This window comes from Paenibacillus sp. NPDC057934 (assembly GCF_042887565.1).
Taxonomy (GTDB): domain Bacteria; phylum Bacillota; class Bacilli; order Paenibacillales; family Paenibacillaceae; genus Paenibacillus_AQ.
Genome location: NZ_JBHVPB010000008.1, coordinates 275,685 through 333,355, shown reverse-complemented (window position 1 = coordinate 333,355; position 57,671 = coordinate 275,685). Strand labels below are relative to the sequence as shown.

The window sequence follows — 57,671 nt, the reverse complement described above, 5'->3', positions numbered from 1 at the left end:
AAATATTGGCTGTACGGATCATCCAGCGTGTTGACCATGCCATCGATGGCGCCGCGGATCAAAGTATCCTTATCTACACCTGAAAGATTATAGTTCTCCAAATATTGCATAACTTCGTTGATGAGGTCCTCATTCGAGGCCGCCTTGGCAGATTCGGCTGCTGAAGCAACCGGTGCCAGCACAAGCGTCAAGGCCAGGCAGCCGCTAAGAAGAGCGGTCATAACTTTTCCGGATTTCATAAAATGCACACGCCCTTTTTATAGATAATTTTAAAGTTGCTTGTTGGAAACCACATAGCTGGTGTCGATGGTCCATGCTCCATTGGCCGATTTGGATAGAACGTAGATCGACCCCGTCTGGAAGCTTACCTTCTCGCTTGCTTCTTTTACCTTGCTCTCGACATAGACTGCGGCTTCTCCGGCATTATAGTAGAAGATATTGGAGACAACCGGAGTATAAGTAATATCATAGGAATCGAAGAACTCTTCGAAATCACCTATAAGGGAATCGTCATTTTCTGCTCCGTTTGACGTCATTGTTGAAACAACCTTCTTGGCATCTTTCTCATTCATGAATTGGAAATATTGCGTAAGGTTGTTCAGAATGGCTACGGAATCGTCTTGAGGCACATTCGCGGGCTTCAGGCCTTGCTCACGAGTCAGGAGAACAACGTTGTTCTGACTTTCTACCTCGGAGATTTTCCATTTTCCACCTAGTCGAACAAGGGTGTACAAATATTCGTATTGCTGATCAGGGAAGTAAGTTCCTCCTGTCCGGCGGTTTGTTTCCGTTGTATAGACCGTTGCTTCATTGGTTTTTAAATCGATGATTTCAACATTATCAATAGTAGTGCTTTGATCGTATCTCTTAAATTGTTCCTTGAGGTCTGCGATGGAATCATCGCTAATGGAGTCCGGATCAATCAGGGAGTAGTATTTCTCGGCATTTTTTTCGTTGTGGTACTTATTGGCCAGTTTGATCACATCTGTAATCGCTATGGCTTCGGCAGCGGGGTCAGAAGTTGAGGCCTTAATGTTGACCGTACGAGAGGATGGATTCCATACGGCAGTGCCGCCTGTTGCTTCAGCTATGAAACGCAAGGGTATGTAAGTGGTTCCTGCCTTGGCTACAGGTGCAAGGGGGAGCTTGGTAGCTGTTCCGTTAACCATGGCTACCTTGCTGCCAATTTTGAGACTGACGGACAGGCTCTTTCCTGTACCTGTGACGGTCCCGGTCTTGGCATCCCACAGTACCTTAAGCCCCAGTTTTTCGAAAACAACCCGGAAAGGAACCAATATGGTGTTATTCTGCAGATAAGGAGCCCCTGAGGCAAAAGGGACTTTGCTGCCATTAATGTAGACTTCAATCGGTTTCTCGGCCGCGAAAGCGGGAATGGCCATAACGAGGGCAAGCAGACCCGCGGCCATAATGGATAATAATTTTTTCAACAGATTCTCTCCTTTGATATGGAACACTTTGTAAAATAGGCTCATTATACCATTTGAATTCTCTCTAGTCTATCGAATCATGTTAGCTGTAATCCATAGTTTTGTCAGCATGAAAAAGCCGGAGATAAAGTCATCCCCGGCCCTTGTGTTTAGTAGAATTATGCGGGTCAAAACTGGGCCGTCCCGGTGTTTGACCTAGACGAGAAAAGCTTCGCGAACACGGTTCCAGAATGGGAACGGGCGGTAGCGGGCAAAGCTGATTTTTTTGGCGGATACCTGACAGCGCACTGAAATCAGATCATCGATCGGTATATTGACATGGTCTACTGTTAACAGCAGACGCTGCTCTTTGCGTGAAAAGATATCGGTGTGATGATGCTTCGGCAGCAGTAGTGGTGAACCCATCGTGCGGAACACACGATTGTTGATAGAAGCAATTTCTGAAATCTGCAGGGCCTCAATGGTAGGGTGAACCATAGCACCGCCAAGGCTTTTATTATATGCGGTACTGCCGGAAGGGGTGGAGATACAAATTCCGTCCCCCCGAAACATCTCAAACGACACGTCATTAATGTCAATCTGGATGACTACGGTACCATCCACCCCTTTAAGGGTAAATTCATTCAACGCAATGTGGGAGGTGGACCCGGATTTTTTGTGAATTTCCAGTTCTAACAGAGGGTACTGCACAATTCTCGGCTTAGTCGGATTTCCTTCTCCTGCCCCACACATATAGTCGATCAGGGTAGGCAACTCCTGCGCCTTCCAGTCCGCATAGAAGCCGAGGTGGCCTGTATGCACGCCTACAAACGCCAGATTCGGAATGCGGTCGATAAAGGTGTGGAAAGCATGGAGCATCGTGCCGTCGCCGCCAATCGAGATGACAATCTCCGGGGACTCGGCATCCAGCTCCAGGTTTCGCTCCGCCGCCAGCTTGTGAAATTGCTCCGCAAGATTGATGGACAGTTCATCACCGCGGTCCAGAACATAATATCTCAAGATGTACAGGCTCCTTTGTTTAATTCAGTCATACACCGATCATAATCAATCTTGATGCGGAACACAATATTTGAGGGTGTAAAAGACTAAAGCTGACCGCAGAGCTTCAGCGGTCAGCCCTTGCGGTGCAGTCGCGCCAGGGACACCACCAGCGCCAGCAAGAGGGCAACGGCCAGGAGTAGGCCGAGCAATACAAGGCTCGCGCCGAGGGCAGAGCCTGCTGTTGAGAGTGAGGCTGCGGGCGGCCAGTGGCTCCAGGCCGCCGCCAGCCGGCCGCCAGTGGCGGGCTGCCACAGCAGCAGGGCGAGACTGGCGGCAAGCACGCCATGTACCAGGCGTGCGATCATGAACGGCAGGTAGCGCAGCCCCGTGCCGTTCAGAATGCTTGCAACCTGGGCGTGGACAGATAGGCCACCCCAGGAAAGGATGAAGGCGGCGGCTGCAATTTTGAAATGAAGCGGCACGGCAGATACTGTTTCCCCGGCAGAACGGACGCCGAGGGTGACCTCGAAGAATCCGCCGACCAAAGCTTGCGCCAGCTCTGGCGGAAATCCGATCAGGGACAGCAAGGCTCCAACAAGAGTGAAGAGAGAAGACATGATACCGGCGCGCGATAGTAACTCCATTAGCACGCTGAAGAATACAACTAGGCCTCCGACGACAATAATAAGTTTTAAAGAGGACTGAATAGCATCCTTCATGATCTCACCTAGACTTCGGCCATCCCTGCGCCGGGCATCTGCCATGGCAGACAGTGCAGAACGGAGCCTGCCAATACCTTGTCCCGTGTGGGGCTGCTCAGGTGCAGTGATGGAGAGTTCCGGGGGGGACTCGGCCCTCCGGCCGTGAAGAGACATCAACAATCCGACAAGCAGCCCGCCGCCATAATGAGAAATGGCCAGAATTAGGCCCAAAGACGCGTCGTGAAAAAATCCGACAGAAACCGCGCCAAGCAGAAAAATAGGATCGGAAGAGGTGGTGAAGGCCACTAGCCGTTCTCCTTCTACCCGAGTAATCAAGTTCTGCTCACGGAGCTTGGCGGTTAATTTGGCGCCAACGGGGTATCCTGAGACGTATCCCATAGCTGCTACGAAACCTCCGCTTCCCGGTATACGAAACAGCGGGCGCATCAACGGATCAAGCAGAGTACCAAAGAGATGGACCACACCAAAGCCCAGCATCATCTCGGAGATGACGAAGAAAGGGAACAGCGACGGAAACAGAACATCCCACCAGATGGAGAGTCCGCGCAGTGCAGCGGTAAGGGATGATCCGGGGTGCACTAGCATCAGTAGCATGCAGCCCGCCAGCCCGAAAGCAAGCAAAGGGCCACCTATTCTTTTCATGATCATGATCTACGCCTCCAGGTCTATTGCTAAGAAGGTATGCAAAAACAGGGACAAACAGCACAAAAAAGAAGGACAAAAGACACAAAAAAACAAGGAAAGCGGTTACAAATAGCTGTGCTTTTCGGTTGAATTTGTGATATTATAAAATTAATCAATACAACACCGCTGTACATCGGATAATTAGGGATGGAGTGATGGTGATGAGCATAGTTGCCGGAGTGCTGGTTTGTGCTTTTGTATATGTAATCCGTGCTTCCCTCGTCCCTCCTGGTGATGAGGACTTTCGGACCTATTGAATATGTAATGATGGCGCTAAACAATCGTTTAGCGTCTTTTTTGTCTATGCACAGTGTGCAAGATTTGAAGTCCTCCGGACAGATATCATTGTGGGCTCTTTTTTTGGTATAATGAAAAGGTCGTTACATTATTATGGAAGAAAGCTGGTACCCTTCAATGAATCCAAATGACAGTATATATGTTAGCCTGGGGGGCGCTGAAGGTCTTCACCGCCTGGTGGAGGTCTTCTACAGCAAAGTACAGGCCCACCCACAGCTTGGCCCATTGTTCCCCGAGGACATTACGCCTGTCCTGGAGAAGCAGTATCAATTCCTGAGCCAATTCTTTGGCGGCCCTGCGCTCTTCTCTGAGCTTCACGGGCATCCCATGATGAGAGCACGGCATATGCATATTCCGATTACCCCGGAGCGTGCAGAGGAATGGCTGCAGTGTATGAAAGAAGCGCTAGAGGAGAGAGAAGTGGAGGAGTCGCTGCGTGCTTTTGTATTAAATCGCCTGGCTGGCCCTGCGCATCACTTTGTGAACATGCCCCAAGAATAAGATAAGGTTTTATGGCGAAAGGAATGAGGGCATTTGTTGGAATTAATACCTTTGTATTCCATTAAAGTTCAGTGCTGTAACTGTGATCATGAGTTTTCAACCTCTCGGGTACGGCCCAGCCTCAAAAAAGCAGTACGTCGTGATGCGGATTTTTGTTCTTATTACAAGAATGAGAATCCTGATTATTATGTTGTGAGAGTCTGCCCGCAATGCGGATTTGCCTCCACGGAGAATTCTGCGGACAAACTCGCCGATTGGCAGCGCAAGGCCTTCAATGATCAGCTCGGAAAACGCTGGAAAACACGTGATTTCGGTGATAAGCGAAGCTGGGAGGAAGCGCTGGAGACATACAAGCTGGCGCTGTTGTGTGCTCAGAGCATCAATGACAAGGACCGCATCATAGCGAGTCTGCTGCATCACATCGCCTGGTTGTACCGCTATCAGGGGGATACGGCACAGGAGAAGCGCTTTCTACAGTACTCTCTAGACGCTTATATCAAGGTATATGAGGGCGATGGTAGCGGCGGGAATGATGCCCGTCTGATGTTCCTCATTGGGGAGCTTAACCGGCGCACGGGTAATTTCTCTGATGCGGTCAAATGGTTCTCCCGTCTGGTGAATGATCAGCGGATTATGGATGCGGCGATGATCCGGGCCGCACGTGAACAATGGACGATTCTGCGTGAGCAGATGCGCGGTGAAGAGATCGACGAGGACGGCCTTCCTTCCGACACGGTAGGAAGCTGACAGAACGAGAGCTATGTTCCCCCCTCTGGGGCTGGAGACATAGAGAAAGCGCAGAGAAGAGTTCTTCTCTGCGCTTTGCCGTCGGCTGGGACGTCTTAAACGGCTGCAGCCTGTCCTCTTTTCACGCAAAAGTCATCTTACGGCGCGGTCGAACAACAGATAATCGGCATCGTTGTCGATGACCGTGAGGCTGGTGCTGCAGCAGGGAAAAACCAGAAGTCGCTTCTTGCCATCACGGATAAGAGGCAGCTCTTTCGGTTTCAGGGGCAGCAGCACATTCTCATGGGTACAGAACGGGCAGTATTGCACGTACATATCGCCCAGTATAATGTCATAAGGCCAGGTGTGGCTGAAAGGGATCATTGCTCATCCTTCCTTGAGGAAGGCGATTCCGGCCCGTCTTCGGCCTGCGGTGTATTCTTCTTGGATAGCTCAGCTATCTTTTGCAGCAAAATATGTTGGGGCATATGCATCAAGTGTTCCAAGGGAACACCAAGCTGTTTGGACAGGGCAATGGCCGTTTCCGGCGAAATTTGCAGCGGCTTCATTATGAATCCTCCTTAAGTGGTTGCCATGCAGCGCAGGCTTATGGATAGTTCCGATATTGTAATCCACTTTACCACGGCTCTTGGCCAATTACAAAGAAAAGCAAATGTGAGAAAAGGAATGGTGAGTACACATGAAACAACCGTTATCGTTAACCTGGGAACTGGATTCCATCTTTAACGGAGGCTCGGCTTCTCCCGAGTTCGAAAGATTCCTCCATAAACTGGAGGGAGATATTGAGACTTTGCAACAGCAGGTGAAGGCTTCCGCCTCCCCGGCTGATGTTAAAGGAACAGAGGCTTTGGACAGTGTGATTGAGCTGTTGCAGAGTTGTACTGGTCGTCTGGTGCAGGCTGCTGAGTTTACTGGCTGCCTTGGTGCTCAGAATCAGCAGGATAAGGGCGCGGTGCGTCTGTCCTCCAAAGTATCAGGGCTGCGTGCTCGCTTCGAAGGCATCAGCTCGCAATTTGACAATGTGCTGCGCCAGACCTCTGATGAAGTATGGGCAGAGTGGATAGCCCGGCCAGAAATTGCTCCACTATCATTCGTGCTTAGTGAGAGACGCGACCTGGCACGCGAGAAAATGAGCCCTGAGCTGGAAAGCTTGGCTCTGGAACTGGCTGTAGATGGTTATCATGGCTGGAGCGAGCATTATGAGACAATCGTAAGCTCCATTAAGATTCCATTTGAAGATGAAGAAGGCAGCCGCTTGCTCTCGGCAGGACAGGCTTTCAACAAACTGGATGATCCAGACCCGAAAGTACGCGAAGCCATGTTCTCCAAATGGGAAAAAGCTTGGAGCGAAGCCGAAGAATACTGCGCAGATACACTGAACCATCTTGCCGGATTCCGTCTGAACCTCTATAAAGGCCGTGGCTGGAAGGATATCCTTAAGGAGCCACTGAGCATCAACCGTATGTCCCGGCAAACGCTGGATGTGATGTGGGATGTTATTAACCGTAACAAACCTGCAGTGGTATCATATTTGCAGCGTAAAGCCAAGTTGCTTGGTCTTGAGTCTCTGTCCTGGGTTGATGTCGATGCACCTGTTGGCAAGTCCACCGGCAAAATCCCTTATGATCAGGCAGCACATGACATCGTTGCGCAATTCCGGAAATTCAGTCCGAAGATGGCGGATTTTGCAGAACGTGCTTTCGACAACAACTGGATTGAAGTCGAAGACCGTGCAGGCAAACGTCCGGGCGGGTTCTGTGTCTCTTTCCCGGAGAGCCAGGAATCACGGATTTTCATGACTTACAGCGGCACACCGTCGAATGTGTCCACGCTGGCGCATGAGCTTGGACATGCTTATCACTCTTATTTGCTGGACGACCAGCCGGTGTTCAATCAAAACTATGCGATGAATGTGGCCGAGACCGCTTCAACCTTTGCCGAAGTTATCGTATCGGATGCACAGGTTAAAGGGGCAACCGATCCTGATGAAAAGCTGGCGTTGCTGGAAACGAAAATTCAAAACAGTGTGGCCTTCTTCATGAACATTCATTCCCGCTTCTTGTTTGAGACCCGTTTTTATGAAAAACGGAAACAGGGCTTGGTGAATGCTGAAGAACTCTCAGCTCTAATGGAAGAAGCGCAGAAGGAAGCCTATAACGGGGTTCTCTCCAGCTACCATCCTCATTTCTGGGCGTCTAAGCTGCATTTCTATATCACAGATGTACCTTTCTATAATTTCCCTTACACTGTGGGTTATATGTTCAGTACGGGACTATACCGTCTCGCTTTGCAAGAAGGAGCTTCCTTTGCGGACAAATATGACGATTTGCTGCGAGATACGGGGATAATGACTTTGGAGGACTTGGTGTCGAAACATCTGGGTGTCGATTTGACTCAGCCTGATTTCTGGCAGGGAGCAAGTGATCTCATTATCGCCGATATCGAAGAGTTCCTGCAGATGACAGAGCATCTAGCCTAAGATTTATGGCAATATAAGGACAACTGTGCTCATGAGATACTAAGTTAGTCGAATATAATAAGGTATTAATGCGAAAAGACCCTCGAATGAGGGTCTTTTTTTACATGTATATTGTCGAAAATGATCAGTTTTATAGGAACAATAATAATTATGGATATGAAAAATACGCATTTATAGTAAATATTGACCAATTATGTTGAAAAATGTTGTATGAATTGCTGTAATTAACCTATAATTGAGTCCTAAGCCTTATATAAGGCGTGCTAGGAAGATAACTGAGGAGGAAATTTATGATGAAGACGGAGCAACTATCGCTGGCGCGACAGATCGATCTGGTGTTCAAGGAATTGCAAGAAGAACTATCAGGTTTGTCTTCCGGCACGGTATTTGTGCAAATACGAAATAATGTCATTGGAAAGTTTGGTATTCGCCATCTTCCTTTATCCGGAAGAAAAGGTACCTTTGCTGCTGAAGCAGAAGGATTGACGTCCGATCAGCAGGCTTCTTTCCGGTTGATGGCGCTGGAAAGCCTTAAATATAAACGGCGGTGGACCCACGGTGAGATCAGCTATGAATTTGCTGTTCGGCAGGGGATGGTTATCGTGGATGCTACACTGGAGTCTAATTACAATATGGCGAATCTGATGATCCGTTATCCCCGCAATTCGCAATCCGAAGCACAGGATCAATTCCTGGGTTGATGGACAATAGGGAATGTATTATCGAAATACTAAAAAGCCCCCTCACGCTTCTGTTTAGAGAAGCGCAAGAGGGCTGGGAAGCTTTGTAGGATAGGCTGTTAGCCTAACCAAGTAAGGCGTTTAAGATAAGGGTGCGACTAGTTCGAACGACCGGACAATTGTTGCTCTGCCAGTTGTACGAGACGTTTGGTGATGTATCCTCCCAAAGAACCGGTTTCGCGGGAAGTGTAGTTTCCGTAATAACCGTCTTGAGGGATGGTTACACCAAGCTCTTGAGCTGCTTCATATTTCAGTTGTTGCAAAGCAGCGTTTGCTTGAGGAACGACCAGGTTATTGGAACGACTACCACGACCTTGGCTTTGACCTGCTTGACCCATGTTTGTCACCTCCTTCGCCCGTTGTGAAGATAGTATGAGCGCTAGGAGATGAATTCATGCACCTTTTCGAAAGGTTTTAAGGCTGGTAATTTTTAGTTAGTTCGGATTGGTTTTAAAAGAGATGTTATTTCTAATCCGCCGTAGAAAGTCAAAAAAGCGATCCTCTCCTGCAGTATGCAGGGGAAGATCGCTTGGGCGGATAATGGTTATTAATGATTAGGATGGATCATTTCGAGTGTGGTTGACAGCTCAATGCTGTGCCCCGGTTCCAGTGTCAACAGACCGGTGAACTCAGGATCTGGCGATACATTCGGCGCATCAGGTAACCATGTATAGGGTTCGATGCAGAGGAATTGATCAGCCGGTCCTTTTGTATAAAGCACCCAGTGACGGAAGAGGTTCTCGTCAGCTGTATAACGTAGTCCGTAGCCATCATCGCGTAGTAATAGTGCCTCTACAGGCTGATTTTTACCGATTCGCAGAGCTGTGTCAAAGTTGGTTCCCTGAATGTTCTTTCCCTCGTTGAGGTCCTTAAGATCTCCGAGAGGAAGCAGATTGCCGCTTGGCAGCAATTCCTCATTCAGCTCATAGATGCCTTCTACAGGCAGTTTGAGATTCCAGCGTTCAGGTTCTCCATCAATCATAAACCAAGTGTGATAGCCGAGCCCGAACGGGATGCGCTGTTCACCGAGGTTAGTTACTTTAAGAATCTGTTTCAGCTTGGCATCCTGCAGTCGAAATGTCATTTCGAATTTGAGTGGCACAGGCAACTGCTCCATCCAGTGTGGATCGTCCACAGTGTTGAACTCCGTCGTTACGGCGCAGCCATCCTCGTCTTCTTCAATGTCACTAACACACCATGCCTGTGTTCTGTGCAGGCCGTGAATATGATTGTCACCCGCGGTATTCTGGTCGAATTGGTAACTTGCCCCGTCAAATTGAAATTGTCCTTTGCGAATGCGTCCTGGTGGGATCAAGAGCGGAATGCCAAAATGATATGGCTTTTGCATAAAAAAATCTAGGTCGCTTTCTTCAGGCCGTCGCAGAATTTGCCGTTCTTCCTTGAGGTCCTTCAAGGCTATCACGTTATTTCCAAGTCGCGGCAAAAGCGTGACTTCCAGTTCGCGGCTGTGCAAAATGTAAGTATCATAACCGCCCCACTGCCCTTTGGTCACCTGTTTCATGAGATATGCTCCTTTATTGTAGCTGTAATCGGAATAGAACGCGGATAACCTTATCATAACAGATTTATGCGGCCCTGGGTTAAGGGAATTGACAAACCTCTCCGCATCGTTCATGATGAACTCATTCAATAATAAAGGCAATGTGATGACGGGGACAAGTAGTCAGATGATGAACCTTCAGAAAGCCGGTGGATGATGCGAACCGGTGGAATTCTTCTGGTGAATGGACCTCCGAGCGCCGAGTTTGAACAGGAGCATACGTCTCCCAAGTAGTCCGGCCGGTTCTTCCCCGTTAACGGAAGCTTAAGGCTGCTGTTGTCCCTTGATAAAGGACAGATGCGGCGAATAAGGGTGGCACCACGGTCTCACGTCCCTTGCGGGGTGGGGCCTTTTTTGCGTTCATAACACATTGCATGTCATTCGGAAATACATTACATGGAGGGATTAGCATGGCTAAAAAAGTATTATCGGGCATTCAGCCTAGCGGTACATTGACACTCGGGAACTATATTGGAGCGATGAAGAATTTCGTGAAGCTGCAGGAAGAACATGAATGTTATTTCATGGTGGTGGATTTGCACGCCATTACAGTAGCTCAAGAGCCTGCAGCACTGCGCGAGCAATCGGAGTCGGTAGCAGCGCTGTTTATTGCAGCAGGAATTGATCCGGCACGTTCCAATGTGTATCTCCAGTCTCATGTTCCTCAGCATGCTGAGCTTGGTTGGATCATGACAACCCTGACCGCAATGGGCGAGTTGGAGCGGATGACTCAGTTCAAGGATAAATCCTCCGGCAAGGATTCTGTAGGAGCAGGCTTGTTCGTTTATCCGTCGCTGATGGCAGCCGATATTCTGGTCTACAATGCAGACCTAGTACCGGTGGGAGAAGACCAGAAACAGCATTTGGAACTGACCCGCGATTTGGCAGGGCGCTTCAACAGCCGTTTTGGGGAGTACTTCACGATTCCCGAACCGTATATCCCGCAAGTGGGCGCACGGATTATGTCTCTTGACGATGGGACCAAAAAAATGAGTAAGAGCAATCCTAATGCTGGCAGCTTTATCTCGCTTTTGGACCCGCCGGATGTTATCCGCAAGAAGATTAGCCGGGCAACTACAGACTCTGGGCGTGAAGTGGTCTTTGATCCACAGAACAAGCCAGAAGTTAGTAATCTGATGAGCATCTATGCGGAATGTTCCGGGATGTCGCTGGGGCAGATTGCCGACCGGTTCGAAGGCCAAATGTACGGCGGTTTCAAGAAAGAGCTCGCTGAGGTGGTCGTGGCGACCCTTGAGCCACTACAGCAGCGCTACCACGAAATCAGAAATTCAGGTGCCTTGAGCGATATTCTGGCAGAAAGTGCTGAGCGCGCCCGTGTGGTGGCTGCACAGACGCTGGCTGGTGTGAAGGAACGTATGGGTTTCCTGCCGGTCCGATAAGGACAGAGAATCCCTGCAGGAAGGCATAGACAAACGTTAAGCTTGTGTGGTGCCTTCCTGCCGCCGTCTACGCCGGGCTTTAACGATAAAGCCCCAGCCAATGTTTAGAATGCAGACCAAGCCAAGAGCTAGTGCCAGCCAGATGCTGTAGCTGATCGCGATGGAGGCGGCGGTCAGGAGCAGAATGGACGAGCATGCGAACCACAGGGAGAGTCCTTTTCCCATAATTTACAGCCTCCTTTTAGGCAATAGATAAAGTCATCCCGGATCATCAATATGGTTCCGGGATTTTTTGTGTTAATACGATTTTGACACCAACGTAGGAGCAAAATTAATGGAATGAATAGTGAAGGGCGTTATCTTGTAAACGCTTTATGGTGATTGTGCCTTATTCGTGGTAAGGGAGTCAAGGGGAAAAGCATGGCTTCTAGGGAATCTACACGTTCATGGAGTCGGGGTCATTGGCAAAACGTTCGTTGAGTTTCTCGCTGCTCAGCCAGCCTACGTACGTATTCAACGGATGATAGTCGTTATCCATAACGAGAACTGCCACGAAAGGGAATTGCTTGCGGTGTAAATAACGTACATCCCCCCAGCGTACAATATAACCGGAGGGCAATTCTTCTACCTCTGCGACGGCATAGGAGGTGAAGTACAGGAAGGACTGAATATCCGGATGGGACTTCGAATGCGCTACGGCAGGGTGATTGGAGCTTACTGCATGTTTGAACCAGTGAAGTTGTCCACCTAGCAACTGGCCAATATCATAGCTGCCGTCAGACTTGGCTTTAACGATGTTCCAGCGTTTGGGCGAGATTGTGGGGATTATGTAATAGTGGTCTCCGGGTTCATGTGTGATATCCTTGGTCTTGATCCTGCGTGAAAGCCGGAAATGGACGAGGGTCCGCCAAAGGTAATATATTACAATACAAATATAGAGCGTAATGAACAAAGGGGCAGGCGGGACAAGGCCGCTTACCCAGAGCACGAGAGCTGCCGTGTGACTGCCGAAGATAAAGGGATCAAAGATGTGAATGATGTTCCATGCAATCCATTTCTCGGAGAACGGCCTGGCGGCTTGGGTACCATAAGTATTGAATAGATCAGAAAAAACATGTACGGATACACCGATAAAACTCCAAAGCGCAATGTGGCCCAGTCCATCAAAATCACTAAATCCGAACAAGGGTCCGATTACTATTGTGATTAGCGCAGGCCACAGCAAGAGGAAAGGCAGAGAATGGGTAATGCCTCGGTGATTGCGTATATACACCGCAGTGCTCTTCAATCGCAACACAGTATCGGCATCGGGGGCCTGTGACGCAATAACGACTGATACCATAACAGCTCCGGCAAGTACAGAGTCAGAAGCAACGGCTGGATCAACGAAGGATAGCCCCGCTAGCCCCAAACCCATGACAACATGTGTAGCAGTATCCATAATTCAGTTCTCCTTTGCTCGGAAGTTTCTATTCATTACTACCCAAAATCATGTCTAGTTATTAAATTGTAATAAAATAATTATCGTCACGTAATTGTCGAATTCATGAACATCAGGCCAAATGATTGTCAATTTCTTCAGGGGTTTGTTATGATAAAGTTAACAGCGGAGAGTATATTTCTCTGTCGGGAACGTTAGTAGTTTGTTTTAAAGGAGGATCAATACGCGTGGATAATCAATGGAGATATCAGGCTTCTTCGGATTCCGCAGCAGTGTCTGCCAAGCTTCCGCCAAAAGGTGCGAGCTGGCGTGATTTCATTACTGTGACGAAGCCAGGTATTATCAGATCGAACCTGATTGCAGCCTTTGCTGGTTTTTGGTTGGCTTCTGGATGGCATGTGCAATACGGAAGCTTGATTTTAACTTTGCTAGGTACAATGCTTGTAATGGCCTCGGCCTGTGTATTTAATAACTATTTTGACCGGGACCTGGATATGAAAATGGAACGGACTCGTGACCGCGGATTGCCTACAGGCAGACTGAAGCCGCGCACCGTTCTGGTGTACGGGATTGTTCTAGGTATTGCCGGTCTTGCTGTACTGTTTGCGTTCTGCGGGATGCTTGCCGGCCTGTTCGGAATACTCGGGGTATTCGTCTATGTTGTCGTATATACCCTATGGCTCAAGCGAACATCCACTTGGAGTACTTCTGTTGGCGCGATTTCGGGAGCTACGCCACCGGTGATCGGCTACGTAGCGGTTACAGGCCAAGTAGACCTTGCTGCTGTGCTGCTATTCGCGATGCTGTTCCTGTGGCAACCCCCCCATTTTTGGGCGCTGGGCATCCGCCGCAAGGAAGAGTACCGTGCTGCGGGCTTCCCATTGCTACCTGTGGTAAAAGGCGTTCGGCGCACTAAGTTCCAGATGATTCCTTACGTAGCTCTGCTGCTGCCGATTCCGGTTCTGATGTATGTTTACGGATATGCAGGTATTTTCTACCTGATTATATCGAGTCTCTTGTCCCTGATGTGGCTGTATTTGACACTGAAGGGCTTCAAGGCTAAAGATGATGAAGTCTGGGCCAAACAGAATTTCCTCTTTTCCATCAATTATTTGACAGTCAGCTTGATCGTGCTGGTGCTGAATACAACTCACTTGTAATGGAAGGGAGAATGTCCTTGCAAACCTTGAAACGTTATAAATGGACCTGGCTACTTCTTCTGCTTGCGTTAATCATGGCTGCTTATCTGGCCTTCAATTCCCTGGCGCTAGGGAGCAAAGAATTGCCGGTCATCGGGGAAGTGCAGGACTTCTCCCTCGAGAATGTGAATGGAGATACTGTGACGCTTGCAGATACACAAGGGAAGGCCCGGCTGGTATACTTCTTTTTCACGGATTGTCCCGATGTATGCCCTATAACGACATTTATGCTCTCCCAGACTCAGAATTTACTGGTCAAGGATGGTAGCTTTGGCAAGGATGTGTCGTTCTTGTCGATTTCTTTCGATCCGAAGAGAGATACGCGGGAAGCCATTAAGGATTTTGCCGACCGGTTCCATGCTAATTATGACGGCTGGTATTTCCTGCGAGGTGATCAGGAGAAGATCCGCAAGATTGCTGCTGATTCCTTTAAGGTGCTGATTGCGGGAGATAACAGGGATAACTTTGCCCATGCCAATCTGATCGGGCTAGTGGACCGGGAGAACCGCCTTAGAGCGTTATACGATGCTGGGGATAGTGATAACGTTACCCCTGAATTCTTGGCCGCTGCCGTGAAAGATTTGGCCCGCGAGTAACAGAATAATCACAGATTACCTAAAAACGCCTTTTTTGCTGCTCGCCTTCTCATGAGAAGGGAGAACAAAGAAGGCGTTTTTGGTTTGATTTCTATTCTTAGTATGGCAGGGGTTCTGGATAGATGATAAATTCCTCCAGGCCTGCTTTTTCGAGCTGAGTGATGTTATACTCGTCCGGCGTACCTTCTACCCCTGCATATCCCCGTCGGGTATAGATATGACCAGCATCGGGAAAAGCATCGCGAAGCACACCACGGATCTTTTTACCGGAACTGTCGTTGTCCATGTACAGATAGACTTCACTATCCCCGACCTGTTGGCGCAGATTCTCCAGCTTGAGGGTGTTCAGGGTGCCAAAGGTACAGAGAATATCAACTTCAGGTATTAAGATCCGCCGTAACCTGCTGCGGTCATTTTTGCCCTCGACAATGATTGTGATGGACATATTCAGTTCGTCACCTCCGAAGCGATAATCCTGTCGCATACGCATATATTTTACCTAAGCTTTGCTATTTTTAACAGGATCAAACGCTGGTATGTAATCATTCCCCGGGAAATGTCGCAAAAGCAAACAATCACCCAGGTGATATGCCTGGATGATTGAGAATACGACAAAAGCGCTTTCTGTGGCAGATTTTAGAATACTCCAGCGTGGAGGATGATTACCAAAAGAATGTACAACACCAGAATAATGCCCGTGGATGTCCAGAAAACCAGAGATACCTAGCCTGGACCAGCGCTAATGACAATGCTCACGCACCTTTGACCTAATCACGCTTTCTGGTCTTTGATCGGTAAATACATTTTATTGTATGTGAAAAGTCCCCCGGCGACTGTGAAGATCCCCAAATAAAACGTATTGAGAGCCAGTTAGTTAGGCTTTAGGCCGCACGTCCGTTCAGGCCCGCCTTGTAGGCAGGGTTGAGCTTTGTACTCTTTGGCGGAAGCAGGAGAAGTGCGGTCATCAGTAGCAAGAAGGCAATAAAGTAAGGGGAGACAATACCCCGCAGTTGACCGGCAGCGACAGGACCTGCGAATGCACCGAGGGACATGGCGATAGATTGCATGGAGAACGTTCTGCCGAGCCGTCCTGGACCACCAAGGCTAATGAACAGCGAGGCCATCGCGGGAAATAGCACACCCTTGGCAGCGCCCATCAGGAATAAGAAGAGGCCGGGTGGAATATTGCCGAAAGCAGCAAGCCCGAAGAAGCAGATTGCCATGCCGAGCAGTGATGTGGCTATTCTGCCAGAGGGTGTCAGCCGATGTAGGAAAAACATGCTGAGTGTCACGAGAGCCCCCAAACTCAGAAGTGAGAGCAGCAGGCCTGTGGAGAGAATGTCCCGACCCCCATTTTGTGAGAGCGGAAGCTCAAAGAACAGTACTCCCTGGGAACAGGAGACGAAAAACGGCAGCAGATAATAGCGTTTGGAGGGCTTGACGAAATTGGCGTTGTCCGAAGGAGGACTCGTTTTTGTTATTTGGGAGGCTTCCAGATCTGCTTCTGTAGAAACCAAAGGATTAGCTGCCCGGGTCTGTACATGCTTGGGGACACTGAAGAAGGCCATGAAGCCTGTCAGAATCAACAGCCATCCCAGACTGCTGAATGTACCCGAGAATCCGGCTTTGGCGACGATAAACGCACCGGCGGCGGGAGAGATGACGGAGGCGAGCGTATGCACGATGCCATGACCGGACATGTACTTGCCTTGAGTGGCCGAATCCGAAGAGAGCGAGGCCAGCAGTGTCATACAGGCCGGGGACAGGAAAGCCAGCGCGAATCCGCTTGCTGCGCGCAGCAGCAGCAGATGCCAAGGGAGCTGCGCATGCGCCTGCAGTAGCAGGAGCACACCGGCAGTTACCAGGCTGAAGACGATATACCTGCGGCTTCCGTTACGATCCACAAGCACTCCGGCCAGCAGATTGCCGGGAAGGTGGGTCAGTGAATACATGCCCATCATCCAGCCGATAAAGGCGGGGCCGGCGCCAAGTGATATGGCAAACGGCGTCAGCACGGGATATTGGGCGTGTAAGTCGAAGAAGGCTAAAAAAAGGAACAAGTAGAGCCACAGCGCAGTTTTCACATGCAACACCTCCGGGCCTGTCGCAACATAGGGATTGCAGGGCAGGCGTATTCGAATAGTTCATCTGCAAAACAAAATAGCAGCTACTTGTACTTTACGTGGGCCAGGCAGGGCTTATACCGCTTTTTTATAATATCAACCATCGATGTGACAACTGCGCCGCCGCCGTGCTGTGGTACAGCCGGGGAACCATGAATTCTGAGATTACATCATGTATAATAATCAATATTAAAGTAGATTGGGGTGTTGTGAAGTTGATGAATACAGAGGTGTGGTCACAGTTTATTAGAGAGAATTGGCTAGTCATCGTTATTGCGCTTGTGCTGCTATTCGCTGTGGTCAATCTGGTCAAGACGGTTCTGAAATGGGCGATAGTCATTGTTATCATCGCCGGGTTGTTTATCTACAGCGGGGTTACAATGGATCAGATCGGGAACGCTGTGAACAAAGTGGCCGATAGCACACTGAGCACCTTAAAAAGCGAAGCGCAGGACGTTATGCTTAAGGAGGCTAAGGACGCCAAGTATACCTCCGGCGGGGATGGCACATTTACAATCACTACTCCGAATCTTGAAGTCAAAGGGAAGGCCGGGGAGGACAAGGTGGAAGTTACCTTCCGCGGTGTTGGGCTGGGGAAATGGAGTATTAATGATACAACAAAAACTTTTATTGATGCTGCACGTAAACAAAATACAGCTGGGAAGTAAAGAGAGACAGATATTTATCAAGAGACGCTATGGCTAACGAAAGGGGGAGAGGACATGCTCAATGGATGGATAAAAAGCGTAGCTGATGCCAACGTAATCTCCATCATCCTACTGCTTATTGTTGCCTTCTCCCTCTTGCAGGGCTGGGGTAGAGGATTTTCACGTTCGACAAGCAGGCTGTTTGGCCTTTTGGGTGCGGGGATATCAACACTTGTCGCGCTTCTTCTGGCCGTTCCGGCAGCGGCTTATTTCTCACCGCTTGTCGAAGCGTGGGCTTCGGGCGTGAAATACACGGACAACGAGCTGACAAGATGGCAGCAGCTTTATTATACGGCCATTTCCGTTCTGTCGGGTTCTCCGGTTGTGAGATTTCTACTGGTGCTTCTGCTCTGTTACAGCTTGATCCGTCTGTTGCTAGGGGTTGTTGTTGTTTTGCTTCCGTTTCAGCGCAGTGGTCATCGTAGAGGGGAGAAGAAGGTTACTGCACTAAGCCGTTTGGGCGGAGCAGGCGTTGGACTACTGATCGGGATGGCACGGGGACTCATATTGGTAGCCGTACTGTTCATCGGCGTTGCACTGAGCCCAGATAGCAGCTTCAGTCGTTATGTGGAATCTTCTCCAGTCTATAGTCAAAGTGCCGCCGCTGTTATTGAGCCTTTTGCCGGCGATACGGTCCATAGTAAGCTGCCGATTCTAACTCAGGCAGTCGCGGCAGAGATGAATGATATTCTCCGTCGTAAATACGAGATTATCGATCATGATATTTCCGGTGATATCACTGGGGCTGCTGCTGATATTGTCGGAAAGACAACAGGGGAAGAGGAGAAGGCCCGGTTGTTATATGACTGGGTAGGTTCGCGGGTTGCCTATGATTATGCCAAGGCCGAGAATTACGAGAAGAATCGGGTCTGGCATGAGCAGAGCCCGCAAGATACGTTCAATACACGACTTGGTGTATGTATTGACTATGCGCGCCTTTATGCCGTAATGGCCCGTTCGCAGGGCCTTCAGGTGCGAGTCGTGACTGGCCAGGGGTATGATGGGCGGGGGGGCTACGGTCCACACGCCTGGAATGAGGTCTACGTGAGTGACAAGCAGGCCTGGATCCCCCTCGATCCCACTTGGGCTAGCAGCGGGAACTGGTTCAACACTAAGGATTTCTACGACACGCATATCAGAGGGAGTGTTCTGTGACGTAAAGGCGTAGCCTAAACAGATGTGGTACAATAAACTGGACTAACTAGACTACTCATCATAAGAATTAATAGGATTGGCCTACATTTCTGTGCCATATTTTATCTATTGTTAGGAGAGAGGGCTGTGAGTCAGTTTCGTAGACAGAGACCCGGTTCGGATGATACGCCGAACAGAGGATTCACGGGTCTGCGGATCAACCTGTTCTTTTTTGGCACGTTTATTATTTTCTGCGTGATCATCGTTAGACTTGCGATTGTGCAATTTGTTGAAGGTCCGACATTGACTGAAGTAGAGTCTGATCGCAACACGAAGAATGTACCGCTTGCTGCTTTGCGTGGGAACATCTATGCAGCAGGGGGCGAGAGTCTCGCTTACTCCACTTCGGTGTATTCCATGTATATTACATTAACCAAGGAGTATACGGCCAAGATCCTTGATAAAGTCTCGGGCAAATCGGTTTTGACGCCGGAGGCCCAGGCGAAGTCGAATGATCTCGTTGCTCGCCTCGTGGCCGATTTCAAGAAATATGGTGATCCTGCCGTCAAGGAGCAGACAGACGAGGATGTTCTTAAAGCGCTCGATTTGAATTTTCGTAAGTCACTCGGTTATGTTCCCCGCCGGGTGAAGACCGGGCTGACGAATAAGGAAGTCGCCTATTTTTTGGAGCACAAGGATGACTACCCGGGACTTGAGGTTGTTGAAGAAACCACGCGTCACTACGACAAGGATACAGTAGCCGTGCAGACGGTTGGTTATATCAAACCTTTTAGTTATTCGCATGATCGGGCCTTTTATCAAGATATTGCTCAGGCCATGAAGAAGGACACAGACCCGGGGCTGATCTACAAAGATGATGAAATCGTTGGCTTCGACGGTCTGGAGCTGCAATATCAGAAAGAGCTGCGCGGGAAGAACGGTTATCAGGAGATATCGGTCAATCCGCAGAATATGGCGGAAAAGGTGGAAAAGGTTGTTCCCCCGGTTAAGGGCAACAATGTCTGGACAACGATTAACAAAAACATTCAGCTTAAAACAGAGCAGGCTATCATGGAGCAGATCAGTTGGCTGCATACCAATCCGGTACAAGGACAGGTCCATCCCGCCGCAGTGACCGGCTATGCTGTAGCTATGGAGGTAGACACTGGCAATATCGTTGCCATGGCGAGTATGCCTGACTATGATACAAATGTGTGGACAACAGGTACGCTGTCTACAGCTGCCTGGGAGAAGATGATGTACAATTACCAGAATGGCACCATTGTGCCGATTGCATCGGGGCTATCCGGGCATGGACTTCAGTCGGTGCTACTAATGGGCTCGACAGTCAAACCGCTGACGGTGCTTATTGGTCTTAAAGAAGGCTTCATCTCCTCTTCGACCAGGTACACGGACACAGGCAGCACTTCATTCGGGAAAGCAGGTCATGAGACCACAGTGAGGAATGCCTCAGGCCACGTGTATGGGAAAATGGGACCCGCAACCGCGATTGAGAAATCGTCCAATGTGTTCATGATCGATATGGTCGGCAAGAAGCTGTATGAGAAATATAAAAATAAGGGCATTGATGTATGGGATAAATATATGAAAGAGTTTGGACTTGGTGTATTAACAGAAAGTGGTCTGCCTGGTGAATATCGTGGACAGATCAACTACACCAACATCGAAGCTGCGGGTAGTGTGCAAGCGGCACTGGTGTACGCCTCCTTCGGCCAGCAGGGGAGTTATACGACGCTGCAATTGGCGCAATACGCCGCTACATTAGCCAATGAAGGACAGCGGATCAAACCGCAGTTAGTAAGCAAAATAACTGATGCTGAGGGCAAGACGGTTACCAAATTCAATCGTGAAGTTCTGAATAAGGTAACGAACTTTGACAAATCGTTCTGGCAGGAGATTAAGAAGGGGATGAACAGTAAAGTCAGCGCCTTCGAGGGTTTCCCCTATGATTTTGCCCGGAAGACAGGAACCTCCCAGCAGGAAGCCAAAAAGGAGCTGCGCGATAATGGTGTCTTTATCGCCTTTGCACCGCGTGACAAGCCCAAGCTTGCCGTAGCGGTGGTGATTCCTGAAGGAGGATTCGGCTCGAATAGTGCTGCGCCGGTGGCCCGCAAAATATTTGACGCCTATGATTGGGAATACGGGTTAAACGGGATACCGAAGAAGAATCTTCAACCGATTGTCACCACGACTCCTGAGGGCGGCGCGGCAGAATAATCAACTTAGAGAAAAAGGAGAGGAAAAACTGTGAGCTTTTTCCGTAAGCAGGCCTCGTCACAGGACGAGACCACTAGCAAAAGTTCCCTTGGCCTACGGATCAACGTGTTTTTCTTCAGCACGTTTATTATTTTTTGTGTCATTATTATTCGTCTTGCGGTTCTGCAGTTTGTAGAAGGCCCAACCTTGACCGAGGTGGAGACTAACCGGGCAACGAAAAGTGTGCCGCTTGCAGCCATGCGAGGTGTGATCTATGCAGCAGGGGGCGAGAAGCTTGCCTTTTCCACACCGGTTCAATCGCTATACATTACACTGACCAAGGAATATACAGCCAAGGTAACCGACAAGGAGACTGGGAAGACGACACTTTCACCTGCTGCTCAGGCCAAGTCGGATGATCTGGCTAACCGTCTTGTCGCGGACTTTGCAAAGTTCGGTGCCAAAGATGTCAAAGCCATGACGAAGGAAGAGGTGCTGGATTCACTGGACCTGTACTTCAAGAAGTATTCCGGGTACATGGCCCGGCGGATCAAGTCAGGTCTCACAGAAGAAGAAGTAGCTTACTTCATGGAACACAAGGATGAGTACCCTGGACTTACCGTGGTGGAGGAGAGCAACCGTCATTATGATAAAGACACTGTTGCCGTGCAGACCGTTGGCTATATCAAGCCTTTCAGATCCTCCAACAGTTTGCCGATTTACCAGAATATTTTGAATGAGATGAAGAACAACCCCACTGCCGGCCTGACCTACAAGGATGATGAAATTGTTGGTTATGACGGGCTGGAGCTTCAATACCAGCGGGAGCTTCGCGGCCAGAATGGTTATCAGGAGATCTCTGTCAACCCGCAGAACATGGCCGAGAGAATTGAGCAGGTAGTTCCGCCAGTGAAGGGAAATGACATTTGGACGACGATTAACAAGAATATCCAGATGAAAACCGAACAGGCCATTACCGAACAGCTCAGCTGGCTGCACAAGAATACAGTTCAAGGAAAACTGCATCCGTCTGCGGTTACCGGCTACGCAGTGGCGATGGAAGTGGATACCGGGAATGTCGTAGCCATGGCAAGCATGCCAGATTACGATACTAATGTGTGGACACAAGACAAAATGGACCCTGATGTATGGAAAAAGATTATGGGCAACTATCAGAACGGAACGATTACCCCGTTTTCCTCAGGGAGCTCCGGTCATAATTTTAGTTCTACCGTTTTCTTAGGGTCCACGATTAAGCCACTTACTGTGCTTATTGGTCTCAAGGAAGGTTTCATCACTACACATACCACTTATTCAGATTCAGGAAGTACTAAGTTTGGTAAAGCCGGTCATGAAACCACGGTTAGGAATGCTGGGAGTCATGCCTATGGATTCTTTAGATCACCGGCTGATGCCATTGCGAACTCCTCTAACGTCTTTATGATCGATAAGGTTGGTAAGAAGCTTTATGAGCAGTACGGAGCTAAGGGTGTTGAAGTCTGGGATCAATATATGAAGGAATTTGGGCTTGGGGTGTCAACCGGTAGCGGTTTGCCGAAAGAGTACAAAGGAATGCTGAACTATTTTAAAGAGGCTGAAGCAGGAAGTGCTCAATCTGCATTAGTCTACGCTTCATTTGGTCAGCAAGGTAGCTATACTACGCTGCAATTGGCACAGTATGCTTCGACGCTTGCGAATCAAGGTGTGCGGATTAAACCTCAATTGGTCAGCAAAATTACCGATTCCTCCGGCAAGGTAGTGAAGACTTTCGGCCGTGAAGAACTGGATAAAGTGGATTTCGATCCTTCGTATTGGAAAGAAGTTATCAAGGGAATGAGCAGTAAAGTCAGCAGCTTTGATAAATTCCCGTATGATTTTGCCCGGAAGACAGGGACTTCGCAGCAGGATGCCTATAGTAAAGGTGTTAAAAATACAATCGACAACGGCGTGTTTATTGCCTTTGCTCCGCGTGAACATCCAAAGCTGGCTGTTGCTGTAATTATTCCAGAGGGCGGATTGGGTGGTAGTAGTGCCGCACCGGTAGCTCGGAAAATCTTTGATGCCTACGATTGGGAATATGGACTGAACGGTGTGCCTAAGAAAAGTTTGCAATCCTCAGCAAATGGACAAGACAATGCCGGGTCTACAGATACAACAACGAATACACAGCAACCATAAAATCGCCCTCTTGAATGGGCACAACAAAGAATGGAGGGGTGGCAATGACTGCCAAATACCGCCTGCTTGCCTTGGATATGGATGGAACCCTGCTGAATGATGAACAGATCATTACCCCAAAGACAGTGGAATGGATTCAAAAAGCGGTGGAGGCGGGCGTTCATGTCTGCCTATCCACAGGTCGTTCTTTTAACGGTGCTTGGCCTTATGCCAAGCAGCTTGGTCTTAAGACACCGATGGTAACGGTGAACGGCAGCGAAGTGTGGCGTGCGCCGCATGAGCTGTATCGCCGTTCCTTAATGGATCCTAAACTTGTGAGTCAGTTGTATGACATGGCAGAGCGTTATGGGATCTGGTTCTGGGCTTACTCTCTGGAGCAAGTACACAACCGGGAGAACTGGGATGGAAATACAGAGGGCCGGGAATGGTTGAAGTTCGGGTACAGCACTGAGGATGATGACATTCGGCACAAGCTGCTGCTGGAGCTGCAAGACTTGGGCGGGCTGGAAATCACGAATTCCTCACCGCATAACCTGGAGATAAACCCGCTGGGCATTAACAAAGCGACAGGAATTAAGGAAGTCTGCCAGTTGCTCGGCATCGACATGTCCCAAGTCATCGCCGTCGGAGACAGTCTCAACGATCTTGCAGTAATTCAGCAGGTTGGTCTTGGTGTCGCGATGGGCAATGCCCAGGAGACGGTTCTTCAGGAAGCGGACGCTATTGTAGCTAACAATAACGAAGATGGCATTGCTGAGGTCATTCAACGATTTATATTGTAAAGTGAACGACATTGGAGGAGAAGGAATTGACGATCTTGGGTTGGATTCTAATTATCGCTTTATTTGCTGTCGGGTTGGCCGGTGCTGTGGTTCCGATTCTTCCGGGTGCGCTTGCGATTTATCTTGCCTTTTTCGTATACGGATGGTTCTTTTCCTTCCATTCCTTTGGCGCCTGGTTCTGGATTACCCAGACACTGATCGTGGTGGTGCTTTTTATCGCTGATTATGTAGTTGGAGCTTGGGGTGTCAAAAAATTCGGCGGCTCGCGTGCTTCGGTCATCGGCAGCACCATCGGTTTGATATTCGGGCCGTTTGTCATTCCGGCGTTTGGTTTGATTATTGGCCCGTTTGTGGGAGCGTTTATTGGCGAACTGATCGTCGGCTCCTCAGCGGGGAAAGCCACCAAAGTTAGTGTGGGAGCATTAATTGGTTTGTTCAGCAGTACGGTAGTCAAGATTGTGCTGCAATTAGCAATGGTCATCCTCTTTTTCATCTGGATCGGCCTGCATTAATTTTACAGTGAAGAAGGCGAAGCAGTTTGTCCAAGAAAGAGTCTTTTGTCAAAGGCACGCTAATATTGGCTGCAGCGGCACTCGTGGCACGCGTGCTTGGTATTTTTCAGCGGGTTCCGCTGGAGCATCTGTTTGACGATATCGGGAATGCCGCATTTGTACAAGCCAACAATGTGTATTTAATGCTGCTGACGCTGGCTACTGCCGGCATTCCCAGTACACTTAGCAAAATGGTGTCGGAACGGTACGCACTGAACCGACCGGATGAAGCGCGGCAGGTCTATCGGGCGGCGCTTATTTTTGCTGCGGTGATGGGGGTCATTATGAGCGTGGCGCTGTACTTTGCCGCGCCGTGGTTCGCGAATCATGCCAAGGTACCACAGAGTACTAGGGCTATTCAGGCCATTGCGCCTGCGCTCCTCTTGTTCCCGGCCATCGCGATGATGCGTGGTTATCTGCAGGGACGCAATAATATGATGGCTGGCGGTATTTCACAGATTGTGGAGCAGATTGCCAGAGTATTCACAGCAATTTTGCTGGCTTATATTTTGCTCAAGCAAGGCTACGGAAATCCGATCATGGCAGCGGGTGCTTCCTTCGGGAGCGTGCTGGGAAGTATAGCTGCTTTTGGTGTCATGCTCTACTTCATCATGAAGACTCGGAAGAAGGATCGTCTGGAGAATTTAGACACAGCGCCTAGTGCCAAGCTTCCGATGTTTGGGATATATAAGGATATTTTTAGCCTGTCCATTCCAATCGTGCTATCATCCATGACGATCCAAGCAGTGTATTTCATTGATTCTACCCTGATTGTTCCACTTCTTAGTGGGCAGATCGGTGAGGCCAGCGCTACGCAGATGCTAGGAATTCTGGGGCAAAAAGCGCAGAGTATCGCGGGAATTCCACCTGTGCTTGCCATTGCGCTCAGTACTTCGCTGATCCCAGTCATCTCGGCGGCTTACGCGCGGCGGGACGATGTTCACCTGAAACGGCAGATCACACTGGCGCTGCGGATTTCTATTTTAACTGGAACACCGATAGTCATGTCATTGGTTGCTGCCGCTTATTCCATTAACGGGCTGCTATTCTCAGAGATTACGGGTACAGGAATTATTGCCCTCCTTACACTTGGTACCATTTTTCAAATTACGATGACAACTTCGAACTCGATATTGCTGGGGATGGGCAAATCCCGAATCTCCATGTTTTATGTACTCGGAGGAATCGCCACGAAGCTTATCTTCAGTTTGGTGCTCAGCCGGTTCATGGGGATCTACGGAATTGTTATTGCAACGGCACTCTGTTTTATCGTGATTACATACTTGAACCTGCGTCTGCTACGTAAGATCGTACCTTTCGAGATTATGGGTAAGCGTTGGGGAGGTTTTGTGCTTGCGGTGCTGGTCTCCGTGGGCATCGGCTATGGCTTGAATGAAGCTGGTATTCTGCTGACGCATGTTATGCCTGTACGTCTGGCTTTCTTGCTAACTTGTCTTGTGGTAGGTGTAGCAGTTGTGGTTATTTATCTTGTACTGCTTATCGTGTTAGGTGTGATCAGCAAGCAGGAAATTGCCGGATACCCACGTGCTCTGCAGAAGCTGCTGAACGCACTGATGAAATTACAGCCTTCTCGTGTGCGGGCAAGAGAATAAATGAGTGTACGATGATTTGACTTCCGCGTCACATTTTGCTTCACTTAAAAGGTACAGGCAACATATCTTTTATTGGAAGGGACTGACCCCTAGATGGATAAGATTAGTTCTCCCGCTGAGTTTCAGGTAGCGATTCAATCGCCCCGGCTGACAATAGCCGTATTCAAAGCCGACTGGTGTGTCGACTGCAAGTTCATTGATCCCTTTATGCCTGAGGTGGAGCAGAATTATCAAGGCCGCCTGACGCTCGTGGAAGTGGATGTCGACGCTGTTGGCGATGTAAGCCAGGAGCAGAACATTCTCGGCATTCCGAGTTTTGTGGCCTATACCGACGGACGCGAGCTGGTTCGCTTTGTGAGCAAGCTGCGCAAATCCCGTGAGGAAATCGAGAATTTCCTCAATACAGCTCTTGAGGTTTATCAAAGCATTCACAAGTAATGAATGGATATTGGAGACACCGCTTTCGCCCGTTTTATGAGCAAAGCGGTGTTTTTTTAGATATCGGATAACGCTGAGGTCATTTCTTCTCTAAAAAGTAGAATCAATTGCCGCAAACACCAATTTTTCGGTTATAATGGAAACGCATTACTTCATACTTTTCCAGCAAAAGTAATTCATTTACTTATTTATTTCATAATGCGGGTGATCACATTTGACGACAAATCAGTTGAAGTGGCTTAGTTACATAACCTGTCTGGTAATGTTCCTGGCACTGCTGGGCGGGGCGGTAGTAACCAAAACGGGTTCGGGCCTGGAGTGCGGAAATGAATGGCCATTGTGTCATGGGAAGCTGATTCCTGCATATACTGTAGGCTCCTTGATCGAATATACCCACCGCTTATTCAGCGGACTGGCGGGTATGCTCTCGCTTGCCTCCATGTTTGCCTTCTGGCGTTATGCGCGTCAGCGGCGCGATCTGTTAGTGTATGCCTGGATGACGCTGCTCTTTGTAATTGTACAAGGCGGAATGGGAGCGCTTGCAGTACTTAGATCCCAGTCTGCAGCCGTAATGGCGCTGCATATGGGATTCTCACTAATTGCGTTTGCCAGTTCCCTGATGTTGGCGCTAGGGTCCAAAAGAAGACATGAAGAAGGCGACGCTCTTCCTTTGCCCGGCAAGCCGGTAAGTATTTCTTTTCGCAATTTGACTTGGTTCACGACAATTTATTCTTACATCGTTGTCTACATAGGGGCGTTTGTTAGCCATACCGACTCCCAAGGGGGCTGCTCTGGCTGGCCACTTTGTAATGGGGAGTGGATTCCCGAGCTATCGGGGGGCGTTGGGGTAGTGTTCACACACCGGATAGCGGCTTTGCTGCTGTTTATGTTAACGGCATTGCTGGGACATTTGGCTTTCTGGAAGCAGAAGGACCACAGAGAGCTGAGAATGCTGGGGGTTGCAGCGGTTCTGCTATGCCTGATGCAGGTGTTTAGCGGGGCGGCGGTTGTGTATACGCTTGGGAATGATAAGCTCTACATCTTTGCCGCTCTTGCTCACATTTTGCTAATTGCCGGACTATTCGGTGTACTGTGTTATATGAGCGTACGGGTATGGCAGCTTAGCAAGGGAAACAGGGATGGATAGAGTGGCTTGCAGGGTGGGACAATAACCTAGAGACACAGTACTTTGCGTCGATGGTTGAAGTAACTGCGGAAAGATCAGGATCTTAGCTTAACATTCATATTTGAATCACTGCATTCGAAGTAGGCTAAGGAGGAGAACATATGCTGCGGATATTGCTGGGGGAATCACCCCGTGTGAACAGCGGTGTGCTCGCTGAGGCGATGGAACATATGGCGGAATTCACATCGCAGCTGCGCAAGGAAATAAACAAGTATGAGGACCGTGATCATGAGTACCGGAAGCTTGAGATCTGGACTCGCGGCCTGATCGTCTCATTAGATGAATTGGAGCAGAGTTGGTTTGCCGCTACCTTTTATCGAAAATCCGTAAAGGCTGGGTATATGGATGATATGTCGGTGGCCGAGCAGGGCGAATATGCGCGATATGTGTATTTTTATAAAAACGGATTTATTCGTGTCTTCTCTTTGCTGGACAAGCTTGGAACGGTATTGAACAGTATTTATGATCTTAATACATCCAGGGTTAAAACCCACTTCTCCTATTTCACGGTACTCCGGGAATTTCTTACTCACAGGGAACATGCTGCGCTAGCCGATCAACTGGAGAACATTAAGAACTCTTACCGGGAGCCACTGCAGAACCTGCGCAAGCGCCGCAATGCCGAAATCCATTATATGAATGCTGAAATGCAAGATGATTTGTGGCAGCGACATCAGGGGCTCCATGACAAAATACAGCTGGAGGATCTTGATAGTCATCTGGAGGATTTGAAGCAGGGGCTGGAAATGGTCTGCAAATCATTAGAGGCTGTATATAAATACAGCCTGGAACAATGGTCTAAGAATACTGGGAAATCCTGATCATGTAAAAATGGAATTCTGCGGAAAATTTTCCTTTGACAAAGAATGCAGAACTAAACTATACTAAATCATGCCTTCTTAGGCTGGATATTTTATGACAACCTACAACACTATATCACATATCTTATCGAGAGCGGCGGAGGGATAGGCCCGATGAAGCCCGGCAACCGATTTATGTTTATGCGTGAACCACGTGTACATAAGTGCCATGGTGCTAATTCCTACAATGCCGTGTGAGTGCGGACGTTGGCAGATGAGACGGCATTGTCTATAAGCGCACAGGGCCTCTTGCGATCTGCAAACGATCGTCGGGGGCTTTTTTTGTATAATTCACTGATATTATCGTTAAAGGAGGACGGCAGCTTGATAGAGCTAAAGAGTCTAACTAAGGTATATGGAAAAGGGAGCAAGACCGCCACCGCACTCTCGGGTCTAAACCTGTCGATCAAAAAAGGGGAAATCTTCGGAGTCATCGGCCATTCCGGGGCAGGGAAAAGCACGCTGATCCGCTGCATTAATCTGCTGGAGCGTCCGACCGAAGGCGAGGTCTGGGTAGATGGCGTCGAGCTGACACAATTACTGGAAGGTCAGCTTCAGGAGAAGCGCCGCAAGATCGGAATGATTTTTCAGCACTTCAATCTGCTGTCCTCCGCTACCGTATATGAGAACATCGCCTTTCCGCTGCGGCTGACACGCGCTTCAAAGAATTTCATTGATAATAAGGTCAAGGAATTGTTGGCTCTGGTAGGGCTGGAGGAACATCGGGACAAGTACCCGGCTCAGTTATCAGGCGGTCAAAAACAGCGTGTCGGCATCGCCCGTGCGTTGGCCAGCGACCCGGATGTGCTTCTTTGTGACGAGGCGACTTCGGCACTTGACCCGCAGACGACGGATTCGATTCTCCGGCTGCTGCTGGATATCAATAAACGATTCCATCTGACCATTGTGCTCATTACGCACGAAATGCATGTGATCCAGAGCATCTGTGACCGGGTAGCTGTCATCCATGGCGGCGGCATTGTGGAGCAGGGAGAAGTGACGGAGGTCTTCCTGAAGCCCAAGCATGAGATTACCCGCGAATTTATCCGTAGTGAGGCACAGCATGATGGGCCGCTCAGAGCAGCTATTGACGCCTCCCATGATGGCTCAGCCCAAGCGGTTAAGATTACCTTCCTCGGGCCCAAAACGTACGGCTCTGCCTTGTCCCAGATTGCACGAGAGACAGGCGTTGATTTTGCTATTCTTTCGGGCACCATCTCTACGATCAAGGATGTGCCCTACGGGCAACTGATCGTTCGCTTTGAAGGAGAGGCCGAGAAGATTGCACAGACCATCGCAGAACTGACGGCTCAAGGTCTTGATGTGGAGGTGATTGCGTAATGGGCGGCTTGAATTTTAGCGAAACGAACTGGCCGGAAATGATGGAGGCCACAATATCCACCCTGAAAATGTTAGGAATTTCCGGAATATTCACAATTATTCTTGGTTTACCACTCGGAATTATGCTATATTTATGGGGGAGATCGGATCAGACCTTTTTAAAAGCTATTTATTCCGTCATTTCTCTCGTAGTGAATATCCTGCGTTCCATCCCGTTCATTATCTTAATTGTAGTCCTAATGCCTGTCAGTAAAGCGGTTGTTGGGACAACCATTGGCGTGTTGGGAACAATACCGGCTTTCGTTATTGCGGCAACACCATTCTTCGCTCGACTTGTAGAGACGGCACTGCGGGAAGTGGATCGTGGGGTTATCGAAGCGGCACAAGGAATGGGAGCATCCACAGGACAGATCGTTATGCGGGTACTTCTGCCGGAGGCAAGACCGGGTCTGCTGGCCGGTATTACCATTACCATCGTTACCATCGTTTCTTATACGGCGATGGCAGGAACAGTCGGCGGAGGAGGACTCGGCGATCTGGCCATCCGATATGGGTATCTACGCTATCAGAAGGAAGTCATGATTATCTCTGTAGTAATAATGGTCATTCTGGTGCAGCTGCTGCAAATGGCCGGTGACCGGCTGGTAAAGTATTTTACAAGGAAATAAGGGGAATTTATTATAGATATCCTTATTACAAAAAAACATACTGTTTGAGGGGGATTTACAAATGAAAAAAGTACTACTGACCTTTTTTAGCCTGACACTGATTCTGGTGCTGGCTGCTTGCGGTAATAACAATACTGCTTCCAATTCCGGAAATGCGGCTGCAACTAACGCTCCAGCCAATACTTCCGCAGAGCCGACCACTGAGCCTGCTGCTGACCCAGTAACTCTGGTAGTTGGAGCTTCTCCTGTACCTCATGCTGAGATTTTGAAAGCTATTGCTCCATTGCTTGAAGCACAAGGCATCAAGCTGGAAATCAAAGAATTCACCGACTATGTACAACCAAATGTGCAGCTAGCTGAGAAGCAACTGGATGCGAACTTCTTCCAGCACCAACCATACCTTGATGACCAAAACCAAAAGAACGGTTCTGATCTGGTTTCCGTAACTGCAGTTCATGTAGAGCCTTTCGGCGCATATTCCAAGAAAATCAAATCGATTGACGAACTGAAAGACGGCGCTACAGTAGCTATTCCAAACGATGCTACCAATGGCGGACGCGCACTGATTCTGCTTGCTAAGAATGGTCTAATCACGTTGAAGGATGACAAGAATATCACTTCAACTAAAGCGGATATCACCGAGAACAAAAAGAATCTAAAAATTGTTGAATTGGAAGCAGCAATGCTGCCACGTCAATTGGATGAAGTAGACCTTGCCCTAATCAACACAAACTACGCTCTGGAAGCTAAGCTGGTACCAACCAAAGATGCTTTGTTCATTGAGGGTGCAGATTCCCCGTACGCCAACATTCTGGTATCGCGTCCAGACAACAAGGATTCCGACGCGATCAAGAAGCTGGCTGCTGCTCTGACTTCTCCTGAAGCTAAGAAGTTCATCGAAGAGAAATACCAAGGCGCGATCATTCCTGCATTTTAAGATCATATTTAACAGCAAACCCCCGCGCCTTGAAGGCTGCGGGGGTTTTTGGTATGATAATGCGCATATTAGACGAGAACTGTTGAATTCATTTAAATTGGCTAATAATCGGAGAGCCTATTTGTTCCTATATTCAAAAAAAGAAGCCCGGAAGCCTTTAACAGGCTTCCGGGACAACTATAGAACGGGATTAGAATACTTGAATAACTTCTTCAATGCCTTCTACTTCTTCGATGAGGGCACGTTCAATCCCAGCTTTCAGAGTAATTGTGGAGCTTGGGCAGCTACCGCAGGCACCCATCAGCTTCAATTTAACAATGCCGTCTTCGACATCAATCAGTTCCACGTCACCGCCATCGCGTTGCAGGAACGGACGGAGCTTATCGAGCACTTCCAGCACTTCATCATACATGGACGTGCTTTGTGTAGTTTCACTCATTTCTCAATCACTCCTTTCTTAGTGTTATTATAGTACAAAAGTTTAAAAAATAAAATGGTTAGGACAGAATAGGGAGATCATCATGAGACCAATAATAGAATTTTGTGCCAGCAATGCCGGTCACGGAACCGATCGTTTGCGCATCAAGCTGGAACAAAACCCCGAATATGACGTCATTGAATATGGCTGTCTTAATAATTGCGGACAATGCTACCTGGCTCCGTTCGCCATGGTTGAAGGCGAAATTGTGGAAGCCGAGACCGCAGAAGAACTGGAAGCAGCAATAGATGCCAAGATCAAAGAACTGGAAGAATGGTTCAATATTGATCTGGACTAGTCCCATCCAGTCTTAGCCAAAATGACGTTTGGACATCCAGAGCACCCCGCTCTTAAGAAGGCGGGGGACTCTGCCCATGACGGAGCGCCGGCCCATGAGTCCAAATCCGGCGTTCTTGCCGAGGGAGCCTAATGTGCCTTTCAGGCGGATCTCATGCAGCTTTGGCGTCTCATTCCGCCATAGCGCCTGCAGAATCTGCCCTACCTGTTCACCCTGCCCTCCAGCTGCCTGGGCACTTGGGGCGAATGGCAGGCTCGCACAGTCGCCGATCACAAACACCTCCGGATACTGTGGCACCCGGTAATATTCGTCGAGAATAACCCGGCCGCCGCGATCCTTCGCCACATCCAGGTCTTGAACGACCTTGACTGGCTGGATACCTCCGGTCCACACGGTTACGTCTGAGGCAATGGCTTGATCGCCATTAAAGACAGCCCCGTCCTCGACGTGCGACACGCAGACACGAGATACAGTCTCCACGTGATGTGCGTTAAACCATTCCTCCACATACTGCGAGAGCTTCGCCGGGAAGGCGGATAGCACACGTTCCCCTCGATCCAGAATGGAGATGTTGAGGTCAGGACGACTTTCCCTTAGCTCTGCTGCTAGCTCAACCCCGCTGAGTCCCCCACCAACGATATTCACTTTACCGTAGGGTTTGATATCATTCAGGCGACGGTATGTTTCACGTGTACCCGCGAATGTCTGAATGCTGTGGGTATATTGCTCCGCTCCGGGGATGTTGTGGTAATTATCCGTACAGCCCAGAGCAATAGCCAAGATATCATAGGAGACCGGTTCGCCGCCCTCCATGGATACCACCCGGCTCTCTAGGTCAATCGAAGCAATCTCGCCGTACCTGACGGTCAGACGGGGATGAACCGGGAACTGGATGCGCAGATGGTAATCGGTGACGGTACCTGCGGCAAGCGCATAGTATTCCGTCTTGATGCCCTGATAGGGCATCCGGTCAATCAAAACAATTTCTACGTCAGAGGGAAGATGGTTGCCAATCAATTCTTGAATAAGGGCGAGGCCGCCGTAGCCGCCTCCTAGAACAAGCAGTGTTCGCATGAGACCTTACTTCCTTTCAGATAGGCATAGCCGGCGGATTCCGGCTTTCTTATTCGTAGACCTTGATTTCGTTATAGAAAGTATCGCGTTCGACAGGAATTCGTCCGGCACCTTTCACCAGCCAGATGAGCTCATCACGGGTCAAGCCTTCAGGAGTCAATGCACCTGCAGCATGACTGATGCGTTCCTTCAGGATCGTCCCGTGGACATCGGATGCACCGAAGTTGAGCGCCACTTGTGTTAATTGCGCACCGATATTAATGAAGTACGCCTTAATATGGTCGAAATTGTCCAGCATTAATCGGCTTACAGCAATTGTCTTGAGATCCTCATAAGCCGAGTTGCGGCGCATAATGCCGGCATTCTTGTTCTTAGGCTGCATAGACAGTGGAATGAATACCATAAAGCCGTTCGTTTCATCCTGCAATTCGCGAATTTGAAGCATGTGGCGAATCCGGTCCTCACGAGACTCGATGGAGCCATATAACATGGTCGTATGAGTCCTCATGCCAAGGTTGTGCGCGGTCCGGTGAACCTCCAGATATTCCTCGACGTTAGCTTTATCCACCCGCATTTTTTTACGGTATTGGTCAGACAGAATTTCCGCGCCGCCACCAGTTAACGTTTTAAGACCGGCTGCCCGTAGTTTTTCCAGCACTTCCCGGATACTCAGTCCACTGATTCGAGTGAAAAAGTCAATTTCTGCCGCCGTGTAGGCTTTTAGAGTAACTTCGGGAAATCTGTCATGCAGAGCTTGCAAGGAATCGACATAATATTGAAAGGGTACCTTATCATTATGCCCGCCGACAATATGGAATTCCCGCACCCCTGGATTAATGTGTTGTTCGACATATTGCACCATTTCCGGACCTGAAAGGGTATATGCGCCTTCTTCTCCGTCGTCTTTGCGGAAATTACAGAATGCGCAGCGAGATTCGCAGACATTGGTGAAATACAGACTCATATTTTCGATAAAATAAACCTTGTTTCCGTTCTTGCGAAGATTGACTTCATTGGCCAACTGGCCGATGGTTAGCAAGTCGTTGCTTTCATATAAATAAACGCCATCTTCCAGATTCAACCGTTCTCCGCCACGGACTTTCTCAATAATGGTTGCCATTCTGGCATCCGTATGAGGGGTTATAAGAGTAGACATATCATTTCCTCCTGAAAGTTTAGCGAAGCAAAAACTATGCATCGCAGTATTATACCAAGACCTGCCTGAATTCCAGGCATTTCTTTATCCTGTAGCGATAAGTGCGCCAGCTCTTCCCGTGACAAATTTTTGAATTTTTTCTCGGGCTGCCTCCCCTATTATAAACCTCTCTTTTGGGGGGAGCAACATCTGAAGCACATCTGCTTAGGTGTAATCAATAACCTTGATCACGGCAGTTATAACTTGAGAGCCGGGGGATAGTGGAGTATACTTAACTTACTTCAGAAAAATAACTTTTGGTCCTCTGGACCTTTAATACCGGAATGTTCCTGACGAATTCGCCGGAGCATCACATTAAGATTTAGGGAGGTACTGTTATGATTAATATTAGTGAAACAGCTGCGGAGCAGTTGAAGACAATGCTTGGAGAACAGGAGACACCGGGTATGTTCCTGCGTCTGGGTGTGGCAGCCGGGGGCTGCAGCGGGTTCTCTTACGCCATGGGCTTCGATGACAACGAGACCGACAAAGACGTATACATGGACGTGGAGGGCCTCAAGGTCGTGGTTGAGAAGGATGATCTGCGCTACCTCAACGGTCTGGAGATCGATTTCGAGGAATCCGGCATGACCGGAGGCTTTACCATTAACAACCCCAACGCAACCGCTACCTGCGGCTGTGGCAGCAGCTTCCGTACGGCTACAGATGCCGGAACGCCGAATGCGGAGCCTTGTTAATTGGTGAAGTGATGCGGTTTTCGAACCTCTTGAATTGTGTATGATGCAAAATACACTTTTTCAGGAGGTTTTTTTATGTTGAACAAGAAACAACGGAGAGCGCCAATTGGAAGAAGACTCGATCAAGAAGAATACCCGAGGATAACGTTTCAGCAGGGATTAGACTTTGCTATCACCAGATTTAAAAGAATATGAAGCAGATGATAGTTTAATAGGTTGGGTTAAGTCAGACCAGATTGAAGTTGCCGAAAGAATTGTCGTCGTCTGAAAAAGAAGATATACCAGTTACGGGTAACTTTTCAAACGCTACTAGAACAATAACATTTTTCAATGTTCAAGCGGGTACTTGTTATCGGAAATCCAAAATATTGGTAACACCACTATTAGTGAATATGGATCTGTCAATGATTAAGTAAAACAAGAAAGCCAAGAAGGAGCCATTGTCGAACAACAACGGCTCCTTCTTTATGAATTTACTATTTTGCTAAACTTGATGGAACATCAGTATCAGCCGAATTTTTATCTGTTTCATTTGTGAATATCCAACTGGGATACAATTTCGCTAATGTTGATTCATCTACTTTTAATAAGATCTTGCCTTCAAAAATTAGTTGGTTCGTATTAGATCCGATTTGATCTAACTTTCTTGCTATCTCAGATTCTTTGAAGATACTTTGTTCATCTACTGGCACGAAAATGCCATAAGGTGTATATAGTTGATTGAAATACGACCGTGCGAGTCTTGATTCTACAGTATCTAGAGTATCTAGAGTATTTACAGTATCTAATGGAAGATCAGTGTTAACAGGATTTGCTTCTGTCTTATTTAGGGCTACCGATTCTGGATCGGAATCCGCTTTTGAATTTGCACTTAATGCCACTCCTGAAATTATAGTCACTGCAAAGGCTATTAAAAATATTTTTTTTAACATGTGTATCTCCACCCTTTCTATACCAATATCTATTTCCTGCTTTCAAACTCCGTATTCAAAAAAAGTTGAAAGAATCGAGAAGGTTAGAGATGGAAAGAACTACACTAAAGAAAAAACCTCACTATAAAATGTATAATATTTCTAATTCGTATTATACTAACGTTGAGGTGTATGAGAACATCATTTTACGATAATAATCATTGCCTTGCCCATTAGATTTCTAGCTCTCTCATCTAAAATACAATCAACAGTACTCTTAGTTTAAACTATAAATCGCTGAAACCCTTGATGATCTGCGCTACCTCAACGGTCTGGAGATCGATTTCGAGAAATCCGGCATGACCGGAGGCTTCACCATCAACAAACCTAACACAACCGCTACATGCGGCTGTGGCAGCAGCTTCTGTACGGCTACGGATGCCGGGAAGCCGATTGCAGATTTTCACCTCCCGAATGGTGTATGATGCCAATACACTTTCGGGAGGTTTTTTATTATCATTAAGTTAAGGGAATTAGCCTACAGAAGAGAAACTGGGCGGGAAGGGGAATTCGTCGAACAAGCCGGTAGCGGTCTTGAGAATTTTCTCGGTAGATTCGTAAGGGATTTTCTTACTGCCTTTTCCTGAACTAAGCACTTGCGCGGTTTCGATTTGCACTTTTAATAAACGAAAAGTGGTTGATTTTTTTAATTTACTGACGTATTGAGAGGCCGCGGTGTCTGCTGAAGTATCGTAGTTTTCCAGTCGTGATAAGGATTCAAGGAGTCCTCCACACAAATCAGTAACATCCTTATTCGTTAGAACCCCTTTAAATTGGCTAGTCTGCTCTTTGATTTTGGACACGATAGCTTTAACCTCTTGGATTTGAGTCACTTCTGTCTTTAATCTGACTGTGGCGCTACGTACGTCAACATCTTCCTTGATCTCTAAAGCTTTGTTGTACACCTCTAGAGCTGCTTCATAATCCAGATTATCCTGATGCTGATTGGCTTGGGTGACTAAGTCATTAAATTTTCTGTCTTGCCTCGATACGCAGGAGGTGAGGAGTATCACTATAACTACTAGCACATGGATAGCTTTGATTGTTTTCAATAAACACCCTCCATATTATGGTACTTTACCTAATTATACGCATGTCCTCTCCAGCAGTGTCAATCGAAAAATACTCTGTTAAGCATTTAAATTCATTCCTGGATGAGTATCATCGGAGTGATGTACAAAGACAAAAACCTGCGGCTTCGGGACTGTAAAGTCCTGAAGCCGCAGGTTTATTTGTTTGCTGTCTATGAATCTTGTCTTACTGATAAATTTCTCTTCTATTATATGTAGCATTCAAGCTGCTGCCTTCTCATGCTGGGATAATAAATTTGTAATTGACCATGAACACGATCATTCCTGCGGCAACCAGAGAGAAGGCAATGCAGCTTGCCCCGAGTACTCTGCGGCGGTCCTTAATAAACTTAAAGCCGATAGCGCAGACCATAAGGGTCGTTCCCGCCAGAACAACGGACATAGCGATCATCGCCACCCAATACAATACCTCGAAAAATTGAGCCAATCCAGAGCGCCTCCCCATGTATAATGATTCGATTTTTGTCATGATTATTTTTTACTATACGATACTTGCCCAGGTTTGAAAAGCGGTTTCTTGCTTGCTACAGCTCATTTGATTGCGTTTACAAAACGTGTCGTATTTCTCCTGGGCAGCCTGTGACAAAATTCCGCGGTTATCTCTGCCCATTCTTGTTTTTTCTTGCCTTTGCCAAGGATTATATTTTTTTGCCGAAAAATGCAGTATCTTGGGCTTGTGTCAAGGGCGGTTGCTCCTGGCACGATCGCCCCTTTTTATTGTTAGCGGCCCGGGCACGGACAATCATACAGGAGGGCGGGGCACTTTCTGAGTAAAGTATACGGTAGGCTACGATAATGAAGGGAGAGGGAGGACGATGGCAGGAAGACAACTGGCCAGCAAATGGCTGAAAACCGAGGCGTTGCTTAGCGATTCCAGAGTTGCCGGTTACATTCCAAGAACACAGCAATATAGTGACGCTGCTTTGCTGGCTATGCTGAGCAGATACGGAAATGTAGTCATCAAACCCATTGTGGGTGGCGGAGGCTACGGTGTGATCAAGGTGTTCCGCGACCGGCGAGGGTATGGATTTACTTATATGTCGAAGACACGGATCTACCGTGATTTTAACGCTATGCGAAATGCCCTGAACAAAGTAAGAGTGCGGCGCAGATACTTGATCCAACAGGGGATATCCCTAGCACGGATTGCTGGCCGGCCCATTGACTATCGCGTCAAGGTAGTGAAGAACGGTGAGCACTGGGAATTTCGTTCAATGGTGGGGCGGTTGGCTCGGCCGGGTCTTTTTGTCACCAATTTATGTAAAGGTGGAACGATGCTGAGCTGCCGCGAAGGGCTGAGACGCTCGCTTCCGAGGGTGAAGTCAACTGCAAAGCGGGCCGAGATGCGTCGTCTGACGCTGATTTGTATTGAATTGCTTGAGCGGCATTTCCCCGGAATAGGTGAGTTGGGGTTTGATTATGCCGTGGATTTAAGTGGTAAAATATGGATTTTAGAAGTGAATACACGTCCCCAATAAATTAAATAATTTTTAAGAATTGACGATAATAGAAGTAGTAGGATAAAATTGCGTTTAGTTGTGTTTCCTTTAAGGCGATAATTACCGTAAAATATGACAATTCTGAAAATTTTTTTTCTGTATACAAGTGGAAAATCTCCTGTGTATAACTCTTATCCCCATAGTCCACTGCGTAGCTGTACTCTTTCTAACCCTTACACACAAATTATGCACAGGATTTCCACATGTACTTGTGGATAGTGAGAACGCTTGTTCGAAAAATGATAGTTTGATATGATAGATTCAGATCCAAATAAAGGAAAGGTAGGTGATCGTTATGGTTGAATTGTCGGATGAGATGCTGCTTGACTCTTACCATAGAGCAATAGAGCTGCAACTAGAGCATGATTTCATCGCTCTGTTACTCGTTGAAATTCGCAAACGGAACTTACACTCTCCAGGTCATGCGGTACTCCATTAAGACGCAGACGTTTTTCTGCAGCAGCTACATATATCAAACCGCAAGTCACACAAAATAGGGTATCCATCCCGGCTTGGTGTTAAGCCGACGGCAGGATACCCTTTTATTATGCTATGATAAATTATGCGTATTAGTGTATAAAAATTGATGTGCCATGTCTTAAGAGAGGTTTGGCAAACCTCTACAGCTTCAAGTTGCTGCTGTGTCCTGGAGAGAGCTTGGCCTCTGGATCAATATACACCTTCGCATTGTTCACGGCAGTCGGAGCTTCACCAAAACCTACAGCAATCAGCTTCAGCTTGCCCGGATAAGTCGTAATGTCACCTGCGGCAAAAATGCCCGCGATGTTAGTCTCCATACGGGAGTCTACCACGATAGAGTTGCTCTCAATCTCAATTCCCCACTCAGCGATGGGGCCTAATGACGAAACGAATCCGAAATTGACGATTACGCTGTCCACTTCGATTTCCTGCGTTTCCTTGGTCTTGATATGGGATAATGTCACTTTGGTTATGAATTCCTCGCCATGCAGGGCGGTAATTTCGGTTGGGGTAACAACGTTCACCTTGGAAGACATCAGCTTCTCCACGCTATGCTCATGCGCCCGGAATTTATCCCGGCGGTGAATCAGGGTGACCTGCTCAGCAATCGGCTCAAGCATCAAAGCCCAGTCTACTGCGGAGTCACCACCGCCGCTGATCAGCACTTTTTTACCCTTGAAGGCGTTCAGATCGTTGATGAAATAGTGCAGGTTGGCTTTCTCGAAACGCTGTGCCTCTGGCAATTCCAGACGACGCGGCTCGAATGCGCCTACTCCAGCTGTGATGATCACTGCTTTACTGTGGTATTCTGCTTTGTCAGTCGTTACCACGAAATGGCGTTCATCGCGTTTCTGTACGGAAACGACCTTCTCTTCCAACCGGATATCGGATTGGAACAGCTCCATTTGGCGGCTCAAATTGTCCACCAGCTCCTGTGCGGTAACTTTTGGGAAGCCAGCCACATCATAAATATATTTTTCAGGGTAAAGAGCGGCAAGCTGTCCTCCAAGTTGGGGCATACTTTCAATAAGGGTTACTGATGCCTGGCGCATACCGCCGTAAAATGCAGCGAACATGCCGGCCGGACCGCCGCCTATGATTAGCAGGTCGCTCATAGGAACGCCAGAAGAATCTAGAGTCACAGGATATTACACCTCCGAGTTGATATATTCAATTTGCCATACTTGTTTACACTCCCATTATAAACATTGTGGGTGAGACCTGCAAAGAATTTGACCTGGCTTAAGCGATATCCATTTTTTGATGATATCATTTGATTAATAATGCAGTTAGGTTTACAATAGATATGTCAATTTTCAATTTACTTTAAGTTTGATTGGAATTTCCTCTGAATTTAAGTGTATAATTTCACAAAAATGGTTTTCAAAAAATAACACATAGACAGATTGACCTGTTGGAAGGAGTCGGAACATGAGCAGTATTCCCAAAATCGTAATCCTAGGCGCGGGGTACGGAGGAATTTTGGCCGCCCAGCGGTTGCAAAAGGCGTTAAATTACAATGAGGCTGACGTAACTTTGGTTAACCGACATGAGTACCACTATTTCACAACCCATCTTCACATGCCAGCAGCCGGCACGGATAGCATTGAGCATACTCGTGTGCCTATTTCCAAATTGATCGATGAATTTAAAATTGATCTCGTTAAGTCCTCGGTACAAGAAATCCGTACCCAGCAGAAGAAGGTCATCCTTGAGGATGGCACACTTTCGTATGACTATCTTGTGATTGCTCTGGGTGGAGAACCTGAAACCTTTGGCATTCCAGGATTGGATAAATATGCAATGACCATTCGTAGCATCAACTCTGTGCGTCTGATTCGTGAGCATATCGAATATCAGTTTGCTAAGTACAAGAACGACAACAATGCACAGGAGCACATCAACTTCGTGGTCGGTGGTGCCGGTTTCAGCGGAATCGAGTTTGTAGCCGAGTTGGCTGACCGGGTTCCTGAACTTTGCAAAGAGTTCGACGTAGATCCAAGTCTCGTTAACATCTACAACGTTGAAGCTGCTCCAACTGCGTTGCCGGGTTTTGCACCTGAACTGGTTGAGCATGCAATGGCTGTACTTACTAAGAAGGGCGTTACTTTCAAGATGGGCGTAGCCATCAAGGAATGTCTACCTGACGGTGTTATCCTGGCAACTGGTGAAGAAATCAAATCATCCACAATCGTATGGACGGGCGGTATTCGTGGTAACCGTCTTATCGAAGCAGCAGGTTTTGAAGCCATGCGCGGCCGCGTAAAAGTGGACGAGTTCTTGCGTGCACCTGGTCATGACAACATCTTCATCATTGGTGACGGCTCGCTGATGATCAATCCAGAAGGACGGCCTTACCCGCCGACCGCTCAGATTGCTATGCAACAGGGTGAATGTTGTGCGCATAACCTGGTGGCATCCATCCGCAACCAGCAGCCGAAGAAATTTGTATTCAGCAATAAAGGTGTAGTCGCTTCGCTCGGTAGGGGTCAAGGCGTTGCCGTAGTTGGTACCAAGACTTATAAAGGTTGGACAGCTGCTCAACTGAAGAAAGTCGTGGATCTACGTTACCTATTCATTATTGGCGGCATTCCGCTCGTATTGAAAAAAGGCAGATTCCTCTAAGATGCGCCATTGCAGCGTGCAAGTGAGAGGACTACTTACGCGTGAGGAACTGGACCGTTATAACGGTCTGATTGAAGTGGGTTCTTATCTTGAAGATCAGAACCGCTATGATCTGGCCTATATGGTTCAGAAGGAGATTGATCTGTTGATTCTGCCGGGCATTGAACGTCTGAAGGATAAGGGACGGGCTCGTGACCGGGCGACAGCAGAGTATTTGGAAAGCCTGAAGGATGCTGAGGGTGGACCTGAAGAAGAATAAGTAAAGCGTCAGGCTGTGATGAAGGACAAGCGTGCATCATTGCAGCCTGGATGTTCTACCATAAAACGGGGTGTCTCCAAAGCCATGGCTTTGGGGACACCCCGTTTGTTGTGGAAACGTATGAAATTCTCGAACTTTATAACTTCAACATCTCTTCGAAGGAATCTGGTGTCAGCAGGTTGCCGACATAGAAAGGACCGAATTCGCCATAACGGGAACTTACTTCGTCAAAGCGCATTTCGTAGATCAGCTTCTTGAACTGAAGCGCATCCTCAGCGAACAAAGTTACGCCCCACTCCCAGTCATCAAAGCCGACGGAACCTGTAATAATCTGCTTTACTTTGCCGGCATAGCTGCGGCCAATCAGGCCATGAGAATGCATCAGCTCACGCCGCTTGTCCATATCGAGAGTATACCAGTTGTCGTCCAGGTGCCGCTTCTTGTTCATCGGGTAAAAGCAGATATGCTTCGCTTGCGGCAGAATAGGCTTGAGCCGTGCTTGGACATGAGGACTCTGCATTGGATCTCCGCCGTTGCTGCTTCCACTTGCAGCATAGTTGCTAAGCTCAACAATGCTGACATAAGAATAGGCTTTCGTTGTATATTGGGCGAAGGCGGTCTTGTTAAAGGCCGTCTCCAGCCGGTTCAGGTCTTCTAGGGTCTCACGCAGGTACATCAGTACGAAATCGGCCTTCTGGCCTACAATGGCGTATACTGCGGAGCTGCCCTGCTTGGCTTCTTCCACAGGACCCCATTCTTGTATAAAAGCATGCAGTTCTTCCAGAGCAACGGCACGTTCTTCATCATCAGCTGCCGTCCAAGCGGTCCAGTTCAGAGAGCGGAAGTCATGCAGGGCGTACCACCCTTCCAGGGTTAAAGCGGCTTCGTTCATGTTCTCACTCCTTAAAAGTTTTACAAAGCATAAGCTTCGTAGAGGTACATCGGTAAAACTTGCTTCGAAAGCATACACTAAGTTTTACAAAGCATAAGCTTCGTAGAGATACATCGGTAAAACTAGCTTCGAAAGCGTACACTAAGTTTTACAAAGCATAAGCTTCGTAGAGATACATCGGTAAAACTAGCTTCGGAAGTATAGACTATGTAGGGTCCAATTTATCCTAGTTGCATTGTATCGCATGCAACGGCTCAAGAGCAAACAAGACACACCCTGTTCAAATAAAGTTCATTGCTTCGTTACATTTTTTCTAGTAAACTTACTACTAGCTCGAGTTAGATGTGCGGTTCTTTATAGAGAGGGGTGAAGACGGTAGATGGGATTGATTCCTGTGTTTGTTCTGTCCGTTTTGTTCTTTGTCATGATGTTCGGCATTGGCTTTATCCTTAACATGTTAATGAAGACCACCTGGTTTCCAGCTTACCTATTTGTAATCGTCATTTTACCGGTCGTTGTGTATTCTATTTGGGATCGCAGCGCCATGACTCTCTTGGAGCATTTATCTTCCTTCCATATTGTCGATTATCTCACGGGGATTGCTGGTCTGATCGGTGCTGTGCTCAGCGGCTGGACGATTCGCAAGCTGCGGATCGGCGGCTACAAAATGTTTTAGCCCTACAACGACATATAAAGTTTAAACTGGACTGTCCCCCTATTTTGAAAGGGCTCTCAGTCTGCCGGGAAATCCGGTCATTCCGATGACTGTGATTTCTTTTTTTTATTGAGAAGACAGATGAAAAAAAGCCCTCTTAAAGAATAAATAGGGACTGGCAGGAATAAAATCGGCTATGTATAAGGGTTTGGAAAAGGATAGCTGGTGCTGAGAATCAGTGGTTCGCGGAAAAGGTCGAAATTGCACTTTTTTTTACATTTCCGGCTGTGTTTTTTGTGATAGAATAGAACTCTATATGAATTCGTGCAGACAAGGGGGAGGTTTCCGCAGATGCGCATGAGTCATTTACATCATTTTACCGAACATCATCGGTACTGCGTTTCCCGCGAATTCGGCCTTAGTGTGCTTGATGGACGAATGCTGGGCTCCGTATACCAGCCTATGGTGGGTGCGTTCGCTATCAGTCTGTACCGTTTGCTTTTCGAGCATATCCCGGCAGAGGCTATCGGCTACTCCGGAGTGGAGCAGCAACGTCGACTCTTCATGACACTGGGCGTAGAACCAAACGAGAAAGGCCGTAAATATTTGATTGATCAGGCCTCCCGGCTTGAAGCGGTGGGGTTATTGCAGACCTGCCGGATTTATATGCCGGAGACGGATGACTATATGTATGAATATGAGCTGCTGGCTCCGTTGTCGCCAACCGAGTTTTTTGCTACCCAGCATCTAACCTTGCTGCTGCGTGACAAAATCGGCAAATTCGCTGTGCTGGCGCTGCGGGAGCAGTTCTGGACCCGGGAGCCGGAGGAGCTTAGCCGCCGCTCGCTTGGCAAGGAGAACATCTCGCTGCCGTTCTACGATATTTTTGAGCTCAACACACATGTGATTGATTATGAGCTGGAGCAGGCGCTGGCCGAGGTTGCCACTGTGCGACAGCCTGGTGCCCGTGAGGATGGAGATCAGGCTATTGGATATAGCGATATTATTCTGCGATTCCCGCGAGAATCGGTGAACCGCTCCCATGTGGAGAAGCTGCGCTTCGATCATAACCAGATGGGGGTCATTAATTATGTGGCCCGCAAGTATGATCTGGGCCCGCAGGATATATGTCGCCTGCTGGATGAGGATGGAGTGTTCGCGCCGGACGGTGAGGTCATTCTGGACACGCTCCAGCATATCGCCAGCCAGCATTTCCGGCAGGACCTGAAACGGCAGGAGAAACGTGAAGTTGCTGCTGCTAAGGTGGTGTCCCTCCGTGCTGCAGTGAGTGAGGAAAATAACGACGCAATTGCTCCACCGGAACAGGCTGTCGAGATGGAATATTATGTGGAGGTCCCTCCACAGTTTCTATCCAAATGCGATATTCACCAATATAATATGATGCTGCGCAACGAGCCTTATACACGGCTGTTGCAAACATTTTTCCCGGGAACAGTGCCGGGGCAGTTGCTTGACATGTTCGAGAAGATTGATTTGAACTATAAATTGAACGGCGAAGTTATCAACGTCCTTATTCATTACTTAATGACTATGGTTGCTTCTGGTGGTGACCAACGGATGAACCGTAATTTCGTAGAGGCGATTGCTTCCAATATGCTGGTTAAGCAGGTCAATACGTACGAGAAAGCCGTGCGGTATATCCGCGATCAGTCCAAGGTTAAAGGCAAGAATGCGAGCAGTCCGGCGTCCGGAGGCCGTACACGCACTTATACGCGGAACGGAAACCGTCCGGCGAAGCCGGATATTCCGATAGCGCTGGATGATGGCAGCGCCGGAACGGTATCAGAAGAGGAATTCGCGGCCATGATGAAGAAAGCTGCCGAAATTAAGGCTGGTAAGAAAAAAGGCGTCTCCAAGGCGCCGTAAAGAAAGTGTGGTGGAACAATGGAGTCTACGGGCGATGTGCTGCGTTCAATGAACAATCCCGCTCTGCGCCAGCGTTCCCGTGATCTGGAGCAAGGGCTGCTGAACCATCCCTTGGTGAAGCAGCTCCGGGAAGAACATCCCGAGCTGGACGAGTCACGGCTGCGGCTTCATCTGAGCCGCCTGTACCAGTATGTGGAAGAAAGTCGCCACTGTGCTAACTGTCCCGGCCTTGCGGCATGCCCGAATGATTTTCCGGGCCATTACAGCAAGCTAACTGTGGAAAGTGTCAGCGGTGCGCCGGATTTGTATGAACGCAAGACGCCGTGTGCGCTGAAGGTGGCGCAGGATGGTCAAGATAGCATTCGCAAGCGAATCCGCAGCTTTTATGTGGACGAGCGAGTCCTGCACGGTGGTTACGACGAGATCGATATTATGGGTAAGGACCCCCGCCGGGGGGCTGCCGTTAATAAATTGTTTGATTATATTACCACTACAAAAGAGAAGGGTCTGACCCCGCACGGCATTTATTTGCATGGATCGTTCGGAACCGGCAAGACCTTCCTTATGTGCTATCTGCTACACGAACTAGCGGTGGCTGGTTATAACGGCGTGATCGTATATATGCCTGATTTTATCGAGGATCTGAAGTCGATCATGATGGATGGCCAGAAGCTGAAGGAAACTGTGGATACGCTGAAGAACTGTGATCTGTTGATCTTTGATGATATCGGTGCAGAGAATCTGAATCCCTGGGCACGCGACCATATCCTGGGGGCAATCCTGAACTACCGGATGAACCGCAAGCCGACCTTCTACACCTCGAACTATCCGCTTGAGGGTCTGGAGAAGCATCTCAGCTTCACCAGCAAGGATGGCGAGGAGATTTACAAGGGCCAACGGCTGATGGATAGGATTGCCCCGTTTGTGGATGTTATTCCGCTGTACGGGGAGAATCAACGCGGCAAGCGATAACCATATATGCAGGGACAACAGCGACCGGAAGTCCAGACATACATCGTAGTGACGACAGAGCTTTACGTTCGAATCTGAAGTTTATCTCTATAAATTAAAGCAAAAAATCCGTTATCTTCCTCTGAAAGAAGGTAACGGATTTTTGCTTCGATAGTAAAGACGGACGGTGATGGGCCGTGCCTGCTATTCCGAAAGAATGAACTTGATGATGACCATGCCGAAGAATACTACCGCCATGAAGGTTGTCATGCCGAAGAATCCGTTCATCAAATCGCCAAGGTCGTTGCGGGGCTCTTCGTTGACATGCTCCCGCGGGTCACGTACATGCGCGTTGACATCCATAGTCTTTGCCTCCTTGCAAGCGCCAGGCCTGCATTCTTAAATCATTATGAGATAAGTCATTGACAAATAATGCGCTTTCTATAAGTATAACGAACCTGCTGACCTCTTGTAAAGATAAGAGTATTCTCGGAAAATAACTGGAGAGCAATATAATTGTATGAGACATTTCACAAATTCATTATAAATATGTTATACTTAGAGCGTGTCGGTAATTGGTAATCTGGTTATCATATTACATGAAACAATTTATTCACTATAATTTCGGAGCTGTTATGCCAACCTAAGCTTCAGGCTTACTAAGCAAGCATGGCTTCGCAAAACTAAAAGGAGGAACATATCATGGCTATCGTGAACGTGTCTGACCAATCCTTCACCAATGAAGTGGAAGGTCAAGGGACTGTTGTTGTAGATTTCTGGGCTCCTTGGTGCGGCCCTTGTAAAATGCTTGCTCCGATTCTGGACGAATTGTCCGCAGAACTGGGTGACAGCGTGAAAATCGCTAAGGTGAACGTGGATGAGAACCCGGAAACAGCTTCCCGCTTTGGCGTAATGAGCATTCCGACATTGATCTTCTTCAAAGACGGTCAACCGGTTGATAAAGTAGTGGGACTGAACTCCAAAGAATCCCTGAAAAATATTGTTGCCAAACATCAATAAGATTTGATACGGCCTTTACGGGTCTGTTACTTAGCGCCTTCGGTTCATTCCGGAGGCGCTTTGTGTGCTATAATTAGAGATAAATTATCCGCAGCATGGCTCTCTTTTTTAGCTGCCTGAATTAGGTGTCTGATTAGATCATGCTCTGCGGCGTCTCCCCAAGGGGAAGGATTTAGGTGGGGGTAAAACATGGATCATATGGATCATATCCGCAACAAGCTGGCACTGCTGCCCGACCTGCCCGGGTGTTATCTGATGAAGAACAAGGAAGGCACCATTATTTATGTGGGCAAGGCGAAGGTGCTGAAGAACCGAGTTCGCTCTTATTTTACAGGCAGTCATAACGGCAAAACCCAGCGTCTTGTGCTCGATATTACCGATTTCGAGTATATTGTCACGTCCAGCAATATGGAAGCCTTGATTCTGGAGTGCAACCTGATCAAGAAGCATATGCCGCGCTACAACGTGCAGCTCAAGGACGACAAGACCTTTCCGTATTTGAAAATCACGAATGAAGCTCACCCGCGACTGGAAGTAACTCGCCGGGTGATTAAAGATAAAGCCAAATATTTTGGGCCATATCCGAATGCTTATGCTGCCCAGCAGACGAAGAAGCTGCTTGACCGGATGTATCCGCTGCGCAAATGCGGCGTGATGCCGAAGGAGGTCTGTCTCTATTATCATATGGGCCAATGTCTGGCTCCGTGTGAGAAAGAGGTTCAGAAATCCCAATATGAAGAGATCACACAGAGTATTGCTGCTTTTCTCGGAGGCGGGCATGAGGCGGTCAAGAAGGATCTTCAGCAGAAGATGCAGGAAGCGGCTGAGGAACTGTACTTCGAGCGGGCTAAGGAGCTGCGTGACCAGATCATGTATATTGAGGCTCTGATGGAGAAGCAGAATATCAATACTGCCGACACCAAAGACCGTGATGTCTTCGGTTATGCGGTGGATAAGGGCTGGATGTGTGTGCAGATTCTGTACATGCGTCAAGGTAAAATGATTCAGCGGCACTCGTCGGCCTTCCCGTTCTATGGCGAAGCGTACAGTGACTTTATGTCATACGTCACTCAATATTACAGTGACAACCCTGCGCTGCCGCAGGAGATCCTGCTGCCGGACGCGGTACGCGAAGCCACCGCGGAAGAGCAGCCGGTGAAGACGTCGTCTCCATCGGCTGCCGCCGGTGAGGCGGACGGCGCAGAGGAAGAGCCGGAGACGGCGGAAGAGGCTGCGCAGCGTGAAGCTGCGGCAGCAGAAGCGGCCGCAGCCGGGGTTGTGGATGCTGCTGGCGGAGCAGCAGCTATTCAGGAATGGCTCGGCGTCAAGGTGCTGGTGCCGCAGCGCGGCCTGAAGAAACAGATGGTGCGCATGGCCTGCGAGAACGGACGGGTGTCGCTGGATGAGAAATTCCGGCTCATCGAGCGGGATGAAGAACGCACCTCGGGTGCGGCGTTCAGCCTGGGCCAGAGCCTGGGCCTGGAATCTCTTCACCGGATCGAGGCATTCGATAACTCCAACATCCAGGGCACAAATCCGGTGTCGGCGATGGTCGTGTTCATCGACGGCAAGCCAGCCCGGAAGGAGTACCGCAAGTACAAAGTACGCACGGTTCAAGGGCCGGATGATTATGAGACGATGCGTGAAGTCATTCGTCGGCGCTATGAACGGGTGCTGAAGGAGAATCTGCCGATGCCCGACCTGATTGTGGTCGACGGCGGCAAAGGGCAGATTTCGTCTGCGGTAGACATTCTGGAGAACGAACTCGGTCTGTTCATTCCGGTCTGCGGGCTTGTGAAGGACGTGAAGCACAAGACGGCCCAACTGCTGGTCGGAGATCCCCCGGAGCCGGTCGGTCTTGCGCGTGATAGCCAGGAGTTCTATCTGCTACAGCGCATCCAGGATGAAGTGCACAGATTCGCGATCACCTTCCACCGCGAGCAGCGCGGGAAGTCCATGGTCACATCGAAGCTTGATTCCATTCCCGGCATTGGCGAGAAACGGCGCAAGCTGTTGCTGAAGCATTTCGGCTCACTCAAGAAAATCAAAGAGGCCAGTATCGAGGATTTTCGTCCATTGTCCATCGGAGAGAAGCTTGCAGGACAGATTCTGGAAGCCCTTCGGGATGAGGAGCCGGTATTACAGGAAGACGGGGCGGAACAGTCATAACATAGGATCGTAACATAGGCGTGATCGTACTAAGGCTGACCTTCAGGGGTCGGCCTTTTTATAATTGGATTTATGCTACGAAAGGCCTGCTTCTTTTTAGGTGAAGTTCACATGATTTGGAAGTTCGTGTAAAACTGCATGAAATCGTTGCTTTGTATAATTGTATCCGCATACATAAAAAGTTATATTGTACACGAATTAATGAAAGCGCTTCATGGATGTGGCAATTTATAGCCTTTTTAATGAAAAGGAGAGGATGCCCCCGCAGGTTTATGAAAAGAAATGCAAGTGCAAGATCATAATTGACCATTTTTAAATGATCATATTTAAGGAGGATGTAATGTTAATGATACCATTCAATAAGATGAAAGGTAACAAAAGTACAAAGTTTACGGCGATGACGCTTGTATTATCCCTACTGTTCAGCCTGGTGCTGGTTGCTCCCGAGCGGGCGGAGGCAGCACCTTCATACCTACTTTCCCTTGACAGGCCAGCCTATGCGTCTGGCTCGGAAGGAAATAACACGCCTGATCTGGCGGTGGACGGCAATACATCCTCGCGTTGGAGCAGCTCTTGGGGAAATCCAAATGACTGGATTTATGTGGATCTTGGCGCCTCGGCCCAAGTAGACCGGATCGTACTGCGCTGGGAAGGCGCTTATGCTAAAGCCTATAAAATTCAGGTGTCCCAAGATGAACTGCAGTGGAATGAGATTCATTCCAAGGTGAACGGTACCGGTGGCATTGAAGATTTCGTAGTAAACGGCACCGGTAGATACGTACGCCTTCAAGCTACTGAGAAAGCGCTACCGCAATATGGCATCTCGCTCTTCGAGTTTGAGATTTACGGTACAGGTGGTGTCAATCCTCCACCGGTGGCCCTTGGACCGAACGTGGCCCTGAACCGTCCGGTAACGGCCTCCTCTTATGAGCAGTCTCCTTACCTGCCTCCGAATTCTACCTTGCCACAACTGGCGGTTGATGGTAACAAGGATACCCGCTGGTCTTCCAACCCGACAGATGATGAATGGATCAGAGTGGATCTTGGCAGCGTTCGCACGCTGGGCCGGGTGATTATCGACTGGGAAGCGGCTGCCGGTCGTATCTATGATATCCAGCTCTCCAATGACGGGAACAACTGGACTACTATCTATCGCGAAATGCATGGCGACGGGGGAACACTCAACTTGCCTGTGTATTCCAGTGGTCGTTACCTGCGGATGAAGGGAATCGCCCGAGCGACTACCTTTGGCTACTCGATTTTTGAATTCAAAGCCTATGATTACGTGCAGGGTGATCCAAGACCGACCTATACTATTGCTCCATTGCCGGTCCTTACTACAGTTCCAGTGGGACAGGGCAGCCATTCTATGAATAACACTTCGGTTCCACAGCCTAAATACCCGCTCTACAAAGCCGACAATCTGAACGCACCGCTGCCGTCGAATGACTGGTGGCAATCGATTATGGTCAACAAGCTCGGCAACGGTATTATTACCCTGCCGCTTAAATCCAAGTATACCAAGCAAGGACTTAGCGTCTTGAACCCTGGCGCTGGCTATTTAAGTGCGGACGGAAGGGCGCAGGAAGCGGCGGGCAGTCCGGACCTGTACCTGATGGCCAGCAACATCAATACCTCTTCCATGACCAATCGCATCACTGGGTACGGAGACTGGTCCGCAGTCGCAGTACTGAGCGACGGAACCGCGGAGAAGCTGAAAACCACTTTTGTCAAAGGCTCACCGTATCTTTTCTCGGAATTCAGTGATCCGAACAGCCCAGAGCTCTATCTGCCGGCTTCGGTCCGCTTCTTCAATGATCAGAACACAGAAATTCTGGCGGTTGATGGCTCGTCGATCACCGCGGATCATATCGGACTAGAAATCACCAATTCCAATGGCGCGCCTACACCTGCGATGGTAAAAAGAACGTATGGCGTGTTCGCTCCTCCGGGAACGACTTTTAAGAAGGTAGGCTCCAAGCTGAAAATTCAACTCGGACAGGGACAGAACTATTTGTCACTGGCAGCCATTCCGAAAACTGCAGATCTCAGCTATTACCATCAGCACGCGTATGCTTTTGTAACCGATACCAAAGTAGCGTACAGCTTTAATGAGACCACCTCTGACGTCACGACGGATTTTAATGTGACTACACAGTTGAAACGCCCGGGGTTTGCGAATACAACCCTCATGGCGCAGCTTCCACACCAATGGAAGGTAACGACTACACCGCTGACAGCACTGTCCTATCCATCCATTCGGGGTACGATGAAAGTGAGTGAAGGCAACACCTTCCGGACCGTTGACAAGTTCTACGGCATTGTACCGCAGTTCACCGAACCGGATGATCCAACCTATTCACGTCAGACGCTGCTGAACCAGTTGGCGATACTGGACACGGATACTGCCACCGATCTTATGAAAGCCGACGCCTACTGGCAAGGCAAGAAGCTTCATCCGCTAGCGATGGGCGTACTGATCGCGGATCAGATTGGCAATGACCATTACAAGAATCTGTTCCTGTCCAGAATGAAGACTATTCTTGCAGACTGGTACACGTATACAGCTGGAGAATCGGATTACTTCTTCGATTACAACCCCGATTGGGGTACGCTGATCTATAAGACCAGTGAATTCGGGGCCAACTCCGGCATTACCGACCATCACTTTACCTATGGCTATTATGTGTTTGCTTCCGCAGTGCTGGCGACCTTCGATAATGACTTCAAGAACAAATACAGCGGTATGGTTGACGAGCTGATCCGCGATTATGCGAACCCGTCCAAGACCGATCCTAAATATCCGTACATGCGCAGCTTCGATGCCTATGAAGGCCATTCATGGGCCGGCGGCTATGCCGACAATGACAGTGGCAACAACCAGGAAGCCGCAGGGGAGTCGCTGTTCGGTTGGGTTGGACAATACATGTGGAGCGCCCTGACCGGGCAGAAGAATTACCGCGATGCTTCCATCATGGGATTCACCACTGAACTGAATGCAGTCAAGCAATACTGGTTCAATTATGACAACGACAATTGGCTTCCAAGCTACACGCATAAGACCGTAGGTCAGGTGTATGGCAGCTCCAACTTCTTTGGCACCTTCTTCAATGGTGATCCGGTATATGTGTACGGTATCCACTGGCTGCCGACTTCAGAATATTTGACCAGCTATGGCTTTGAAAAAGACACTGCGAAGGTTGCCGGGCTGTACAATGGTTTTGTGGCCGACAACGGCGGTGTGGAACAGGATTGGTACCACATTGTATGGCCGATTCAGGCTCTGAGCGATCCGCAGGCGGTGCTCAATAAATGGAATCCTGCTCCTGTGCAGCAGAATGAGTTGTTCAATACCTACTGGTTCGTGCACAGCATGGCATCCCTTGGAAAGCGCACCACCGATATTTGGGCGACCAACGGACACAGTGCCACTGTATATAAAAAAGGCTCCGCCTACCAGGCGCTGATCTGGAATCCGACAGACGCCGAAATTACGGTTACTTTCCGCAATGCCAGCGGCGTAACTGGTTCTGCCAAGGTGGCAGCCAAGAAACTGGTCAAAGTTGACCCGACTAAAAACACGACAGGCAACGGTCCAACCGGTCCGAATCTGGCTTTGAACAAGACGGCGACGTCTTCACCGAATCCGAAGACGCTAGCACGCTACGCGTTTGATGGCGATCCCGGCACCAGATGGGAATCCGATTTCAGCGATCCACAGTTCATCCAAGTTGATCTGGGCGCCTCCAGGTCTATCAACTATATTGTTCTGAACTGGGAGGGTGCTTTTGCCAAGTCATACAAAATAGAGACTTCCGTGAACGGAGCTAGCTGGAATCAAGTCTATGCGACAACGACAGGTGCTGGAGGCATAGAGAGACTGAGCATTAATCCTACAACCGCCCGTTATGTTAAATTGACAGGGACGGAGCGAGGTACGCCTTATGGCTATTCGCTATGGGAGTTTGAAGTTTATGGAACTGGAACTAATCTGCTCGCGGCGCCTGCCCTCAAGGCGGATTCTGCAGCCAGCGCCGACAGTCAGCCAGTCAACATTACTTTCCCTGACAGTCCGGCCTGGAGAACGGCAGTAGAGTCTATCAAGGTAGACGACAAGGAACTGACAGCAGATCAATTTACGATAAGCGCAGGACAAATCGAACTGGATGGTGCGCTCTTCGAAGCTGCTAAAGATTATGAGATTACAGTGGAAGCCTCTGGTTATGAAGAGGCCGCCGTGCAGCAGCCTGTGGCAGAAGTCAATACGTTGAATCTCGCGCTGCACAAGCCCGTCACCTCTTCGCCTAGTTCTGTTCAGGCTGCTGTATATGCGGTAGATGGTGATCCTGGAACCCGCTGGGAGTCTGCCAACACTGATGTCCAGTTCATTCAGGTAGACCTTGAAGCGGTGAAGACAGTTAGCCGTGTAGTGCTGGACTGGGAAGGAGCTTATGCCAAGGCATATACCATTGAGTTGTCAGTAGACGGCAAGACCTGGACACAGGTGCATAATACCAAATCAGGCAAAGGGGGTCTGGAGCAGATCAGTTTCAATCCGGCAGAGGCTCGTTATGTACGCCTGAATGGTCAGGAGCGAGGAACCAGTTATGGGTATTCTTTGTGGGAGTTATCCATCTATTAATAAAATTTACAAGACCGTTGATTATGTAAAATAATCGTTAATTCTTCTCGTAGAGATCGCTTTCACTTTAGCGGTAAGATAATAGCATCAAATGAAAGAAATGGTGATGCTATGAAAAAAGAAACGATACCTAGTGGCGTACCGGCCAAGGCGTATAAACCCTTGAGCACGAAAGCTCCGGGCACGGGAGTCTGGAGCAGGTTCGCCCGGCAGTGGGATTTTCAGCTCATGATTCTTCCCTCGATTATATTCATTCTGATCTTCAGCTACATTCCGATGTGGGGCGTGTTGATGGCCTTTAAGGAATACAATATGTTTGAGGGATTTGCCGCAAGTCCGTGGGTCGGGACGATGCACTTCCGGATGTTTTTTGAATCACCGGAGTTTTGGAGCATTGTCAGAAATACTTTTGGCATCAGCATGCTGAAGCTTCTGATCGGATTCCCGGCACCGATTATTTTGGCCCTTATGTTGAATGAAGTAAAAAATATAGTGTTTAAAAGTATTGTTCAGACCGTTACGTATATTCCTCACTTTATCTCATGGGTTGTTGTATCCGGACTAGTGTTCTCGATGCTGGCTGTGGATAACGGTGCGGTGAATGAAGTTTTGGTCAAGATGTCTCTAATTGACAAGCCAATCAACTGGCTGTCCATTCCAGAATACTTCTGGGGCATTCTCGTATCCGTAGGCGTTTGGAAGGAAATCGGGTTTGGTTCCATCGTCTATATGGCAGCTATTGCCGGGATTGATCCAGCGATGTATGAAGCAGCTTCCATTGATGGGGCGAGTAAATTTAAGCAAATCTTCAAAATTACAATTCCGAGCATTGCACCGGTTATCACGATTTTCCTGCTGCTTGGTGTAGGTAATATCCTGAACGCGGGCTTTGAAGATATCTTGCTGCTGACCAAAAATTTGAATAACGGTATTCTGATGCCTTATGCACAGACGGTAGATACCTATGTATATCAAATGGGGATTCTGAACCAACGTTATTCATACGCGACCGCAGCCGGATTGCTTAAATCGGTGTTGAGCGTACTTCTTCTCTATGTTGCCAATACCATCTCACGCCGTTTTGGTAAAGCCAGTCTCTGGTAAGCCCATTCGGTTCTCATCAAGAAAGGAGGACACTTCTTGAAAAGCAGTCGTTCTGATAAAATCATGCATGGGATTATTTATGTCATACTAATCTTCCTTGCCTTCATTACTTTTTATCCGTTCTGGAACTCATTAGTCATTTCGTTTAATAACGGAAGTGATACGGCGCTTGGTGGCGTTACTTTCTGGCCCCGCTCGTTCACGTTTGAGAATTACAATATCGTCTTCAAGGAAGACAACATTTTCAGAGCTTACATGATTACCATCCTACGGACGATATTAGGAACAGTACTGTCCATGTTCTTTACATCACTTTTTGCTTATGCTCTTTCCAAGAAAGGCATTGTGTTCAAGAAATTCTACATGATCATCTGTATCGTTACGATGTATTTCACCGGAGGTTTAATTCCTTACTTCATCCTGGTCTACCAGATGCACCTTTACAATACGTTCACGTTTCTGTTAATTCATGGTATGGTCAATGTATTTAACATGATTATCTTCCGTACCTTCTTTGCAGAACTACCCGACGGACTTGAGGAATCAGGTAAGATTGACGGATGCTCTAACTTTGGTGTATTTTTCAAGATTGTACTGCCGATCTCTGGACCTGTTATGGCGACACTCGGATTGTTCACCGCCGTTGGACTGTGGAATGACTGGTTCACACCGGCGATCTTTATCAGCGATCAGAATCTGATCCCACTGCAAACACTGCTTGTGCAGATCATTAATGCAGGGGCAACCGCAAGTCTGATGAGCAATCTGAACTCCTATGCACAAAGTCTGGTGCAGAATACGGTGACGGTCAAAGCACTGCAGATGGCAACGATGATGATTGCTACGCTGCCGATTCTAATGATCTATCCGTTCCTGCAAAAGTTCTTCGTCAAGGGTGCATTGGTAGGATCACTGAAAGAGTAGTATTTATGGTTATCTGTGGGGGCAGCTTCGGCTGCCGCCCACTAATGACATATTAAACTGTAAACGTGAGAGGGGTTATGAAATGAAGAAAAATAAGATAGGGCTTCTGCTGCTTGTCAGTGCAATGGCTACAAGTATGCTCGCTGCTTGCTCGAGTAACAACAACAATGCCGCGTCTGAACCTAGTCCATCCGCTGCAACCAACACAGAGAAAAGCACTGAGAATACAGGAAATGCAACTCCAAGCAACAGTCCAGCAGGTGAAGTTGAAGGCGCAGCGGCAAAAGTGAAACCGGTTACTTTCACAAGTTTTGTCAACTACGACTGGTACACTGCACCAACATGGGCAGAAAGACCGCATGGGCAATGGATTACAGAGAACTTGAAGGTTACACTTGATCCGGTACAATCCAACGGTGCTGCAGCTCAAAAGCTGAATGCTATGATCGTATCCAATCAATTGCCTGACAATATTATTTTGGATCGCGGTAAAGACGTAGAGCGTCTGCAAAAAGCAGGAAAGCTGGTTGCAATCGATCCTTACCTGGAGAAGTATCCTGAGTTTGTCAAAAATGTAGGTGAGGAAACGCTGAACATGCTGCGTAGCGAAGACGGCAAGCTGTATCAGATTCCGAACTGGTATATCAATGGTAAGAACGGTAATGGTAACGCAGCGTATCTCGTAGAGAAGAAGACTTACAAAGCGCTTGGATCTCCTAAGCTTGAAACATGGGAAGACCTTGAAGCTTACCTGAAGCAAGTCAAAGAAAAATTCCCTAGCTTGGTGCCGATTGACTTTGGTGAAACTCGTGATGGCGCTGATTTGCAAATGATCGGTATGCTGTACAGTGGTTCCGCAAATGACCGTACACCTGGCTTTATCTCTCCTGGATCGGGCCAAATTTTCGGGGTGCCAAACGGCGCTGAGCTGACGTCGGTTTACCAGGATCAAGGCTTTAAGGATACTGCTTTGTATGCAAGCAGACTGTTCCGTGAAGGCCTGACTTCCCAGGATTTGCTGACTCAAACCCGTGATCAGGTACTTGAGAAGCTGAAAACTGGTAAAATCGCAGTATTCGGTGCTTATGACTCCGTAGTTGAAGGTATTGGACGTGAGGCGAACAACCTGCTGACTGCCAAAGATCCTGAAGGCGGCTACGAGCCAATCTGGCCTGTGCACAAAGATGGCGTAGACAAGGATAAAGTCTATCCTTCCGGATTCAACACA

General features: G+C 48.4%; 57 protein-coding genes, 1 pseudogene and 1 riboswitch (2 of these 59 cut by a window edge). Of the genes and pseudogenes, 36 read left to right on the top strand and 22 right to left on the bottom strand.

Going from position 1 to position 57,671, the window contains the following annotated elements; genetic code table 11:
- From ACFVRY_RS20105 to ylbJ, 4 genes are all read right to left on the bottom strand, one after another.
- Positions 1 to 239: the start of a S41 family peptidase gene (locus tag ACFVRY_RS20105; RefSeq protein ID WP_387502067.1), read on the bottom strand. Its footprint begins 1,198 nt before the window's first position; 239 of the gene's 1,437 nt are visible here — the first part of the coding sequence; the start codon lies at positions 237 to 239; its stop codon lies off the left edge, out of view.
- Between the two features lie 30 nt (positions 240 to 269).
- Positions 270 to 1,448 carry a stalk domain-containing protein gene (locus ACFVRY_RS20100; RefSeq protein ID WP_387502065.1) on the bottom strand — a complete coding sequence of 393 codons (1,179 nt, stop codon included), beginning with the start codon at positions 1,446 to 1,448 and terminating at the stop codon, positions 270 to 272.
- Positions 1,449 to 1,643: 195 nt separating this feature from the next.
- Positions 1,644 to 2,447, bottom strand: coding sequence for an NAD kinase (locus tag ACFVRY_RS20095; RefSeq protein WP_387502064.1), 804 nt, complete (start codon positions 2,445 to 2,447; stop codon positions 1,644 to 1,646).
- Between the two features lie 113 nt (positions 2,448 to 2,560).
- Entirely contained in the window at positions 2,561 to 3,799 is a 1,239-nt protein-coding gene (gene ylbJ / locus ACFVRY_RS20090) for a sporulation integral membrane protein YlbJ (RefSeq protein ID WP_387502063.1), read from the bottom strand.
- Between the two features lie 450 nt (positions 3,800 to 4,249).
- Between ylbJ and ACFVRY_RS20085 the strand changes: the two genes are divergently transcribed.
- Together ACFVRY_RS20085 and ACFVRY_RS20080 are read left to right on the top strand one after the other, a co-directional pair.
- The gene (locus tag ACFVRY_RS20085; RefSeq protein ID WP_387502062.1) at positions 4,250 to 4,633 is read left to right on the top strand and encodes a globin domain-containing protein; all 384 of its coding nucleotides are present in this window, start codon (positions 4,250 to 4,252) and stop codon (positions 4,631 to 4,633) included.
- Between the two features lie 36 nt (positions 4,634 to 4,669).
- Entirely contained in the window at positions 4,670 to 5,380 is a 711-nt protein-coding gene (locus tag ACFVRY_RS20080) for a DUF2225 domain-containing protein (RefSeq protein ID WP_387502061.1), read from the top strand.
- A 132-nt stretch (positions 5,381 to 5,512) separates the two neighbouring features.
- Here ACFVRY_RS20080 and ACFVRY_RS20075 read toward each other — a convergent pair whose 3' ends face one another.
- Complete coding sequence (locus ACFVRY_RS20075; RefSeq protein WP_066376312.1) at positions 5,513 to 5,743, bottom strand: hypothetical protein; 231 nt, start codon at positions 5,741 to 5,743, stop codon at positions 5,513 to 5,515.
- Positions 5,740 to 5,928, bottom strand: a complete 189-nt coding sequence (locus ACFVRY_RS20070; protein WP_387502060.1) for a YycC family protein — start codon at positions 5,926 to 5,928, stop codon at positions 5,740 to 5,742. Before ACFVRY_RS20070 ends, ACFVRY_RS20075 begins: the two co-directional genes overlap by 4 nt.
- Before the next feature lie 131 nt (positions 5,929 to 6,059).
- Between ACFVRY_RS20070 and ACFVRY_RS20065 the strand changes: the two genes are divergently transcribed.
- Together ACFVRY_RS20065 and ACFVRY_RS20060 are read left to right on the top strand one after the other, a co-directional pair.
- The gene (locus ACFVRY_RS20065) at positions 6,060 to 7,859 is read left to right on the top strand and encodes a M3 family oligoendopeptidase (RefSeq protein ID WP_387502059.1); all 1,800 of its coding nucleotides are present in this window, start codon (positions 6,060 to 6,062) and stop codon (positions 7,857 to 7,859) included.
- Positions 7,860 to 8,149: 290 nt separating this feature from the next.
- Positions 8,150 to 8,560 (top strand): O-methyltransferase, encoded by a 411-nt coding sequence (locus ACFVRY_RS20060; RefSeq protein WP_387502058.1) that lies wholly within the window; start codon positions 8,150 to 8,152, stop codon positions 8,558 to 8,560.
- Between the two features lie 137 nt (positions 8,561 to 8,697).
- Here ACFVRY_RS20060 and ACFVRY_RS20055 read toward each other — a convergent pair whose 3' ends face one another.
- Both ACFVRY_RS20055 and ACFVRY_RS20050 read right to left on the bottom strand, forming a co-directional pair.
- Positions 8,698 to 8,937, bottom strand: a complete 240-nt coding sequence (locus tag ACFVRY_RS20055) for an alpha/beta-type small acid-soluble spore protein (protein WP_066376333.1) — start codon at positions 8,935 to 8,937, stop codon at positions 8,698 to 8,700.
- Between the two features lie 209 nt (positions 8,938 to 9,146).
- The gene (locus ACFVRY_RS20050) at positions 9,147 to 10,121 is read right to left on the bottom strand and encodes an aldose 1-epimerase (RefSeq protein ID WP_387502056.1); all 975 of its coding nucleotides are present in this window, start codon (positions 10,119 to 10,121) and stop codon (positions 9,147 to 9,149) included.
- 449 nt (positions 10,122 to 10,570) lie between these two features.
- Here ACFVRY_RS20050 and trpS point away from each other — a divergent pair, with 449 nt between their 5' ends.
- Positions 10,571 to 11,560 (top strand): tryptophan--tRNA ligase, encoded by a 990-nt coding sequence (gene trpS / locus ACFVRY_RS20045; RefSeq protein WP_387502054.1) that lies wholly within the window; start codon positions 10,571 to 10,573, stop codon positions 11,558 to 11,560.
- Positions 11,561 to 11,596: 36 nt separating this feature from the next.
- On the opposite strand, the gene ACFVRY_RS20040 is transcribed toward trpS, so the two are convergent.
- The gene (locus tag ACFVRY_RS20040; protein WP_387502053.1) at positions 11,597 to 11,785 is read right to left on the bottom strand and encodes a hypothetical protein; all 189 of its coding nucleotides are present in this window, start codon (positions 11,783 to 11,785) and stop codon (positions 11,597 to 11,599) included.
- Positions 11,786 to 11,996: 211 nt separating this feature from the next.
- Positions 11,997 to 13,001 carry a metal-dependent hydrolase gene (locus ACFVRY_RS20035; protein ID WP_387502052.1) on the bottom strand — a complete coding sequence of 335 codons (1,005 nt, stop codon included), beginning with the start codon at positions 12,999 to 13,001 and terminating at the stop codon, positions 11,997 to 11,999.
- A 227-nt stretch (positions 13,002 to 13,228) separates the two neighbouring features.
- Here ACFVRY_RS20035 and cyoE point away from each other — a divergent pair, with 227 nt between their 5' ends.
- Together cyoE and ACFVRY_RS20025 are read left to right on the top strand one after the other, a co-directional pair.
- Entirely contained in the window at positions 13,229 to 14,161 is a 933-nt protein-coding gene (gene cyoE / locus ACFVRY_RS20030; RefSeq protein ID WP_387502051.1) for a heme o synthase, read from the top strand.
- 17 nt (positions 14,162 to 14,178) lie between these two features.
- A complete protein-coding gene (locus ACFVRY_RS20025; RefSeq protein ID WP_387502050.1) occupies positions 14,179 to 14,796 on the top strand; it encodes an SCO family protein in 618 nt (205 codons plus the stop codon).
- Between the two features lie 97 nt (positions 14,797 to 14,893).
- Here the strand turns inward: ACFVRY_RS20025 and ACFVRY_RS20020 are convergent, their stop codons facing one another.
- The 3 genes from ACFVRY_RS20020 to ACFVRY_RS20010 all read right to left on the bottom strand — a co-directional run bounded on the left by ACFVRY_RS20020 (position 14,894) and on the right by ACFVRY_RS20010 (position 16,880).
- The gene (locus ACFVRY_RS20020) at positions 14,894 to 15,241 is read right to left on the bottom strand and encodes a DNA primase (RefSeq protein ID WP_387502128.1); all 348 of its coding nucleotides are present in this window, start codon (positions 15,239 to 15,241) and stop codon (positions 14,894 to 14,896) included.
- Positions 15,242 to 15,432: 191 nt separating this feature from the next.
- Positions 15,433 to 15,513: a YjcZ family sporulation protein gene (locus tag ACFVRY_RS20015; protein WP_387502127.1), complete on the bottom strand. Its 81-nt coding sequence runs from the start codon at positions 15,511 to 15,513 to the stop codon at positions 15,433 to 15,435.
- Positions 15,514 to 15,677: 164 nt separating this feature from the next.
- Entirely contained in the window at positions 15,678 to 16,880 is a 1,203-nt protein-coding gene (locus tag ACFVRY_RS20010) for an MFS transporter (protein ID WP_387502049.1), read from the bottom strand.
- Positions 16,881 to 17,137: 257 nt separating this feature from the next.
- Here ACFVRY_RS20010 and ACFVRY_RS20005 point away from each other — a divergent pair, with 257 nt between their 5' ends.
- From ACFVRY_RS20005 to ACFVRY_RS19945, 13 genes are all read left to right on the top strand, one after another.
- The gene (locus ACFVRY_RS20005) at positions 17,138 to 17,587 is read left to right on the top strand and encodes a hypothetical protein (RefSeq protein WP_175371445.1); all 450 of its coding nucleotides are present in this window, start codon (positions 17,138 to 17,140) and stop codon (positions 17,585 to 17,587) included.
- Between the two features lie 54 nt (positions 17,588 to 17,641).
- Positions 17,642 to 18,781: a transglutaminase domain-containing protein gene (locus ACFVRY_RS20000; RefSeq protein WP_387502048.1), complete on the top strand. Its 1,140-nt coding sequence runs from the start codon at positions 17,642 to 17,644 to the stop codon at positions 18,779 to 18,781.
- A 126-nt stretch (positions 18,782 to 18,907) separates the two neighbouring features.
- On the top strand, positions 18,908 to 20,998 hold the full coding sequence (locus ACFVRY_RS19995; protein WP_387502047.1) for a peptidoglycan D,D-transpeptidase FtsI family protein: 2,091 nt from the start codon (positions 18,908 to 18,910) through the stop codon (positions 20,996 to 20,998).
- A 30-nt stretch (positions 20,999 to 21,028) separates the two neighbouring features.
- The gene (locus ACFVRY_RS19990; RefSeq protein ID WP_387502046.1) at positions 21,029 to 23,155 is read left to right on the top strand and encodes a peptidoglycan D,D-transpeptidase FtsI family protein; all 2,127 of its coding nucleotides are present in this window, start codon (positions 21,029 to 21,031) and stop codon (positions 23,153 to 23,155) included.
- Positions 23,156 to 23,199: 44 nt separating this feature from the next.
- Positions 23,200 to 23,937 (top strand): Cof-type HAD-IIB family hydrolase, encoded by a 738-nt coding sequence (locus ACFVRY_RS19985; RefSeq protein ID WP_387502045.1) that lies wholly within the window; start codon positions 23,200 to 23,202, stop codon positions 23,935 to 23,937.
- Positions 23,938 to 23,963: 26 nt separating this feature from the next.
- Positions 23,964 to 24,449 (top strand): DUF456 domain-containing protein, encoded by a 486-nt coding sequence (locus ACFVRY_RS19980; RefSeq protein WP_387502044.1) that lies wholly within the window; start codon positions 23,964 to 23,966, stop codon positions 24,447 to 24,449.
- Positions 24,450 to 24,475: 26 nt separating this feature from the next.
- Positions 24,476 to 26,101, top strand: a complete 1,626-nt coding sequence (locus ACFVRY_RS19975) for a putative polysaccharide biosynthesis protein (protein ID WP_387502043.1) — start codon at positions 24,476 to 24,478, stop codon at positions 26,099 to 26,101.
- 93 nt (positions 26,102 to 26,194) lie between these two features.
- Positions 26,195 to 26,539, top strand: coding sequence for a thioredoxin family protein (locus ACFVRY_RS19970; RefSeq protein WP_387502042.1), 345 nt, complete (start codon positions 26,195 to 26,197; stop codon positions 26,537 to 26,539).
- A 214-nt stretch (positions 26,540 to 26,753) separates the two neighbouring features.
- On the top strand, positions 26,754 to 27,686 hold the full coding sequence (locus tag ACFVRY_RS19965; protein ID WP_387502041.1) for a COX15/CtaA family protein: 933 nt from the start codon (positions 26,754 to 26,756) through the stop codon (positions 27,684 to 27,686).
- A 140-nt stretch (positions 27,687 to 27,826) separates the two neighbouring features.
- A complete protein-coding gene (locus tag ACFVRY_RS19960; protein WP_387502040.1) occupies positions 27,827 to 28,546 on the top strand; it encodes a Cthe_2314 family HEPN domain-containing protein in 720 nt (239 codons plus the stop codon).
- Between the two features lie 121 nt (positions 28,547 to 28,667).
- A riboswitch (SAM riboswitch) is annotated at positions 28,668 to 28,806 on the top strand.
- Between the two features lie 103 nt (positions 28,807 to 28,909).
- Positions 28,910 to 29,926 carry a methionine ABC transporter ATP-binding protein gene (locus ACFVRY_RS19955; protein WP_387502039.1) on the top strand — a complete coding sequence of 339 codons (1,017 nt, stop codon included), beginning with the start codon at positions 28,910 to 28,912 and terminating at the stop codon, positions 29,924 to 29,926.
- A complete protein-coding gene (locus ACFVRY_RS19950) occupies positions 29,926 to 30,594 on the top strand; it encodes a methionine ABC transporter permease (protein WP_387502038.1) in 669 nt (222 codons plus the stop codon). The genes ACFVRY_RS19955 and ACFVRY_RS19950 overlap by 1 nt, the downstream gene beginning before the upstream one ends.
- Before the next feature lie 61 nt (positions 30,595 to 30,655).
- A complete protein-coding gene (locus ACFVRY_RS19945) occupies positions 30,656 to 31,531 on the top strand; it encodes a MetQ/NlpA family ABC transporter substrate-binding protein (protein ID WP_387502037.1) in 876 nt (291 codons plus the stop codon).
- Positions 31,532 to 31,721: 190 nt separating this feature from the next.
- Here ACFVRY_RS19945 and ACFVRY_RS19940 read toward each other — a convergent pair whose 3' ends face one another.
- Positions 31,722 to 31,970 carry a NifU family protein gene (locus ACFVRY_RS19940; protein WP_066376413.1) on the bottom strand — a complete coding sequence of 83 codons (249 nt, stop codon included), beginning with the start codon at positions 31,968 to 31,970 and terminating at the stop codon, positions 31,722 to 31,724.
- 82 nt (positions 31,971 to 32,052) lie between these two features.
- Here ACFVRY_RS19940 and ACFVRY_RS19935 point away from each other — a divergent pair, with 82 nt between their 5' ends.
- The gene (locus ACFVRY_RS19935; RefSeq protein ID WP_387502035.1) at positions 32,053 to 32,307 is read left to right on the top strand and encodes a YuzB family protein; all 255 of its coding nucleotides are present in this window, start codon (positions 32,053 to 32,055) and stop codon (positions 32,305 to 32,307) included.
- A 12-nt stretch (positions 32,308 to 32,319) separates the two neighbouring features.
- On the opposite strand, the gene ACFVRY_RS19930 is transcribed toward ACFVRY_RS19935, so the two are convergent.
- Complete coding sequence (locus tag ACFVRY_RS19930; RefSeq protein ID WP_387502033.1) at positions 32,320 to 33,381, bottom strand: NAD(P)/FAD-dependent oxidoreductase; 1,062 nt, start codon at positions 33,379 to 33,381, stop codon at positions 32,320 to 32,322.
- Positions 33,382 to 33,430: 49 nt separating this feature from the next.
- Entirely contained in the window at positions 33,431 to 34,537 is a 1,107-nt protein-coding gene (mqnE, locus tag ACFVRY_RS19925) for an aminofutalosine synthase MqnE (protein ID WP_066376423.1), read from the bottom strand.
- 377 nt (positions 34,538 to 34,914) lie between these two features.
- Between mqnE and ACFVRY_RS19920 the strand changes: the two genes are divergently transcribed.
- Positions 34,915 to 35,274 carry a HesB/IscA family protein gene (locus ACFVRY_RS19920; protein WP_066376425.1) on the top strand — a complete coding sequence of 120 codons (360 nt, stop codon included), beginning with the start codon at positions 34,915 to 34,917 and terminating at the stop codon, positions 35,272 to 35,274.
- Between the two features lie 476 nt (positions 35,275 to 35,750).
- On the opposite strand, the gene ACFVRY_RS19915 is transcribed toward ACFVRY_RS19920, so the two are convergent.
- Entirely contained in the window at positions 35,751 to 36,206 is a 456-nt protein-coding gene (locus tag ACFVRY_RS19915) for a hypothetical protein (RefSeq protein ID WP_387502032.1), read from the bottom strand.
- Between the two features lie 287 nt (positions 36,207 to 36,493).
- Between ACFVRY_RS19915 and ACFVRY_RS19910 the strand changes: the two are divergent.
- Positions 36,494 to 36,670 (top strand): annotated as a pseudogene (locus ACFVRY_RS19910) (HesB/IscA family protein); the annotation flags it as partial.
- A gap of 48 nt (positions 36,671 to 36,718) precedes the next feature.
- Here ACFVRY_RS19910 and ACFVRY_RS19905 read toward each other — a convergent pair.
- Together ACFVRY_RS19905 and ACFVRY_RS19900 are read right to left on the bottom strand one after the other, a co-directional pair.
- Entirely contained in the window at positions 36,719 to 37,297 is a 579-nt protein-coding gene (locus ACFVRY_RS19905) for a hypothetical protein (protein ID WP_387502031.1), read from the bottom strand.
- A 256-nt stretch (positions 37,298 to 37,553) separates the two neighbouring features.
- Positions 37,554 to 37,763, bottom strand: coding sequence for a hypothetical protein (locus ACFVRY_RS19900; RefSeq protein ID WP_387502030.1), 210 nt, complete (start codon positions 37,761 to 37,763; stop codon positions 37,554 to 37,556).
- Positions 37,764 to 38,151: 388 nt separating this feature from the next.
- On the opposite strand from ACFVRY_RS19900, the gene ACFVRY_RS19895 reads away from it, so the two are divergent.
- Together ACFVRY_RS19895 and sda are read left to right on the top strand one after the other, a co-directional pair.
- The gene (locus ACFVRY_RS19895) at positions 38,152 to 38,814 is read left to right on the top strand and encodes a YheC/YheD family protein (protein WP_387502029.1); all 663 of its coding nucleotides are present in this window, start codon (positions 38,152 to 38,154) and stop codon (positions 38,812 to 38,814) included.
- Positions 38,815 to 39,130: 316 nt separating this feature from the next.
- On the top strand, positions 39,131 to 39,274 hold the full coding sequence (gene sda / locus ACFVRY_RS19890; RefSeq protein WP_083205409.1) for a sporulation histidine kinase inhibitor Sda: 144 nt from the start codon (positions 39,131 to 39,133) through the stop codon (positions 39,272 to 39,274).
- 181 nt (positions 39,275 to 39,455) lie between these two features.
- Here the strand turns inward: sda and ACFVRY_RS19885 are convergent, their stop codons facing one another.
- On the bottom strand, positions 39,456 to 40,430 hold the full coding sequence (locus ACFVRY_RS19885; protein WP_387502126.1) for an NAD(P)/FAD-dependent oxidoreductase: 975 nt from the start codon (positions 40,428 to 40,430) through the stop codon (positions 39,456 to 39,458).
- 316 nt (positions 40,431 to 40,746) lie between these two features.
- Between ACFVRY_RS19885 and ACFVRY_RS19880 the strand changes: the two genes are divergently transcribed.
- Complete coding sequence (locus tag ACFVRY_RS19880; protein ID WP_387502028.1) at positions 40,747 to 41,940, top strand: NAD(P)/FAD-dependent oxidoreductase; 1,194 nt, start codon at positions 40,747 to 40,749, stop codon at positions 41,938 to 41,940.
- Position 41,941: 1 nt separating this feature from the next.
- A complete protein-coding gene (locus tag ACFVRY_RS19875; protein WP_387502027.1) occupies positions 41,942 to 42,199 on the top strand; it encodes a hypothetical protein in 258 nt (85 codons plus the stop codon).
- Between the two features lie 136 nt (positions 42,200 to 42,335).
- On the opposite strand, the gene hemQ is transcribed toward ACFVRY_RS19875, so the two are convergent.
- Positions 42,336 to 43,091, bottom strand: a complete 756-nt coding sequence (gene hemQ / locus ACFVRY_RS19870) for a hydrogen peroxide-dependent heme synthase (RefSeq protein WP_387502026.1) — start codon at positions 43,089 to 43,091, stop codon at positions 42,336 to 42,338.
- Positions 43,092 to 43,470: 379 nt separating this feature from the next.
- Between hemQ and ACFVRY_RS19865 the strand changes: the two genes are divergently transcribed.
- The 3 genes from ACFVRY_RS19865 (at position 43,471) to dnaI (ending at position 46,605) form a co-directional block, all read left to right on the top strand.
- Complete coding sequence (locus ACFVRY_RS19865; RefSeq protein ID WP_387502025.1) at positions 43,471 to 43,767, top strand: YuiB family protein; 297 nt, start codon at positions 43,471 to 43,473, stop codon at positions 43,765 to 43,767.
- A gap of 330 nt (positions 43,768 to 44,097) precedes the next feature.
- Positions 44,098 to 45,633 carry a replication initiation and membrane attachment family protein gene (locus ACFVRY_RS19860; protein ID WP_387502024.1) on the top strand — a complete coding sequence of 512 codons (1,536 nt, stop codon included), beginning with the start codon at positions 44,098 to 44,100 and terminating at the stop codon, positions 45,631 to 45,633.
- Between the two features lie 18 nt (positions 45,634 to 45,651).
- The gene (gene dnaI / locus ACFVRY_RS19855; protein WP_387502023.1) at positions 45,652 to 46,605 is read left to right on the top strand and encodes a primosomal protein DnaI; all 954 of its coding nucleotides are present in this window, start codon (positions 45,652 to 45,654) and stop codon (positions 46,603 to 46,605) included.
- A gap of 183 nt (positions 46,606 to 46,788) precedes the next feature.
- Here dnaI and ACFVRY_RS19850 read toward each other — a convergent pair whose 3' ends face one another.
- The gene (locus ACFVRY_RS19850; protein WP_139085089.1) at positions 46,789 to 46,947 is read right to left on the bottom strand and encodes a YqzM family protein; all 159 of its coding nucleotides are present in this window, start codon (positions 46,945 to 46,947) and stop codon (positions 46,789 to 46,791) included.
- A 339-nt stretch (positions 46,948 to 47,286) separates the two neighbouring features.
- Here ACFVRY_RS19850 and trxA point away from each other — a divergent pair, with 339 nt between their 5' ends.
- The 6 genes from trxA to ACFVRY_RS19820 form a co-directional block, all read left to right on the top strand.
- A complete protein-coding gene (trxA, locus tag ACFVRY_RS19845; RefSeq protein WP_066376474.1) occupies positions 47,287 to 47,604 on the top strand; it encodes a thioredoxin in 318 nt (105 codons plus the stop codon).
- 189 nt (positions 47,605 to 47,793) lie between these two features.
- Positions 47,794 to 49,773, top strand: coding sequence for an excinuclease ABC subunit UvrC (gene uvrC / locus ACFVRY_RS19840; RefSeq protein ID WP_387502022.1), 1,980 nt, complete (start codon positions 47,794 to 47,796; stop codon positions 49,771 to 49,773).
- A 364-nt stretch (positions 49,774 to 50,137) separates the two neighbouring features.
- Positions 50,138 to 54,415, top strand: coding sequence for a discoidin domain-containing protein (locus ACFVRY_RS19835; RefSeq protein WP_387502021.1), 4,278 nt, complete (start codon positions 50,138 to 50,140; stop codon positions 54,413 to 54,415).
- Positions 54,416 to 54,643: 228 nt separating this feature from the next.
- A complete protein-coding gene (locus ACFVRY_RS19830; protein ID WP_387502125.1) occupies positions 54,644 to 55,519 on the top strand; it encodes an ABC transporter permease in 876 nt (291 codons plus the stop codon).
- A 63-nt stretch (positions 55,520 to 55,582) separates the two neighbouring features.
- Positions 55,583 to 56,443 (top strand): carbohydrate ABC transporter permease, encoded by an 861-nt coding sequence (locus tag ACFVRY_RS19825; RefSeq protein ID WP_387502124.1) that lies wholly within the window; start codon positions 55,583 to 55,585, stop codon positions 56,441 to 56,443.
- Between the two features lie 82 nt (positions 56,444 to 56,525).
- Positions 56,526 to 57,671, top strand: the 5' portion of a protein-coding gene (locus ACFVRY_RS19820) for an extracellular solute-binding protein (RefSeq protein WP_387502019.1). It continues 582 nt past the right edge of the window; the window shows 1,146 of its 1,728 coding nt (coding positions 1-1,146); it begins with the start codon at positions 56,526 to 56,528; its stop codon lies off the right edge, out of view.

Bases quoted from the DNA above. Each gene is read 5' to 3' on its own strand.
- ACFVRY_RS19920 (WP_066376425.1), top strand. From the start codon at position 34,915: ATGATTAATATTAGTGAAACAGCTGCGGAGCAGTTGAAGACAATGCTT.
- dnaI (WP_387502023.1), top strand. From the start codon at position 45,652: ATGGAGTCTACGGGCGATGTGCTGCGTTCAATGAACAATCCCGCTCTG.
- ACFVRY_RS20085 (WP_387502062.1), top strand. From the start codon at position 4,250: ATGAATCCAAATGACAGTATATATGTTAGCCTGGGGGGCGCTGAAGGT.
- ACFVRY_RS20000 (WP_387502048.1), top strand. From the start codon at position 17,642: ATGCTCAATGGATGGATAAAAAGCGTAGCTGATGCCAACGTAATCTCC.
- ACFVRY_RS20060 (WP_387502058.1), top strand. From the start codon at position 8,150: ATGATGAAGACGGAGCAACTATCGCTGGCGCGACAGATCGATCTGGTG.
- ACFVRY_RS20055 (WP_066376333.1), bottom strand. From the start codon at position 8,937: ATGGGTCAAGCAGGTCAAAGCCAAGGTCGTGGTAGTCGTTCCAATAAC.
- ACFVRY_RS19985 (WP_387502045.1), top strand. From the start codon at position 23,200: ATGACTGCCAAATACCGCCTGCTTGCCTTGGATATGGATGGAACCCTG.
- ACFVRY_RS20040 (WP_387502053.1), bottom strand. From the start codon at position 11,785: ATGGGAAAAGGACTCTCCCTGTGGTTCGCATGCTCGTCCATTCTGCTC.
- ACFVRY_RS19895 (WP_387502029.1), top strand. From the start codon at position 38,152: ATGGCAGGAAGACAACTGGCCAGCAAATGGCTGAAAACCGAGGCGTTG.
- ACFVRY_RS20050 (WP_387502056.1), bottom strand. From the start codon at position 10,121: ATGAAACAGGTGACCAAAGGGCAGTGGGGCGGTTATGATACTTACATT.
- ACFVRY_RS20020 (WP_387502128.1), bottom strand. From the start codon at position 15,241: ATGTCCATCACAATCATTGTCGAGGGCAAAAATGACCGCAGCAGGTTA.
- ACFVRY_RS20005 (WP_175371445.1), top strand. From the start codon at position 17,138: ATGAATACAGAGGTGTGGTCACAGTTTATTAGAGAGAATTGGCTAGTC.
- mqnE (WP_066376423.1), bottom strand. From the start codon at position 34,537: ATGTCTACTCTTATAACCCCTCATACGGATGCCAGAATGGCAACCATT.
- ACFVRY_RS19850 (WP_139085089.1), bottom strand. From the start codon at position 46,947: ATGGATGTCAACGCGCATGTACGTGACCCGCGGGAGCATGTCAACGAA.
- ACFVRY_RS19885 (WP_387502126.1), bottom strand. From the start codon at position 40,430: ATGAGCGACCTGCTAATCATAGGCGGCGGTCCGGCCGGCATGTTCGCT.
- ACFVRY_RS19825 (WP_387502124.1), top strand. From the start codon at position 55,583: ATGCATGGGATTATTTATGTCATACTAATCTTCCTTGCCTTCATTACT.
- ACFVRY_RS19880 (WP_387502028.1), top strand. From the start codon at position 40,747: ATGAGCAGTATTCCCAAAATCGTAATCCTAGGCGCGGGGTACGGAGGA.
- ylbJ (WP_387502063.1), bottom strand. From the start codon at position 3,799: ATGATCATGAAAAGAATAGGTGGCCCTTTGCTTGCTTTCGGGCTGGCG.
- ACFVRY_RS19835 (WP_387502021.1), top strand. From the start codon at position 50,138: ATGAAAGGTAACAAAAGTACAAAGTTTACGGCGATGACGCTTGTATTA.
- hemQ (WP_387502026.1), bottom strand. From the start codon at position 43,091: ATGAACGAAGCCGCTTTAACCCTGGAAGGGTGGTACGCCCTGCATGAC.
- sda (WP_083205409.1), top strand. From the start codon at position 39,131: ATGGTTGAATTGTCGGATGAGATGCTGCTTGACTCTTACCATAGAGCA.
- ACFVRY_RS20075 (WP_066376312.1), bottom strand. From the start codon at position 5,743: ATGATCCCTTTCAGCCACACCTGGCCTTATGACATTATACTGGGCGAT.
- ACFVRY_RS19935 (WP_387502035.1), top strand. From the start codon at position 32,053: ATGAGACCAATAATAGAATTTTGTGCCAGCAATGCCGGTCACGGAACC.
- ACFVRY_RS19830 (WP_387502125.1), top strand. From the start codon at position 54,644: ATGATTCTTCCCTCGATTATATTCATTCTGATCTTCAGCTACATTCCG.
- ACFVRY_RS19875 (WP_387502027.1), top strand. From the start codon at position 41,942: ATGCGCCATTGCAGCGTGCAAGTGAGAGGACTACTTACGCGTGAGGAA.
- ACFVRY_RS19970 (WP_387502042.1), top strand. From the start codon at position 26,195: ATGGATAAGATTAGTTCTCCCGCTGAGTTTCAGGTAGCGATTCAATCG.
- ACFVRY_RS20065 (WP_387502059.1), top strand. From the start codon at position 6,060: ATGAAACAACCGTTATCGTTAACCTGGGAACTGGATTCCATCTTTAAC.
- ACFVRY_RS19865 (WP_387502025.1), top strand. From the start codon at position 43,471: ATGGGATTGATTCCTGTGTTTGTTCTGTCCGTTTTGTTCTTTGTCATG.
- ACFVRY_RS20070 (WP_387502060.1), bottom strand. From the start codon at position 5,928: ATGAAGCCGCTGCAAATTTCGCCGGAAACGGCCATTGCCCTGTCCAAA.
- ACFVRY_RS20035 (WP_387502052.1), bottom strand. From the start codon at position 13,001: ATGGATACTGCTACACATGTTGTCATGGGTTTGGGGCTAGCGGGGCTA.
- uvrC (WP_387502022.1), top strand. From the start codon at position 47,794: ATGGATCATATGGATCATATCCGCAACAAGCTGGCACTGCTGCCCGAC.
- trxA (WP_066376474.1), top strand. From the start codon at position 47,287: ATGGCTATCGTGAACGTGTCTGACCAATCCTTCACCAATGAAGTGGAA.
- ACFVRY_RS19950 (WP_387502038.1), top strand. From the start codon at position 29,926: ATGGGCGGCTTGAATTTTAGCGAAACGAACTGGCCGGAAATGATGGAG.
- ACFVRY_RS19860 (WP_387502024.1), top strand. From the start codon at position 44,098: ATGCGCATGAGTCATTTACATCATTTTACCGAACATCATCGGTACTGC.
- ACFVRY_RS19915 (WP_387502032.1), bottom strand. From the start codon at position 36,206: ATGTTAAAAAAAATATTTTTAATAGCCTTTGCAGTGACTATAATTTCA.
- ACFVRY_RS19940 (WP_066376413.1), bottom strand. From the start codon at position 31,970: ATGAGTGAAACTACACAAAGCACGTCCATGTATGATGAAGTGCTGGAA.
- ACFVRY_RS19945 (WP_387502037.1), top strand. From the start codon at position 30,656: ATGAAAAAAGTACTACTGACCTTTTTTAGCCTGACACTGATTCTGGTG.
- trpS (WP_387502054.1), top strand. From the start codon at position 10,571: ATGGCTAAAAAAGTATTATCGGGCATTCAGCCTAGCGGTACATTGACA.
- ACFVRY_RS19960 (WP_387502040.1), top strand. From the start codon at position 27,827: ATGCTGCGGATATTGCTGGGGGAATCACCCCGTGTGAACAGCGGTGTG.
- ACFVRY_RS19930 (WP_387502033.1), bottom strand. From the start codon at position 33,381: ATGCGAACACTGCTTGTTCTAGGAGGCGGCTACGGCGGCCTCGCCCTT.